Source organism: Streptomyces sp. NPDC031418 (assembly GCF_055581605.1).
Window position 1 is genome coordinate 1 of sequence record NZ_JBVIJC010000016.1, and the last position, 57068, is coordinate 57068.

46 protein-coding genes and 1 pseudogene (1 of these 47 running past the window's edge) are annotated in these 57068 nt (G+C 72.6%); 23 read left to right on the plus strand and 24 right to left on the minus strand.

What is annotated here, in order from left to right; translation table 11 throughout:
• A pseudogene (locus ACZ5CZ_RS23675) lies at positions 1 to 150 on the plus strand (NAD-dependent malic enzyme); the annotation flags it as partial.
• A 30-nt stretch (positions 151 to 180) separates the two neighbouring features.
• On the opposite strand, the gene ACZ5CZ_RS23680 reads toward ACZ5CZ_RS23675, so the two are convergent.
• Complete coding sequence (locus ACZ5CZ_RS23680; protein WP_468945718.1) at positions 181 to 828, minus strand: TetR/AcrR family transcriptional regulator; 648 nt, start codon at positions 826 to 828, stop codon at positions 181 to 183.
• 1488 nt (positions 829 to 2316) lie between these two features.
• Between ACZ5CZ_RS23680 and ACZ5CZ_RS23685 the strand changes: the two genes are divergently transcribed.
• On the plus strand, positions 2317 to 4083 hold the full coding sequence (locus tag ACZ5CZ_RS23685; protein ID WP_468946004.1) for an ArnT family glycosyltransferase: 1767 nt from the start codon (positions 2317 to 2319) through the stop codon (positions 4081 to 4083).
• A gap of 30 nt (positions 4084 to 4113) precedes the next feature.
• On the opposite strand, the gene ACZ5CZ_RS23690 is transcribed toward ACZ5CZ_RS23685, so the two are convergent.
• From ACZ5CZ_RS23690 to tkt, 7 genes are read right to left on the minus strand one after another with little or no spacing between them, the layout of a single operon-like run.
• Positions 4114 to 4707, minus strand: coding sequence for a histidine phosphatase family protein (locus ACZ5CZ_RS23690; RefSeq protein WP_385848050.1), 594 nt, complete (start codon positions 4705 to 4707; stop codon positions 4114 to 4116).
• A gap of 1 nt (position 4708) precedes the next feature.
• Positions 4709 to 5587 (minus strand): phosphogluconate dehydrogenase (NAD(+)-dependent, decarboxylating), encoded by an 879-nt coding sequence (gene gnd / locus ACZ5CZ_RS23695; protein WP_385848049.1) that lies wholly within the window; start codon positions 5585 to 5587, stop codon positions 4709 to 4711.
• A gap of 2 nt (positions 5588 to 5589) precedes the next feature.
• Positions 5590 to 7248, minus strand: coding sequence for a glucose-6-phosphate isomerase (gene pgi, locus ACZ5CZ_RS23700; protein ID WP_468945722.1), 1659 nt, complete (start codon positions 7246 to 7248; stop codon positions 5590 to 5592).
• Position 7249: 1 nt separating this feature from the next.
• Positions 7250 to 8176, minus strand: a complete 927-nt coding sequence (opcA, locus tag ACZ5CZ_RS23705; RefSeq protein ID WP_468945725.1) for a glucose-6-phosphate dehydrogenase assembly protein OpcA — start codon at positions 8174 to 8176, stop codon at positions 7250 to 7252.
• Positions 8173 to 9762: a glucose-6-phosphate dehydrogenase gene (gene zwf / locus ACZ5CZ_RS23710; RefSeq protein ID WP_385848045.1), complete on the minus strand. Its 1590-nt coding sequence runs from the start codon at positions 9760 to 9762 to the stop codon at positions 8173 to 8175. Before zwf ends, opcA begins: the two co-directional genes overlap by 4 nt.
• Positions 9759 to 10895, minus strand: coding sequence for a transaldolase (tal, locus tag ACZ5CZ_RS23715; protein ID WP_385848044.1), 1137 nt, complete (start codon positions 10893 to 10895; stop codon positions 9759 to 9761). The genes zwf and tal overlap by 4 nt, the downstream gene beginning before the upstream one ends.
• 48 nt (positions 10896 to 10943) lie before the next feature.
• Positions 10944 to 13019, minus strand: a complete 2076-nt coding sequence (tkt, locus tag ACZ5CZ_RS23720; protein WP_468945728.1) for a transketolase — start codon at positions 13017 to 13019, stop codon at positions 10944 to 10946.
• Positions 13020 to 13165: 146 nt separating this feature from the next.
• On the opposite strand from tkt, the gene ACZ5CZ_RS23725 reads away from it, so the two are divergent.
• Positions 13166 to 14089, plus strand: a complete 924-nt coding sequence (locus ACZ5CZ_RS23725; protein WP_468945730.1) for a helix-turn-helix domain-containing protein — start codon at positions 13166 to 13168, stop codon at positions 14087 to 14089.
• Between the two features lie 90 nt (positions 14090 to 14179).
• Here ACZ5CZ_RS23725 and ACZ5CZ_RS23730 read toward each other — a convergent pair whose 3' ends face one another.
• Positions 14180 to 15577 (minus strand): glycoside hydrolase family 16 protein, encoded by a 1398-nt coding sequence (locus ACZ5CZ_RS23730; RefSeq protein ID WP_468945732.1) that lies wholly within the window; start codon positions 15575 to 15577, stop codon positions 14180 to 14182.
• Between the two features lie 250 nt (positions 15578 to 15827).
• Between ACZ5CZ_RS23730 and ACZ5CZ_RS23735 the strand changes: the two genes are divergently transcribed.
• The 3 genes from ACZ5CZ_RS23735 to ACZ5CZ_RS23745 all read left to right on the plus strand — a co-directional run bounded on the left by ACZ5CZ_RS23735 (position 15828) and on the right by ACZ5CZ_RS23745 (position 20878).
• Complete coding sequence (locus ACZ5CZ_RS23735; RefSeq protein WP_385848039.1) at positions 15828 to 16262, plus strand: VOC family protein; 435 nt, start codon at positions 15828 to 15830, stop codon at positions 16260 to 16262.
• Between the two features lie 88 nt (positions 16263 to 16350).
• Positions 16351 to 17688 carry a 6-phospho-beta-glucosidase gene (locus ACZ5CZ_RS23740; RefSeq protein ID WP_385848037.1) on the plus strand — a complete coding sequence of 446 codons (1338 nt, stop codon included), beginning with the start codon at positions 16351 to 16353 and terminating at the stop codon, positions 17686 to 17688.
• Positions 17689 to 17833: 145 nt separating this feature from the next.
• Positions 17834 to 20878: an alpha-mannosidase gene (locus tag ACZ5CZ_RS23745; protein ID WP_468945736.1), complete on the plus strand. Its 3045-nt coding sequence runs from the start codon at positions 17834 to 17836 to the stop codon at positions 20876 to 20878.
• A 40-nt stretch (positions 20879 to 20918) separates the two neighbouring features.
• On the opposite strand, the gene ACZ5CZ_RS23750 is transcribed toward ACZ5CZ_RS23745, so the two are convergent.
• The gene (locus tag ACZ5CZ_RS23750; RefSeq protein WP_468945738.1) at positions 20919 to 22049 is read right to left on the minus strand and encodes an ATP-grasp domain-containing protein; all 1131 of its coding nucleotides are present in this window, start codon (positions 22047 to 22049) and stop codon (positions 20919 to 20921) included.
• Between the two features lie 410 nt (positions 22050 to 22459).
• Here ACZ5CZ_RS23750 and ACZ5CZ_RS23755 point away from each other — a divergent pair, with 410 nt between their 5' ends.
• Both ACZ5CZ_RS23755 and ACZ5CZ_RS23760 read left to right on the plus strand, forming a co-directional pair.
• Positions 22460 to 23365: a metallophosphoesterase family protein gene (locus ACZ5CZ_RS23755; protein WP_385848033.1), complete on the plus strand. Its 906-nt coding sequence runs from the start codon at positions 22460 to 22462 to the stop codon at positions 23363 to 23365.
• On the plus strand, positions 23313 to 23993 hold the full coding sequence (locus ACZ5CZ_RS23760) for a 4'-phosphopantetheinyl transferase family protein (protein WP_468945740.1): 681 nt from the start codon (positions 23313 to 23315) through the stop codon (positions 23991 to 23993). The genes ACZ5CZ_RS23755 and ACZ5CZ_RS23760 overlap by 53 nt, the downstream gene beginning before the upstream one ends.
• Positions 23994 to 24008: 15 nt before the next feature.
• Here ACZ5CZ_RS23760 and ACZ5CZ_RS23765 read toward each other — a convergent pair whose 3' ends face one another.
• Together ACZ5CZ_RS23765 and ACZ5CZ_RS23770 are read right to left on the minus strand one after the other, a co-directional pair.
• On the minus strand, positions 24009 to 24236 hold the full coding sequence (locus ACZ5CZ_RS23765) for a hypothetical protein (RefSeq protein WP_385848030.1): 228 nt from the start codon (positions 24234 to 24236) through the stop codon (positions 24009 to 24011).
• 197 nt (positions 24237 to 24433) lie between these two features.
• Positions 24434 to 25090: a helix-turn-helix domain-containing protein gene (locus tag ACZ5CZ_RS23770; protein WP_385848029.1), complete on the minus strand. Its 657-nt coding sequence runs from the start codon at positions 25088 to 25090 to the stop codon at positions 24434 to 24436.
• 240 nt (positions 25091 to 25330) lie between these two features.
• Between ACZ5CZ_RS23770 and ACZ5CZ_RS23775 the strand changes: the two genes are divergently transcribed.
• The 3 genes from ACZ5CZ_RS23775 to ACZ5CZ_RS23785 all read left to right on the plus strand — a co-directional run bounded on the left by ACZ5CZ_RS23775 (position 25331) and on the right by ACZ5CZ_RS23785 (position 29150).
• Positions 25331 to 26011, plus strand: coding sequence for an MmyB family transcriptional regulator (locus ACZ5CZ_RS23775; RefSeq protein WP_385848027.1), 681 nt, complete (start codon positions 25331 to 25333; stop codon positions 26009 to 26011).
• Positions 26012 to 26201: 190 nt separating this feature from the next.
• Entirely contained in the window at positions 26202 to 28250 is a 2049-nt protein-coding gene (locus tag ACZ5CZ_RS23780; protein ID WP_468945744.1) for a phosphocholine-specific phospholipase C, read from the plus strand.
• 66 nt (positions 28251 to 28316) lie between these two features.
• Positions 28317 to 29150, plus strand: coding sequence for an LURP-one-related family protein (locus tag ACZ5CZ_RS23785; protein WP_385848024.1), 834 nt, complete (start codon positions 28317 to 28319; stop codon positions 29148 to 29150).
• 124 nt (positions 29151 to 29274) lie between these two features.
• On the opposite strand, the gene ACZ5CZ_RS23790 is transcribed toward ACZ5CZ_RS23785, so the two are convergent.
• Together ACZ5CZ_RS23790 and ACZ5CZ_RS23795 are read right to left on the minus strand one after the other, a co-directional pair.
• Positions 29275 to 30258 (minus strand): hypothetical protein, encoded by a 984-nt coding sequence (locus tag ACZ5CZ_RS23790; protein WP_385848022.1) that lies wholly within the window; start codon positions 30256 to 30258, stop codon positions 29275 to 29277.
• Positions 30255 to 31091, minus strand: coding sequence for a phosphatase PAP2 family protein (locus ACZ5CZ_RS23795; protein WP_468945748.1), 837 nt, complete (start codon positions 31089 to 31091; stop codon positions 30255 to 30257). Before ACZ5CZ_RS23795 ends, ACZ5CZ_RS23790 begins: the two co-directional genes overlap by 4 nt.
• A gap of 257 nt (positions 31092 to 31348) precedes the next feature.
• On the opposite strand from ACZ5CZ_RS23795, the gene ACZ5CZ_RS23800 reads away from it, so the two are divergent.
• Positions 31349 to 31963, plus strand: a complete 615-nt coding sequence (locus ACZ5CZ_RS23800; protein WP_468945750.1) for a TetR/AcrR family transcriptional regulator — start codon at positions 31349 to 31351, stop codon at positions 31961 to 31963.
• Between the two features lie 156 nt (positions 31964 to 32119).
• Here ACZ5CZ_RS23800 and ACZ5CZ_RS23805 read toward each other — a convergent pair whose 3' ends face one another.
• Positions 32120 to 33217 carry a DUF2510 domain-containing protein gene (locus tag ACZ5CZ_RS23805; protein ID WP_468945752.1) on the minus strand — a complete coding sequence of 366 codons (1098 nt, stop codon included), beginning with the start codon at positions 33215 to 33217 and terminating at the stop codon, positions 32120 to 32122.
• A gap of 331 nt (positions 33218 to 33548) precedes the next feature.
• Between ACZ5CZ_RS23805 and ACZ5CZ_RS23810 the strand changes: the two genes are divergently transcribed.
• Positions 33549 to 36239 (plus strand): ATP-binding protein, encoded by a 2691-nt coding sequence (locus ACZ5CZ_RS23810; RefSeq protein ID WP_468945754.1) that lies wholly within the window; start codon positions 33549 to 33551, stop codon positions 36237 to 36239.
• Positions 36240 to 36285: 46 nt separating this feature from the next.
• Here the strand turns inward: ACZ5CZ_RS23810 and ACZ5CZ_RS23815 are convergent, their stop codons facing one another.
• Complete coding sequence (locus tag ACZ5CZ_RS23815) at positions 36286 to 37257, minus strand: DUF3048 domain-containing protein (protein ID WP_468945756.1); 972 nt, start codon at positions 37255 to 37257, stop codon at positions 36286 to 36288.
• Between the two features lie 284 nt (positions 37258 to 37541).
• Here ACZ5CZ_RS23815 and ACZ5CZ_RS23820 point away from each other — a divergent pair, with 284 nt between their 5' ends.
• On the plus strand, positions 37542 to 38732 hold the full coding sequence (locus ACZ5CZ_RS23820) for a zinc-dependent alcohol dehydrogenase (protein ID WP_385848013.1): 1191 nt from the start codon (positions 37542 to 37544) through the stop codon (positions 38730 to 38732).
• A gap of 58 nt (positions 38733 to 38790) precedes the next feature.
• Here ACZ5CZ_RS23820 and ACZ5CZ_RS23825 read toward each other — a convergent pair whose 3' ends face one another.
• Entirely contained in the window at positions 38791 to 39864 is a 1074-nt protein-coding gene (locus tag ACZ5CZ_RS23825; RefSeq protein ID WP_468945758.1) for an ATP-dependent DNA ligase, read from the minus strand.
• A gap of 74 nt (positions 39865 to 39938) precedes the next feature.
• Between ACZ5CZ_RS23825 and ligD the strand changes: the two genes are divergently transcribed.
• Positions 39939 to 40958, plus strand: coding sequence for a non-homologous end-joining DNA ligase (gene ligD, locus ACZ5CZ_RS23830; RefSeq protein ID WP_468945760.1), 1020 nt, complete (start codon positions 39939 to 39941; stop codon positions 40956 to 40958).
• 85 nt (positions 40959 to 41043) lie between these two features.
• Positions 41044 to 42108 (plus strand): LacI family DNA-binding transcriptional regulator, encoded by a 1065-nt coding sequence (locus tag ACZ5CZ_RS23835; protein WP_468945762.1) that lies wholly within the window; start codon positions 41044 to 41046, stop codon positions 42106 to 42108.
• A 22-nt stretch (positions 42109 to 42130) separates the two neighbouring features.
• Here ACZ5CZ_RS23835 and ACZ5CZ_RS23840 read toward each other — a convergent pair whose 3' ends face one another.
• Entirely contained in the window at positions 42131 to 42922 is a 792-nt protein-coding gene (locus ACZ5CZ_RS23840; protein ID WP_468945765.1) for a VOC family protein, read from the minus strand.
• 243 nt (positions 42923 to 43165) lie between these two features.
• Between ACZ5CZ_RS23840 and ACZ5CZ_RS23845 the strand changes: the two genes are divergently transcribed.
• A complete protein-coding gene (locus ACZ5CZ_RS23845) occupies positions 43166 to 43411 on the plus strand; it encodes a WhiB family transcriptional regulator (protein ID WP_467549758.1) in 246 nt (81 codons plus the stop codon).
• Positions 43412 to 43698: 287 nt separating this feature from the next.
• Here the strand turns inward: ACZ5CZ_RS23845 and ACZ5CZ_RS23850 are convergent, their stop codons facing one another.
• The 4 genes from ACZ5CZ_RS23850 to ssgD form a co-directional block, all read right to left on the minus strand.
• On the minus strand, positions 43699 to 44673 hold the full coding sequence (locus tag ACZ5CZ_RS23850; protein WP_385848005.1) for an acyl-ACP desaturase: 975 nt from the start codon (positions 44671 to 44673) through the stop codon (positions 43699 to 43701).
• A 228-nt stretch (positions 44674 to 44901) separates the two neighbouring features.
• A complete protein-coding gene (gene ddaH / locus ACZ5CZ_RS23855) occupies positions 44902 to 45678 on the minus strand; it encodes a dimethylargininase (RefSeq protein ID WP_385848003.1) in 777 nt (258 codons plus the stop codon).
• Between the two features lie 122 nt (positions 45679 to 45800).
• On the minus strand, positions 45801 to 47429 hold the full coding sequence (locus ACZ5CZ_RS23860; RefSeq protein WP_468945770.1) for an ABC-F family ATP-binding cassette domain-containing protein: 1629 nt from the start codon (positions 47427 to 47429) through the stop codon (positions 45801 to 45803).
• Between the two features lie 304 nt (positions 47430 to 47733).
• The gene (gene ssgD / locus ACZ5CZ_RS23865; protein WP_385848000.1) at positions 47734 to 48150 is read right to left on the minus strand and encodes a spore wall synthesis regulator SsgD; all 417 of its coding nucleotides are present in this window, start codon (positions 48148 to 48150) and stop codon (positions 47734 to 47736) included.
• A 196-nt stretch (positions 48151 to 48346) separates the two neighbouring features.
• Here ssgD and ACZ5CZ_RS23870 point away from each other — a divergent pair, with 196 nt between their 5' ends.
• Entirely contained in the window at positions 48347 to 48688 is a 342-nt protein-coding gene (locus tag ACZ5CZ_RS23870) for a plasmid stabilization protein (protein WP_385847998.1), read from the plus strand.
• 58 nt (positions 48689 to 48746) lie between these two features.
• Positions 48747 to 49454, plus strand: a complete 708-nt coding sequence (locus tag ACZ5CZ_RS23875; protein ID WP_385847997.1) for an endonuclease V — start codon at positions 48747 to 48749, stop codon at positions 49452 to 49454.
• Positions 49455 to 49467: 13 nt separating this feature from the next.
• On the opposite strand, the gene ACZ5CZ_RS23880 is transcribed toward ACZ5CZ_RS23875, so the two are convergent.
• Complete coding sequence (locus ACZ5CZ_RS23880) at positions 49468 to 50667, minus strand: saccharopine dehydrogenase family protein (RefSeq protein ID WP_385847995.1); 1200 nt, start codon at positions 50665 to 50667, stop codon at positions 49468 to 49470.
• 215 nt (positions 50668 to 50882) lie between these two features.
• On the opposite strand from ACZ5CZ_RS23880, the gene ACZ5CZ_RS23885 reads away from it, so the two are divergent.
• From ACZ5CZ_RS23885 to ACZ5CZ_RS23895, 3 genes are read left to right on the plus strand one after another with little or no spacing between them, the layout of a single operon-like run.
• Positions 50883 to 52034 (plus strand): CaiB/BaiF CoA transferase family protein, encoded by a 1152-nt coding sequence (locus ACZ5CZ_RS23885; protein ID WP_468945775.1) that lies wholly within the window; start codon positions 50883 to 50885, stop codon positions 52032 to 52034.
• Between the two features lie 58 nt (positions 52035 to 52092).
• Positions 52093 to 53307 carry an acetyl-CoA C-acetyltransferase gene (locus ACZ5CZ_RS23890; RefSeq protein WP_385845865.1) on the plus strand — a complete coding sequence of 405 codons (1215 nt, stop codon included), beginning with the start codon at positions 52093 to 52095 and terminating at the stop codon, positions 53305 to 53307.
• A 41-nt stretch (positions 53308 to 53348) separates the two neighbouring features.
• Positions 53349 to 55532 (plus strand): 3-hydroxyacyl-CoA dehydrogenase NAD-binding domain-containing protein, encoded by a 2184-nt coding sequence (locus tag ACZ5CZ_RS23895; protein ID WP_468945778.1) that lies wholly within the window; start codon positions 53349 to 53351, stop codon positions 55530 to 55532.
• Here ACZ5CZ_RS23895 and ACZ5CZ_RS23900 read toward each other — a convergent pair.
• Positions 55518 to 56240, minus strand: coding sequence for a MerR family transcriptional regulator (locus ACZ5CZ_RS23900; RefSeq protein ID WP_468945780.1), 723 nt, complete (start codon positions 56238 to 56240; stop codon positions 55518 to 55520). The genes ACZ5CZ_RS23895 and ACZ5CZ_RS23900 overlap by 15 nt on opposite strands.
• 211 nt (positions 56241 to 56451) lie before the next feature.
• Here ACZ5CZ_RS23900 and ACZ5CZ_RS23905 point away from each other — a divergent pair, with 211 nt between their 5' ends.
• Positions 56452 to 57068 carry the start of an amino acid permease gene (locus tag ACZ5CZ_RS23905; RefSeq protein WP_467549740.1) on the plus strand. 850 nt of this gene lie beyond the right edge of the window, so 617 of the gene's 1467 nt are visible here — the first part of the coding sequence; it begins with the start codon at positions 56452 to 56454; its stop codon lies off the right edge, out of view.

The window sequence follows — 57068 nt, forward strand, 5'->3', positions numbered from 1 at the left end:
GAGATGATGCTGGCGGCCGCGCAGGCGCTGGCGGACGTGGTCGGCGAGGACGAGCTGAACCCGAACTACATCATCCCCAGCGTCTTCAACGACAAAGTCGCGGGCGCCGTCGCCGGAGCCGTCCGCGACGTGGTGCGGCAGAGCGCCTGACCGGCCGGGCACGGTCGGTCGGCCCCGGCGTCAGCCGCCGGGGCGCTCCTCCGTCAGATAGGCGATCACCATGTCGCCCAGCATGGCCCGTTGCTGCTCCCGTCGCGCCGGGTCCAGCAGGTCCCGGCCGAACAGGGCGCCGAAGGTGTGCCGGCCGGCGACCCGGAAGACGCAGAACGAGCTGATCATCGCGTACAGATCGACCGCGTCGATACCGGCCCTGAACAGCCCCGACGCCTGTCCGTGGGCCAGGGCCCGGCGGATCGCCTCCAGCGCGGGGCACTCGGTCCGGCCGGGCTTCCCGGCGGCCGCGATGTTCCCGGTACCGACCAGGCGGACGAAGTCGGGATGCCGCTCATGGTGGTCGAAGACCAGCTCGGCGAGGCGCCGGATCGCCGCGACCGGGTCCAGGTGCTCCACGTCCAGCCGCTGCCCGGCCTCGCGGATCACCCCGTACGCCCGCTCCAGCACGGCCGCGAACAGCTGTTCCTTGCCGCCGAAGTAGTAGTAGATCATCCGCTTGGTGGTGCGGGTACGGGCCGCAATCTCGTCGACGCGGGCACCGTCGTAGCCGGCCCGGGCGAACTCCTCCGTGGCCACGTCGAGGATCTCGCCCCGGGTCCGGGCGGCATCACGCAGCCGCCCGGCGGGTCGTACCGGTTCTTCGACGCTCGTCATCGGATTCCTTCGGGGCGGCGGGCTGCCGGGGCGCACGCATACCGTGCCGGTGATTCCGGGGCACACGCACACGCGTGCCGGTGATTCTAGAAGCAGCCCCCCGGCCCCCCTCCAGCCCCCGCCCAAGCAGCCCGCCTCCCGGCCCGGGCCCCCGACGGCCCACGCGGTGAGGAGTTCGGGACGTTTGGCGGCCGGCGTGGTGAGGGGTTCGGGACCCCAGTGGCCAGCGTGGTGAGGGGTCCGGGACCCTGGTGGCCCGGGTGGTGAAGGGGCCGGGACCCCAGTGGCCAGCGTGGTGAGGGGTCCGGGACCCTGGTGGCCCGGGTGGTGAAGGGGCCGGGACCCCAGTGGCCCGCCTGGTGAAGGGGCCGGGACCCCAGTGACCCGCGTAGTGAACGCTTCGGGACGTCCGGCGGCCCGCGCGGTGAACGGCACCGGTCCCGGAGAAGGGCCCGGTGAACCCCTGGTGAGACCTCGGTGAGACGCGGCCCGGCGGGCCGGTCCCGGGGGGGCGCGGCGGCCGATACTCAGCCGCGGCCGGGGCCTGCCCAGCGTCCGGGCCAGGAGATCCCCGAAGCGCCCGGAAGGCCACTCATGCCGCCCCCCGACCGACACCCCGCGGAACCCACCGAGGCCGCACGCCCCCACTCCGACCGCCGGCCGCCGGAGCATGCTGCGGCTGCGGCTGCGGACTCCGGGCGAAGGCCGTCTGAGCCCGCTGCGGCTGTGGAGCAAGATTCCGGCCGCCAGCTACCGGAGCCTGCTGCGGCCCTGGACCGGGACTCCGGTCGGGGGCGTCCGGAGCCCGCTGCCACCGTGGAGCCGGACTCCGGTCGGGGGCTCCCGGAGCCTGCTGCGGCCTTGGGGCCGGTCCCCGGCCGACGGCCGCCGGAGCCTCCTCCGGCGCTGGGCCCGCACCCCGGCCGGCGATTGCCCGAGTCGGCTGCGGCCGTGGGGGCGGGCCCTGGCCGAAGGTCGTCGGAGCTTGCCGTGGGTGTGGGTTCGCGCCCGGACCGGCGGTCGCCGGAGGCCGCCGCGGGCGCGGGTCCGGACTCCGGTCGAGGGCTCCCGGAGCCTGCTGCGGCCCTGGGGCCGGTCCCCGGCCGCCGAGCGCCGGAGTCGGCTGCGACCTTGGGTTCGCACCCCGGCCGACCATGGCCGGAGGCGGCTGCGGTCCTGGGGCCGGTCCCCGGCCGCCGAGCGCCGGAGTCGGCTGCGACCGTGGGCCCGGACTCTGATCGCGGGCTCGCGGAGCCTGCTGCGGCCCTGGGCCCGCACCCCGGCCGACCATCGCCGGAGGCGGCTGCGGCCCTGGGGCCGGATTCCAGCCGACGAGCGCCGGAGTCGGCTGCCGCCGTGGGAGCGGGCCCCGGCCGACCATCGCCGGAGCCTGCTGCGGCCCCAGGTCTGGCCCCCGGCCGACCATCGCCGGAGCCTGCCGCAGGCGGGCGCACGCGCGTCGCACGCCATGAGCGGGCGTTGCTCGCGGTGATCGTCGCGCTCACCGCCGTACTGTGCCTGTGGGGGCTGGATCACAGCACCTACCACCCGTTCTACGCGAGCGCCGTGCGCAGCATGACCGGGAGCCCGGCCGCTTTTTTCTACGGCTCCTTCGACCCGGCGTCCTCCATCACGCTGGACAAGCTGCCCGGGTTCCTGTGGCCGCAGGCCCTGTCCGCGCTGCTGTTCGGCTTTCACCCGTGGGCGCTGGTGGTGCCGCAGGCGCTGGAGATGACCGGCTGTGTGCTGCTGCTCCATCTGCTGGTGCGCCGCTGGGCCGGTGTCCCGGCCGGGCTGCTGGCCGCCCTGTTCCTGGCGCTGACCCCGGTCACCGTGGGCCTCGGCCGCTCGGTCACCGAGGACGCGCCGTTCCTGCTGCTTCTGCTGCTGGCCGCCGAGGCCACCTGGCGCGCCACTGTCCGGGCCCGCCCGCGGACCCTGCTGCTCGCCGGGGTCTGGGTCGGCCTCGCCTTCCAGTGCAAGATGCTGGAGGCCTGGGCGGTGCTGCCCGCGCTGGCCGCGACCTATCTCGTCGCCGCGCCCGCCACCCGGCGCCGCCGGCTCGCCCATACGGCCCTGGCCGGTGCGGTGACCGTGGCGGTGTCGCTGTCCTGGATGCTGGTGGCCGCGCTGACCCCGGCCGGAGCCCGGCCGTATCTCGACGGCACCACGGACGACTCGCCGTTCGCGCTGGTCGTCGGCTACAACTTCCTCACCCGCTTCCACGCCGTCGGGGTCGACGCGGCCGGCACCGGCAGCATCGTCGCGAGCCGGGCGGCGCACGCGGCCGGCCGGGTGCCGCCGGGCATGGGCGACGGTGTCGGCAAGATGTTCAGCCCCGGCCTGGCCAGCCAGACCGGGTGGCTGTATCCGCTGGCCGCGTTCGGGCTGGCCGCCGCGGTGCTGGCGGTGCGCCGCCGCAGGGTGCCGCGCACCGACCCGCTGCTCGCCGGCCAGGTGCTGTGGGGCGGCTGGCTGGCGACGTTCTTCACCGTGTTCACCTTCGGCAGCGTGACCGGCCACACCTACTACATGGGGGTCGTGGCGGCCGCCCTGTCCGCGTGGGCCGCCGTCGGAGCCGTACGGGCCCGCCGCTCCCGGGCGCTGCCCGCGGTGCTCGCCGTCAACGTCGGCTGGTGCGTGGCGCTGGCGCTGCACTACCCGCACTTCGCCGGCTGGTCCGCGTTCTTCGCGGCCGGCCTGTGCCTGCTCGCCCTCGCGCTGGCCGGTGCCCGCCGCCGGGCCGCGTTCGCCGTGGGGCTCGCGGCCGTGCTGCTGGTCCCGGCGGTGTGGTCGGCGTCCGCGCTGTCCCTCCGCTACAACCAGCCCGGCAGCTTCGGCCGGGTCGGACCCACCAGCGTCCGCGGCGACACCACCCTGGCCACGCTGGGCCCCCAGCACCGGCGGCTGCTCGGCTGGCTGACCACGCACCGCGGCGGTGCCCGCTATCTGGCCGCGCTGCCGGGCTGGCAGGCGGCCGCGCCGTACGTCATCGCCGCCGACGCCCCCGTCCTGCCGCTGGGCGGCTACACCGGCCGTGTCCCGTACCCGGCCCCGGCCGACTTCCACCGCCTCCTGGACACCGGACGGCTCCGCTATGTCGTGCTCACCGCCCGCTCCCTCACCGAGCGCACCCCGGCCGCGGCGCTGCTCCGCTGGACCGCCGCCCACTGCACGCCGGTCCCCGCGGCCGCCTACGACCCCGCCGACCGGTCCCGGCTGCTGTACGACTGCGGCCCGGGCCACACGCGGTGACCCGGGCCGGAGAGCAGCACAACTCCCGTACTACGGCCGCACGTTCCACTCGGCGATCACCGGGCGGCCGTGCTCGGTGGACAGCCGGCTGAGCGTGCCGGTCGCCAGCTGGAAGAGCCGGCCCTCGGCGGGCGGCAGGCCCAGCCTGCGCGCGGTGAGCACCCGCAGGAAGTGGGCGTGCGCGACGAGCACCACATCGCCGCCCCCGCCGGCGAGGGCCGCGTCCACCCGGGCGAGCACCCGGTCGGCGCGGTCGCCGACCTCGGCCGGGGACTCGCCCGGCTGGCCCTCCGCTCCCGCCGGAACGCCGTGCAGCCACAGGTCCCAGTCCGGGCGGCCGCGGTGGATGTCCACGGTGGTGATTCCCTCGTAGCCGCCGTAGTGCCACTCGTGCAGCTCGGGGTCGGGTACGGCCCCGGTCACGCCCGCGAGTTCCGCGGTGCGGACCGCCCGCTGGAGCGGGCTGGTCAGCGCGAGTGCGAAGGTCCGCCCGGACAGCAGCGGGGCCAGCGACTTGGCCTGCTCCTCACCGTGCCGGGTCAGGGGCAGGTCGGTGAAACTGGTGTGCCGGCCCGTCAGGCTCCACTCGGTCTCGCCGTGCCGGACCAGCAGCAGATCGCCCACGTCAGTCCTTCTTCTCCACCGCGTGTCCGCCGAACTGGTTGCGCAGCGCCGCGATCATCTTCATCTGGGGGGAGTCGTCCTGCCGGGAGGCGAACCGGGCGAACAGCGAGGCGGTGATCGCCGGGAGCGGTACCGCGTTGTCGATGGCCGCCTCGACGGTCCAGCGGCCCTCGCCGGAGTCCTCCGCGTAGCCGCGCAGCTGCTCCAGGTGCTCGTCCTCGTCGAGGGCGTTGACCGCGAGGTCCAGCAGCCAGGAGCGGATGACGGTGCCCTCCTGCCAGGAGCGGAACACCTCGCGGACGTTCTCCACGGAGTGGACCTTCTCCAGCAGCTCCCAGCCCTCGGCGTAGGCCTGCATCATGGCGTACTCGATGCCGTTGTGGACCATCTTGGAGAAGTGCCCGGCGCCGACCCGGCCCGCGTGGACATAGCCGTACGGACCCTCCGGCTTGAGCGCGTCGAAGATCGGCTGGAGCGGTTCCACGTGCTGCCGGTCGCCGCCGACCATGAGCGCGTAGCCGTTCTGCAAGCCCCACACACCGCCGGAGACACCGGCGTCGACGAAGCCGATGCCCTTGATGCCGAGCGCGGCGGCGTGCTTCTCGTCGTCGGTCCAGCGGGAGTTGCCGCCGTCGATCACCGTGTCGCCGGGCTCCAGCAGGTCGCCCAGCTCGTCGATGACGGTCTGGGTGGCGGTGCCCGCGGGCACCATCACCCACACATGGCGGGGCGCGTCCAGCTTGGCGACCAGTTCCTCGAGGCTCTTGACGTCGGTGACGTCGGGGTTGCGGTCGTAGCCGATGACGGTGTGGCCGGCGCGGCGGATGCGCTCGCGCATGTTGCCGCCCATCTTGCCGAGACCGATGAGGCCGAGCTGCATGATCAGTTCTCCGATGCGTTCTTGAGAGTGCGGTAGGCGGCGACGAGGGCCGTGGTGGACGGGTCGAGACCGGGCACGTGGGCGCCCTCGGTCAGGGCCGGTTCCACCCGCTTGGCCAACACCTTGCCGAGCTCGACGCCCCACTGGTCGAAGGAGTCGATGTTCCACACCGCGCCCTGCACGAACACCTTGTGCTCGTAGAGGGCGATCAGCTGGCCGAGTACCGACGGGGTCAGCTCGGCGGCGAGGACGGTCGTGGTCGGGTGGTTGCCGCGGAAGGTGCGGTGGGCCACCTGCTCCTCGGCGACGCCCTCCGCGCGGACCTCGTCGGCGGTCTTGCCGAAGGCGAGCGCCTGGGTCTGGGCGAAGAAGTTGGCCATCAGCAGGTCGTGCTGGGCCGCGAGTTCGGGGCTCAGCTCGGCGACCGGGCGGGCGAAGCCGATGAAGTCGGCCGGGATCAGCTTGGTGCCCTGGTGGATCAACTGGTAGTAGGCGTGCTGGCCGTTGGTGCCCGGGGTGCCCCAGACGACCGGCCCGGTCTGCCAGTCCACGGGCTCCCCGTCCCGCTGCACCGACTTGCCGTTGGACTCCATGTCCAGCTGCTGGAGGTAGGCGGTGAACTTGGACAGGTAGTGGCTGTACGGCAGCACCGCGTGCGACTGGGCGTCGTGGAAGTTGCCGTACCAGATGCCCAGCAGGCCCAGCAGCAGCGGGGCGTTGGCCTCGGCCGGGGCGGTGCGGAAGTGGTCGTCGACGATCCGGAAGCCGTCGAGCATCTCCCGGAAGCGGTCCGGCCCGATGGCGATCATCAGGGACAGGCCGATCGCGGAGTCGTACGAGTAGCGGCCGCCGACCCAGTCCCAGAACTCGAACATGTTCTCCGGGTCGATCCCGAACCCGGTGACCTTCTCGGCGTTGGTCGACAGTGCCACGAAGTGCCTGGCGACCGCCTTCTCCTCGCCGTCCAGGCCGTCGAGCAGCCACGTCCGGGCGGAGGTCGCGTTGGTGATCGTCTCGATCGTGGTGAACGTCTTGGACGCGACGATGAACAGCGTCTCCGCCGGGTCCAGGTCGCGGGTGGCCTCGTGCAGGTCGGCGCCGTCCACGTTGGACACGAACCGGAACGTCAACTCCCGCGCGGTGAACGGGCGCAGCGCCTCGTAGGCCATCGCGGGGCCGAGGTCGGAGCCGCCGATGCCGATGTTGACGACGTTCCTGATGCGCTTGCCGGTGTGGCCGGTCCACTCGCCGGAGCGGACCCGGTCGGCGAAGCGGGCCATCCTGTCCAGCACCGCGTGCACCTTGGGTACGACGTTCTCGCCGTCGACCTCGATCACCGCGTCCCGCGGGGCGCGCAGCGCGGTGTGCAGCACCGCCCGGTCCTCGGTGAGGTTGATCCGCTCGCCGCGGAACATGGCGTCCCGCAGCCCGAACACGTCGGTGGCCGTGGCGAGTTCCTGGAGCAGGGCCAGGGTCTCGTCGGTGATCAGGTGCTTGCTGTAGTCGATGTGGAGGTCGCCGACCCGGACGACGTACCGCTCGGCGCGGCCCGGGTCCGCGGCGAACAGCTCGCGCAGCTGCGGCTGTCCCTGGGCGCGGTGGTCGGCGAGCGCGGTCCACTCGGGCCGCTGGGTGAGCTTGGGGGAATTTGACTGGGCCATCTCAGGCGGTCTCCTTGGCGGCCACGCCCTGGAGGGCGATGGCGTACATCTCGTCGGCGTCGAGGCGGCGCAGCTCCTCGGCGATGAGTTCGGAGGTGGCGCGGACCTTCAGGGCGAGGGTGCGCGGCGGCTGGCCCGGCAGGGACAGCGTGGCGAGCGGGCCCTCGGGGCGGTCGATGACGATCTCGCCGTCGGCGGTACCCAGGCGTACGGCGGTGACGACCGGCCCGGTGGTGACCACGCGCTCCACAGCGACGCCGAGGCGGGCCTCCAGCCAGCGGGCGAGCAGCTCGGCGCTGGGGTTGTCGGCCTCCGCCTCGACGGCGGCCGAGGTGATCCGCGCCCGCGCCTGGTCCAGCGCGGCGGCCAGCATCGAGCGCCACGGGGTGAGCCGGGTCCAGGCGAGGTCGGTGTCGCCGGGCGCGTAGTTGCGCATCCGGGTCTCCAGCACCTCCAGCGGCCGCTCGACCGCGTACAGGTCGGTGATCCGGCGCTGGGCCAGCACCCCCAGCGGGTCCTTGGAGGGGGCGTCGGGCGCGTCCCCCGGCCACCACACGACCACCGGGGCGTCCGGCAGCAGCAGCGGCAGCACCACCGAGTCGGCGTGGTCGGAGGCCTCGCCGTAGGTGCGCAGCACGACGGTCTCGCCGGTGCCGGCCTCGGAGCCGACCCGGACCTCGGCGTCCAGCCGGGAGTGGGTGCGGTCGCGCAGGGTGCGGGCCTGCCGCTTGATCACCACCAGGGTGCGCGAGGGGTGCTCGCGGGAGGCGTCCTCGGCGGCCTTCAGCGAGTCGTAGGCGTTCTCCTCGTCCGTGACGATGACCATCGTCAGGACCATGCCCACGGCGGGTGTGCCGATCGCGCGGCGGCCCTCCACCAGCGCCTTGTTGATCTTGCTTGCCGTGGTGTCGGTCAGGTCGATCTTCATGGCCTGCGCCAGCTCCGTCCGTCTCGTGCGAGCATCTCGTCGGCTTCCCTCGGTCCCCAGCTGCCCGACGCGTACTGCGCCGGCCGGCCGTGCGCCGCCCAGTACTCCTCGATCGGATCGAGGATCTTCCAGGACTCCTCGACCTCCTCCGTGCGCGGGAAGAGGTTGGCGTCGCCGAGCAGCACGTCCAGGATGAGCCGCTCGTACGCCTCCGGGCTGGACTCCGTGAACGACTCGCCGTACGCGAAGTCCATGGACACGTCCCGGATCTCCATCGAAGTGCCCGGCACCTTGGAGCCGAACCGCACGGTCATGCCCTCGTCCGGCTGGACCCGGATCACGATCGCGTTCTGCCCCAGCTCCTCGGTCGCCGTGGAGTCGAAGGGGGAGTGCGGGGCGCGTTTGAAGACCACCGCGATCTCCGTCACGCGGCGGCCGAGCCGCTTGCCGGTGCGCAGATAGAAGGGGACGCCCGCCCAGCGGCGGTTGTCGATGCCCAGCTTGATCGCCGCGAAGGTGTCGGTCTTCGACTTCGGGTCGATGCCGTCCTCCTCGAGGTAGCCGAGGACCTTCTCGCCGCCCTGCCAGCCGCCCGCGTACTGCCCGCGCACGGTGTGCCCGCCCAGGTCCTCGGGCAGCCGCACCGACTTCAGCACCTTCAGCTTCTCGGTGAGCAGCGCCTCCGCGTCGAACGCGATGGGCTCCTCCATTGCGGTCAGCGCGAGCAGCTGGAGCAGGTGGTTCTGGATGACGTCACGGGCGGCGCCGATGCCGTCGTAGTAGCCGGCGCGGCCGCCGATGCCGATGTCCTCGGCCATGGTGATCTGCACATGGTCGACGTACGACCGGTTCCAGATCGGCTCGTACATCTGGTTGGCGAAGCGCAGCGCCAGGATGTTCTGGACGGTCTCCTTGCCCAGGTAGTGGTCGATCCGGAACACCTGGTCCGGCTCGAACACGTCGTGCACGATCGCGTTCAGCTCGCGGGCGCTGGCGAGGTCGTGGCCGAAGGGCTTCTCGATGACCGCGCGCCGCCAGGAGCCCTCGGGCGGAGTGGCCAGGCCGTGCTTCTTCAGCTGCTGCACGACCTTCGGGAAGAACTTCGGCGGCACCGAGAGGTAGAACGCGAAGTTGCCGCCGGTGCCGCGGGAGGCGTCCAGCTCCTCGACGGCGTCCTTGAGCTGCTTGAACGCGGTGTCGTCGTCGAAGTCGCCGGGGATGAACCGCATGCCCTCGGCGAGCTGCTGCCACACCTCCTCGCGGAAGGGGGTGCGGGAGTGCTCGCGCACGGAGTCGTGGACGACCTGCGCGAAGTCCTGGTCCTCCCACTCCCGGCGGGCGAAGCCGACCAGGGAGAAGCCCGGCGGCAGCAGACCGCGGTTGGCCAGGTCGTACACGGCCGGCATCAGCTTCTTGCGGGACAGGTCACCGGTCACACCGAAGATGACCAGCCCGGACGGGCCGGCGATGCGCGGCAGCCGGCGGTCGCGGGCGTCCCGGAGCGGGTTGACCCAGTCGGCGGCCGGGAGAACCGGTACGCGCACCTCCTCGGGCGCCGCCTGGGCTGCGGATGCGTTGTCGGTCATCGGGCGTCAGCTCCCTTGCTCTTCAGGGACGTCGTGACGGCGTCCAGCAGGTCCTGCCAGGCCACCTCGAACTTGGCGACGCCCTCGTCCTCCAGCTGCTGGACGACCTCGTCGTAGGAGATGCCGAGCCGCTCGACGGCGGCCAGGTCGGCGCGGGCCTGCGCATAGCCGCCGGTGACCGTGTCACCGGTGATCTCGCCGTGGTCGGCGACGGCGTTCAGCGTGGCCTCCGGCATGGTGTTGACGGTGCCCGGCGCGACCAGTTCGTCCACGTACAGAGTGTCCTTGTACGCGGGATCCTTCACCCCGGTGGACGCCCACAGCGGACGCTGCTTGTTCGCCTTCGCCCCGGCCAGCGCCAGCCACCGCGCGGAGCCGAAGACCTCCTCGTAGGCCTCGTAGGCGAGCCGGGCGTTGGCGAGGGCCGCGCGGCCCTTGAGGGCGAGGGCCTCGTCGGTGCCGATGCCGTCCAGACGCTTGTCGATCTCGGAGTCGACCCGGGAGACGAAGAAGGACGCCACGGAGTGGATCAGCGACAGGTCCAGGCCGCGCTCCCGGGCCTTCTCCAGACCGGCCAGGTAGGCGTCCATGACCGCGCGGTAGCGCTCCAGGGAGAAGATCAGCGTGACGTTGACGCTGATGCCGAGGCCGATGACCTCGGTGATCGCCGGCAGGCCCGCCTCGGTCGCCGGGATCTTGATCATCACGTTGGGGCGGTCGACCAGCCAGGCCAGCTGCTTGGCCTCGGCGACGGTCGCCCGGGTGTCGTGGGCAAGACGCGGGTCGACCTCGATGGAGACCCGGCCGTCGCGGCCGTCCGTGCGGTCGTACACCGGGCGCAGGATGTCCGCGGCGGCGCGCACGTCGGCGGTCGTCATCATCCGCACGGCCTCGTCCACCGTCACACCGCGTACGGCGAGGTCGGTGAGCTGCTCCTCGTACCCCTCGCCGGAGCCAATGGCGGCCTGGAAGATCGAGGGGTTGGTGGTGACGCCGACGGCGCTTCCGTTCGCCACCAGCTCGGCGAGGCCGCCCGAGGTGATCCGCTTGCGCGACAGGTCGTCGAGCCAGATCGACACGCCCTCGTCGGCGAGGCGCTTGAGGGCTCCCGGGGTCGCGATTGCTTCGGTCACAGTGATCGTCTTTCTTTCTTTCTCTCGGGAAGGAGTCGGGCGTCGGGGTCAGGCGCGCGCGGCGGCGAGCGACTCGCGGGCCGTGGCGGCGACGTTCTCGGGGGTGAAGCCGAACTCGGTGAAGAGGGTCGTGGCGTCGGCGGAGGCACCGAAGTGTTCGAGCGAGACGATCCGCCCCGCGTCACCCACGTACCGGTACCAGGTCAGGCCGATCCCGGCCTCCACCGCGACCCGGGCCTTCACGGCGGGCGGCAGCACGCTCTCGCGGTACGCGCGGGGCTGCTCCTCGAACCACTCCACCGACGGCATCGACACCACGCGGGTGCCCGTGCCCTCGGCCTCCAGCAGCTCGCGGGCGGCCACGGCCAGCTGCACCTCGGAGCCCGTCGCGATGATGATCACCTCTGGGACCTCCGTCGAGGACTCGCGCAGCACATAGCCGCCCTTGGCCGCGTCGGCGTTCGGCGCGTAGACCGGCACGCCCTGGCGGGTGAGCGCGAGCCCGTGCGGGGCGGGGTCGGTGGCGTGCCTCTTCAGGATCTCGGCCCAGGCGATCGCGGTCTCGTTGGCGTCGGCCGGGCGGACGACGTTCAGGCCCGGGATGGCGCGCAGCGAGGCCAGGTGCTCCACCGGCTGGTGGGTCGGGCCGTCCTCGCCCAGACCGATGGAGTCGTGCGTCCACACGTACGTCACCGGCAGCTGCATCAGCGCCGCCATCCGCACCGCGTTGCGCATGTAGTCGGAGAACACCAGGAAGGTGCCGCCGTAGATCCGGGTGTTGCCGTGCAGGGCGATGCCGTTCATCTCCGCGGCCATGGAGAACTCGCGGATGCCGAAGTGGACGGTACGGCCGTACGGGTCGGCCTCCGGCAGCGGGTTGCCCTTCGGCAGGAAGGAGCTGGCCTTGTCGATGGTGGTGTTGTTCGACCCGGCGAGGTCGGCGGAGCCGCCCCACAGCTCGGGGATCACCGGGCCGAGCGCCTGGAGCACCTTGCCGGAGGCGGCACGGGTGGCGACGGACCGGCCCTCCTCGAAGACGGGCAGCGCGTCCTCCCAGCCGGCGGGCAGCTCGCCCTTGCTGACGCGGTCGAACAGCTCGGCCCGCGCCGGCTGGGCCGTGCGCCACTCGGCGATCCGCTTCTCCCAGGCCGCGTGCGCCTCGGCACCCCGGTCCAGGGCCCGCCGGGTGTGGGCGATGACCTCGTCCTCGACCTGGAAGGTCTGCTCGGGGTCGAAGCCGAGCACGCGCTTGGTGGCGGCGATCTCCTCCGCGCCGAGCGCCGAGCCGTGGGAGGCCTCGGTGTTCTGCGCGTTCGGGGCCGGCCAGGCGATGATCGTGCGCATCGCGATGATCGACGGCCGCTCGGTCTCCGCCTGCGCGGCCTTCAGCGCCGCGTGCAGGGCCCGTACGTCCACGTCGCCCTCGGGGGTGGGCTCGATGCGCTGGGTGTGCCAGCCGTAGGCCTCGTACCGCTTCAGCACGTCCTCCGAGAAGGCGGTCGCCGTGTCGCCCTCGATGGAGATGTGGTTGTCGTCGTAGAGGAAGACCAGGTTGCCGAGCTTCTGATGGCCGGCCAGCGAGGAGGCCTCGGCGGAGACGCCCTCCTCCAGGTCGCCGTCCGAGACGATCGCCCAGACGGTGTGGTCGAAGGGGGAGGTGCCCGCGGGGGCCTCCGGATCGAACAGGCCGCGCTCGTAGCGGGCCGCCATCGCCATGCCGACCGCGTTGGCGACACCCTGGCCGAGCGGACCCGTGGTGGTCTCGACCCCGGCGGTGTGCCCGTACTCCGGGTGGCCCGGCGTCTTCGAGCCCTGCGTCCGGAAGGCCTTCAGGTCGTCCAGCTCCAGCTCGTACCCGGCCAGGAACAGCTGCGTGTAGAGGGTCAGCGAGGTGTGGCCGGGGGACAGCACGAAGCGGTCACGGCCGGCCCACTCCGGGTCGGCCGGATCATGACGCATCACCTTCTGAAAGATCGTGTACGCGGCAGGCGCCAGGCTCATCGCGGTGCCCGGGTGGCCGTTGCCGACCTTCTGCACCGCGTCGGCGGCCAGCAGACGGGCCGTGTCCACGGCACGCCGGTCCAGGTCGGTCCACTCGAAACCGTCGGAAGTCTGCGTGCTCATCTTCAAGAAGTCCTCGTTCAGTGCGGGAAGGCTGCTCGGACGCGTTCAAACTTAAAAGTCTGACTTTTTCGAGGGAAGGTCGGGGTGTGTCAGTCTGTGGTGAATCTGGGACAGCGATCAGGGAACAGGGACGGCGCGAACAGGACATGGCTGACAGAACGCCACAAGCCGACGGCAGTGCGACGGGCGGTGACAGCGCCGGGGACGGCGACGTCATCAGGACCTTCCCCTTCCCCGCCGAGCTGGCCGTCGGCGGTGTCGGCATGCAGATCGGACCGATGGGGACCGGTCGCACCTGGCACGCCGACGCCCCCCTCGACCGCGTCCACCGCATCGACTTCCACGTCGTCATGCTCTTCACCGACGGGCCGGTGCGGCACATGGTCGACTTCGCCGAGTACGAGGCGGACGCCGGCGACCTGCTGTGGATCCGCCCCGGACAGGTCCACCGCTTCTCCCGGGAGAGCGTGTACCGCGGAACGGTCCTCACCATGCAGCCCGGCTTCCTGCCCCGCGCCACCGTCGAGGCCACCGGCCTGTACCGCTACGACCTCCCGCCGCTGCTGCACCCCGACCCCGCCCAGCTCACCGCGCTCCAGGCGGCCCTCGGCCAGCTGTGCCGCGAGTACGAGGACACCAGCACGCTCCCGCTCAGCCTGCACACGGCCGTGCTGCGGCACACCCTGACCGCGTTCCTGCTGCGCCTCGCCCATCTCGCGGCCAGCTCCCCGGAGGCCTCGCGGCAGCACCCCGACAGCACCTTCACCCGGTTCCGCGACGCCGTCGAGCAGGACTTCGCGGTCAACCACAGCGTCAGCGCCTACGCCGACGCCCTCGGCTACTCCCGTCGCACCCTGGTCCGCGCGGTCCGCGCCGCCACCGGCGAGACCCCCAAGGGCTTCATCGACAAGCGCGTCGTCCTGGAGGCCAAGCGCCTGCTCGCCCACACGGACCTGCCGATCGGCCGCGTCGGAGCGGCCGTCGGCTTCCCCGACGCGGCCAACTTCTCCAAGTACTTCCACCTGCACACCGGACAGACCCCGGTGGCATTCCGCGCGGAACTGCGCTGAGACGCCCGGCGAGGGGCACGCCGAAGGCCGGCCGCGATCGCGCGGCCGGCCCTCGGTGCCGGATCGTCAGTGGCCTCGTCAGTGGCCTCGTCAGTGGCCGAAGTCGAACCAGTTGACGTTCACGAAGTCGGACGGCTGGCCGCTGGAGAAGGTCAGGTACACATCGTGGGTGCCGGTCACCGCGCCGATGTTGGCCGGGACCGTCCGCCAGGACTGCCAGCCGCCCGTGTTGGCGACGGCGAAGCTGCCGACCGGGGTGCTGGTGGCGCTGTCCAGGCGCACCTGGACCAGGCCGCTGACCCCGGACGCGGCACCGCTGGCGACCCGCGCGTAGAACTGGGTGGCCGCCGTGGAGCCGAATTTCACGCCCTTGTACAGCGCCCAGTCACCGTTCGAGACGTAGGCGACGTCCTGGCCGCCGCCGGTGTCGGTCGTGGTCTCGGTGCCGAGGCCGGACTGGCCGTCGTACGACTCGGCCTGGATGGGGCTGTAGGCGTCCCGGCCGCCGGAGGGCGGGGGAGTGGTGCCGCCGCTCCCGCCGGACGACAGCACCTGCACATAGTCCACGACCATCGGGTGGCCGGATTCCGTCGCGCCGGTCGGGCCACCGCCGAACGCCCCCGGGAAGCCGCCGCCCATCGCCACGTTCAGGATGACGAAGAAGCCGTGGTTCGTGGCGTTGGCCCAGGTGGTCGCGTCCATCTGGGCCGCGGTGACGGTCTGGTAGTTCACCCCGTCGACGTAGAAGCGGATCGCCTCGGGGCTCACCGATCGGTCCCACTCCATGGTGTACGTGTGGAATCCCGACTGGCAGGTGCTGCCCGGACAGGCGGTGGAATTGCCCAGTCCGGACGTCTCGTTGCACGGGCCGCCCGGGTTGGTGCCGCAGTGCATGGTGGCCCAGGTCTTGTTCAGGCCCTGGACGTTCTCCATGATGTCCAGCTCGCCGACGCTCGGCCAGTTCTGGTAGTTGCCCCGGAACGGCGCGCCCAGCATCCAGAAGGCGGGCCAGTAGCCGGCGGCCGCGTCACCGGTCACGTTCGGCATCTGGATGCGGGCCTCGACCCGCAGCTTGCCGCCCGCCGGGGGCTGGAAGTCGGTGCGGGTGGTCTCGATCCGGCCGGAGGTCCAGTTGCCGGAGGCGTCCCGGCGCGGGGTGATGAGCAGGTTGCCGTTGCCGTCCAGGGAGACGTTGCTGGTGCTGGAGGTCATCGACTCGACCTCGCCGGTGCCCCAGTTGCCGGCTCCGCCCGGGTACGACGTCCCGGTGTCGTACTGCCAGTTGGAGGTGTTGACGCCGGAGCCGGCCGCGCCGTTGAAGTCGTCCAGGAAGACCTGGTTCCAGCCGGACGGGGGCGCGGGGGCGGAGGCGTCGGCGGGTGCGGTGGCGGCCGTCGCGGCGGCCGCGGCCAGGCCGAGCGTCGCGACGACGGCGAGGAGCGTGCGCCGCAGCGGGCGGGGTCTGGGTGTGCCGGAGGATGCGCTCATGGGGGAGGCCTCTCGGGTACGGGGGACTGTGCGGGGGGTTGCTGAGAGCGCTCCCGGCATTTCCCTGAGAGCGCTCTCACGGTGCCGCCAATGTGCTCCCCGGGCCCCCGGCCGTCAAGCCTTGAAGCAACCAAACTCCGTACGAGCCACGGAAGTTCACCGGATGAAGCCACCCGTACCCGCGCAGACCGCGCCGCCTGCCCGGCAGTTGGCGCCGAGCCCGCTCCGAGCCCCCTGCTACGGTGGCCGGATGGCATCGGTCAAGCAGTTCCAGGTCACCTTCGACTGCGCCGAACCCGAGCGCGTCGCCCGCTTCTGGTGCGAGGTGCTGGGGTACGTCGCCCCGCCGGTCCCGGACGGGTTCGCGACCTGGGACGACTACAACCGTTCCCTGCCGCCCGAGCAGCAGGGTGCCTGGTTCGCGTGCAGTGACCCCACCGGCGTGGGTCCGCGGCTGTTCTTCCAGCGCGTGCCCGAGGGCAAGGTCGTCAAGAACCGGGTGCATCTCGATGTGCGCGCCGGCACCGGGCTCGTGGGCGCGGAGCGCCTCGCCACGCTCGAGGCCGAGTGCGCCCGGCTGGTCGCGCTCGGCGCCACCCGCGTGCGCCTGCTGCCCGCCGACGAGGAGAACGAGTCGTGCATCGTGATGCAGGACGTCGAGGGCAACGAGTTCTGCCTCGACTGAGCGCCCCGCCGAGCCGGGCCGGTGATCCGAGCGTGGAATGATCGGAAACGGCGGGTAGCGTTCCCGGGGACTCGGGAAGGGTGCTGAGGTGAGGCTGACAATTCTGGGAGGCGGCGGATTCCGGGTGCCGCTGGTGTACGGCGCGCTGCTCACCGACCGCGGCGAGGGCCGGATCACCGAGGTCGTCCTGCACGACCTGGACGACCGCCGGCTGTACGCGGTGAGCCGGGTGCTGGACGAACAGGCCGCCGGCCTCCCTGACGCCCCGCGGGTGACCGCCACCACCGATCTCGACGAGGCCCTCGCCGGCGCCGACTTCGTCTTCTCCGCGATCCGCGTCGGCGGCCTGGAGGGCAGGGCGAACGACGAGCGGGTCGCGCTCGCGCACGGCGTCCTCGGCCAGGAGACCGTGGGCGCCGGCGGCATCGCCTACGGCCTGCGCACCGTACCCGTCGCCGTCGACATCGCCCGGCGCGTGGCCCGGCTCGCCCCCGACGCCTGGGTCATCAACTTCACCAACCCGTCCGGCCTGGTCACCGAGGCCATGTCCCGCTACCTCGGCGACCGGGTCATCGGCATCTGCGACTCGCCGGTCGGCCTCGGCCGCCGTATCGCCCGGGTGCTCGGCGCCGACCCGGCGGCGGCCTATGTCGACTACGTCGGCCTCAACCACCTCGGCTGGGTCCGCGGGCTGCGTGTCGCCGGCCGTGACGAGCTGCCGCGTCTGCTCGCCGACCCGGCACTGCTCGGCTCCTTCGAGGAGGGCAGGCTCTTCGGCGCCGACTGGCTCCAGTCGCTCGGCGCGATCCCCAACGAGTACTTGCACTACTACTACTTCACCCGGGACACCGTCCGCGCCTACCAGGAGGCCGAGCAGACCCGCGGTGCCTTCCTGCACCACCAGCAGGCCCGCTTCTACACCGAGGCCGGCACCCCCGGCGGCTCCGCGCTGCGCGCCTGGGACCGCACCCGCGCCGAGCGCGAGGCGACCTACATGGCCGAGAACCGGGAGAGCGCCGGGGCCGGCGAGCGCGAGGCGGACGACCTCTCCGGCGGCTACGAGAAGGTCGCCCTCGCCCTGATGCGGGCCATCGCCCGGAACGAACGCGCCACCCTGATCCTCAACGTGCGCAACCGCTCCACCCTGGCCGCCCTCGACGCCGACGCGGTCATCGAAGTGCCCTGCCTGGTCGACGCGAGCGGTGCCCAGCCGCTCGCCGCCGCACCGCTGCCCGGCCACGCCACCGGGCTGGTGTGCGCGGTCAAGGCCGTCGAGCGCGAGGTGCTCGCCGCCGCCGAGTCCGGTTCCCGGGCCACCGCCGTCAAGGCGTTCGCACTGCATCCGCTGGTGGACTCCGTCACCGTCGCCCGCAGGCTGGTGGAGGACTACATCGAGGTCCATCCTGGACTCGCCTACCTCAAGTAAGAGCCTCCGCTCCCTCACGTAAGAGCCCCGCCGGCAGACACCCCGCTCCGATACGCGCCCCCTCACCCCGGGCGCCCCTCGGACACAGGCATGATGTAAGCGCTTTCTGTCCCGCCTCCCCGCCTCCGTTTCCCCTGGAGACCTCATGCACGACGAACGCCCCCGGATCGAAGGGCGCGTGGAACGCCTGCACACCCAGCGCATCAAGCCCGCGATCCACGCCGCCACCGTCCCCCTGGAGGTCCAGGCCTGGCAGGCGCCGGGCGAGCCGGTGCCGTTCGCCGAGGCCGCGGCCGCCGGGTACCGGCCGTTCGCCATGGGCACCCCGTGGGGACCGCCCTGGGGCACGACCTGGTTCCGGATGCGCGGCCGGGTCCCCGCCGACTGGGCCGGTCTGCGCGTCGAGGCGGTCATCGACCTCGGGTTCACCACCGACTGGCCCGGCAACCAGGCCGAGGCCCTGGTGCACCGCGCCGACGGCACCCCGCTGAAGGCGGTCAACCCGCTCAACCAGTACGTGCCGGTGGCGCGTCCGGCGGTGGGCGGGGAGACGGTCGACTACCTGGTGGAGGCCGCGTCCAACCCGGACATCCTGGCCGACGGCTTCGCCCGCCCGACCCCGCTCGGCGACATCCGGACGGCCGGCGACCGGCCCCTGTACACCTTCCGCCGCGCCGACCTGGCCGTGCTCGACGAGCAGGTGTTCCATCTCGACCTGGACCTCCAGGTGCTGCGCGAACTGATGCGGGAGCTGGGCGAGCACGACCCGCGCCGGCACGAGATCATGCACGCCCTGGACCGGGCCATGGACCTGCTCGACCTGGACGACGTCTCCGGCTCCGCAGCCGCCGTACGCGAGGCCCTGCGCCCGGCGCTGGCCCGGCCCGCCCACGCCAGCGCGCACATCCTGTCCGGCGTCGGCCACGCGCACATCGACTCCGCCTGGCTGTGGCCGGTCCGGGAGACCAAGCGCAAGACCGCCCGGACCTTCGCCAACGTCACCGCCCTGGCCGACGAGTACGAGGACTTCGTCTTCGCCTGCTCCCAGGCCCAGCAGTACGCCTGGGTGCGGGACACCTGCCCGCCGGTGTGGGAGCGGATCAAGAAGGCGGTGGCCAGGGGCCAGTGGGCACCGGTCGGCGGCATGTGGGTGGAGGCCGACGGCAATCTGCCCGGCGGTGAGGCGCTCGCCCGCCAGTTCGTGCACGGCAAACGGTTCTTCATCGAGCACTTCGGCATCGAGACCAAGGGCGTGTGGCTGCCGGACTCCTTCGGCTACAACGCCGCCTACCCGCAGCTCGCCAAGCTCGCCGGCAACGAGTGGTTCCTCACCCAGAAGATCTCCTGGAACCAGACGAACCGCTTCCCGCACCACACCTTCTGGTGGGAGGGGATCGACGGCACCCGGATCTTCACCCACTTCCCGCCCATCGACACCTACAACGCCCGCTTCAGCGGCGAGGAGATGTCCCGGGCCGTGCGCAACTACGCCGAGAAGGGCGGCGCCACCCGCTCCCTCGCCCCCTTCGGCTGGGGCGACGGCGGCGGCGGACCCACCCGGGAGATCATGGAACGGGCCCGGCGGCTGCGCGACCTGGAAGGCTCGCCCAGGGTCGAGATCGAGCACCCCGACGCCTTCTTCGCCAAGGCCCGCGCCGAGTACCCGAACGCGCCGGTCTGGGCCGGCGAGCTGTACCTGGAGCTGCACCGCGCCACCTACACCACCCAGGCCCGCACCAAGCAGGGCAACCGGCGCTGCGAACACCTGCTGCGCGAGACCGAGTTGTGGGCCACCACGGCCGCCCTGCACGCCCCCGGCTACAGCTACCCCCACGAGCGGCTGGACCGGCTGTGGAAGACGGTCCTGCTGCACCAGTTCCACGACATCCTGCCGGGCTCCTCCATCGCCTGGGTGCACCGGGAGGCGGAGGCCGAGTACGCCCGGGTGGCCGCGGAGCTCGAGACGCTGACGGCCGAGGCGATCGCCGCCCTCGGCCCCGGCGCCCCGCACGTCTTCAACACGAGCCCCCGGGACCGCGCCGAGGTGATCCGTACGGCCGACGGCGCACCGGTGTACGTACGGGTGCCCGCGAACGGCTCCGCGCCCCTCACCGCCGCCGAGCCCCCGCACCCGGTGACGGTGCGCGGGAACGTCCTCGACAACGGGATCGTCCGGGTGCGGGTGGCGGCCGACGGCACCCTGTCGTCCGTGTACGACCTGCGGGCCGGCCGCGAGGTCCTGGCGGGCCCCGGCAACCTCCTGCGCCTGCACACCGATCTGCCCAACCACTGGGACGCCTGGGACATCGACCAGCACTACCGCAACCGCTACACCGACCTGCTGGAGACGGAGCCGGTCACCGTCGTCGAGGACACCCCGCTGGTGGGCGCCGTCCGGGTCGTCCGCGCCTTCGGCAAGGGCTCCCGGATCACCCAGACGATCACCGTCCGGGCGGGCAGCGCGCGCATCGACTTCGAGACGGACATCGACTGGCACGAGACCGAGAAGATCCTCAAGGCCGGTTTCCCGGTGGACGTCCGGGCCGCGCACTCCAGCGCCGAGATCCAGTTCGGGCATGTCCAGCGCCCCACCCACACCAACACCAGCTGGGAGGCGGCGCGCTTCGAGGTCCCCTGCCACCGCTGGGTGCACATCGCCGAGCCCGGCTACGGCGTCGCCGTCGTCAACGACTCCACCTACGGCCACGACGTCACCCGCACCGTCCGCGAGGACGGGGGTACGACCACCACGGTCCGGCTCAGCCTGGTCCGTGCCCCGCGCATCCCCGACCCCGAGGCCGACCAGGGCCGGCACCGCCTCAGCTACGCGCTGCTGCCCGGCGCGAGCATCGAGGACGCGGTCGCCGAGGGCTACGCCCTCAACCTCCCGCTGCGCACGGCGGACGCTACGGGCGCGCCCGCACCCGTCGTCTCCGTCGTGGGGGAGGGCGTGACCGTGGAGGCGGTCAAGCTCGCCGACGACGGCTCCGGGGACGTGGTGGTCCGGCTCTACGAGTCCCGGGGCGGCCGCGCGAGCGGAGTGCTGCACACCGGGTTCCCGCTGGCCGGGGCCGAGACCACCGACCTGCTGGAACGGCCGCTCGGCCCGGCACCATCCGACGGGAACGCCGTACCGGTGACCCTGCGCCCGTTCGAGGTGCGGACGCTGCGGCTGGCCGTGGCCCGCTGACCCGGCCGGCCGCCGTCATTCCCGCTGCCCGGCCGGGGGTCTAGAGCGGCAGCGCCTGGGCCGCCGCTCCGGCCGGCTGCGCGGGCAGCGCGACGGGGGCCGCCGGTACCGCCGGGCCGGCCTCCTCGGTCCGCTGCCGCGGCAGCGGCGTGGGCAGCAGCGGGCGCGGTCCCGACACCACCGTGTAGTCCGCACCGAGGAACGGCGGTTCGACCGGACCGGGGTCCTCGCCCAGCGCCAGCTGCACCGCGGCCCAGGGCGCGTTCACCCCGCAGAGCGACAGCTGGTGCAGGCCGCCGGCGGCCCGGGTGTTGACGTCGAGCAGCACCGGGCGGTCACCGAACATCCGGAACTGGATGTTGGACAGGTAGTGCAGCCCGAAGCCCTCCGCGATCGTCCGGGCCGGCTCCAGCCACCGCTCGTCCAGGGTGAAGCCCCGGCGGCGGCCGTTCTTGGTACGGCCGATCGCCATCCGCACCCGGTTGTCGGGCCCGGTCAGGCAGTCCACGGACACCTCCGGCTGCTCCAGGCGCGGCATCACCAGCCAGTCCACGGGCCCCTCGGCCCGCCGCAGCGCCTCCAGAACCAGGTCCAGCTGCACATACGGCCCCGGGAAGCCGTCGAGGTGGGCGAGCGAGAAGGGCGCGCGGGTGATCACCCGGAAGCCGACCCCGCCCGCACCGGCCGCCGGCTTGAAGCACGCCTTGTGCCCGGCGGCCTCCAACTCCTCCACCGCGACGAGGAGTTGGTCCGCCGACCGGACCCGCCACCACGGCGGCACCGGCACCCCGACCGCGCCGACCGCCTCGTACGCGGTCGCCTTGTCCTCGAACACCGCCACCGCCTGGGGCGTCGGTGCCAGCAGCGCCGTACCCGCCGCCTCGAACTCCGCGCGGTGTGCCACGACCGCGTCCTGGTGCAGGCGCGGCACGAAGACGTCGATGCCACGGCGCGCGCACTGGTCGAGGGCGTACTCGACATAGCCGGCCGGGGACAGGCCCTCCGGCTCCAGGTCGGCGGTGTCGGCGGCGGCCAGCACGGGGGAGTCGGGGTCGCCGTGCGTCGCATGGATCTCCACCGCGCGATCGCTGGGATTTCTCCGCAGCTGATCCATGAAGAAGACGTTCTCCGCGTACGTGCGGTTGAGCCATACGCGTACGCGAGAGAACATACGGGCCGCCTTTCGGGTGTGCGGGCAGGGCTCGGCGGCCCGTGCCCGGGCAGGAGGAAGGAAGGGTCACCAAACAGCCCTTGCAAGAAGGGAAGTGAGGGCTTCGGTGTCGGGGCGATCATACGGCGTGCCGGAGGCCCCGCGTGCAACGCGGGTGTTACGGATTTCCCGGATGCCCCGCACGGCCCGCCGGCGCTCGTCGCACGCCGGCCGCGCGCGCTCGGCACACTGCGCCGGGGAGGTGCGCGGGGCGCTCCGCACGGCGCCGTACGGGCCGGTCCCGTACCCCTCGGCGGGGCGGCACCGCTCGGCGGGGCAGGAAGCTGACAGGCCGCCAGGTGGCCCCTTGTCCCCTGTCCGGATATGTGTTCTTGTGGACTCGGCGTGCTGGTGATCGGAAGGGGCGCGGGGTGGAGTCGACGGCCGGGGCCGGACAGCTGCTGGCCATCAGCGATCTGCACATCTCCTATCCGGAGAACCGGACCCTGGTCGAGGAGATGCACCCCACCAGCGACGAGGACTGGCTGATCGTCGCCGGTGACATCGCGGAGACCGTCGCCGACATCCGCTGGACCCTCAGCACGCTCGCCGGCCGCTTCCGCAAGGTGCTGTGGGCCCCCGGCAACCACGACCTGTGGACCCACCCGAAGGACACCGTCACGCTGCGCGGCGTCGCCCGCTACGAACTCCTGGTCGAGATGTGCCGCGACCTCGGCGTGGTCACCCCGGAGGACCCCTACCCGGTGTGGCACGGCCCCGGCGGCCCGGTCGTCGTCGCCCCGCTCTTCCTGCTGTACGACTACTCCTTCCTGCCCGCCGGCTGCACCACCAAGGAACAGGGCCTGGCCTACGCGGAGAGCACCGGCATCGTGTGCAGCGACGAGTACCTGCTGCACCCCGACCCCTACCCGAGCCGCGAGGCGTGGTGCCGGGCCCGGGTCGCCGAGACCGAGCGCAGGCTCGCCGAGCTGCCCCCGGACATGCCGACCGTGCTGGCGGCCCACTATCCGCTGGACCGGCACCCCACCGAGGTCCTGTGGCACCCCGAGTTCGCCATGTGGTGCGGCACCACGCTGACCGCCGACTGGCACCGCCGGTTCCGGGTCGCGACCATGGTCTACGGCCATCTCCACATCCCCCGCACCACCTGGCACGACGGAGTCCGCTTCCTGGAGGTCTCGGTGGGATACCCCCGTGAATGGCGCAAGCGTCCGGAACCCCCGGGAAGGCTGCGCCGCGTCCTGCCGCTGGAGGTCGAAGCAGGTGATCGAGGAGCTGCTCCCGGAGTCGGTCGTGGCCGTGGAGGCACACCGTGACGACCCGCTGTGGGAGTCCCCGCTCTACCCGCAGGAGGCGCAGCTGGTCGCCCGCGCGGTGGACAAGCGCCGCCGCGAGTTCGCCGCCGTACGGGGCTGCGCCCGCGAGGCCATGGAGAAGCTCGGAGTGCCCGCCCAGCCGGTCCTCAGCGGTGAGCGGGGCGCGCCGCGCTGGCCGGACGGCCTCATCGGCAGCATGACCCACTGCGACGGCTACTGCGCCGCCGCACTGGTCCGCGCCACCGACCTGGCCTCCCTCGGCATCGACGCCGAGCCGCACGGGCCGCTCCCGGACGGCGTCGGCCCCTCCGTGTTCCTGCGCGCCGAGAGCGAGCGGCTCGCCCGGCTCGCCGGCCGGTGGCCCGCCGTGCACTGGGACCGGATCCTGTTCAGCGCCAAGGAGTCCGTCTACAAGGCCTGGTACCCCCTCACCCAGCAGTGGCTCGACTTCTCCGAGGCCGACATCACCCTGCACTCCGGCCCCGGCGGCGAGTCCAGCGGCACGCTGCGCGCGGAACTCCTCGTCCCCGGTCCGCTGGTCGGCGGACGGCGTCTTCAGACCTTCGAGGGCCGGTGGGCGGTGCGGGGCGAGGTGGTGATGACCACCGTCGTCGTACCGCACTCCTGACGCGGTGCCCGGGGGTCAGACGGGCGGGCACCAGGCGCGCAGCAGGCGGAAGAACTCCTCCTCGGTGCCCGTGAGGCCCGCCCGGGCGAGGGCCCTGTCCGCCTCGGCGAGCACCGCAGGCGGCACGACGACGGGCCCCTCGCTCCCCGGTGGCCCGTCGAGGGCGGCGCGCACCGTGTGCAGCAGCCGCAGATAGGCCTGGACAGCGGTGCGTTCACGGTCGGTCAGTACGACGGTCGGCATCGGTCGGCTCTCCCCGAGTGGACGTCATGGTCACGCGCCCTGCTGGCGCCGCGCGCCGTGTCGTACGGCGCACAGGTCCAGCTTGCCGCCCGCCACTGACAACGCCGCCCGGGCCCACGCCGGTTCGCCCGCTCAGCGGAGGTGAAAACGCGCCGGGAGCGCGAGGACGAGGTCGAGGTCGGTCTTCCGCCCCCGGCTCACGCCTCGGGCCGCTTGACGCTCTCCAGGAGCATGTCCAGCCACTCGGCGACCTTGTCCCGGTGCTGGTCGGTGGGCAACTGCGCGGCCCGCCAGGCGATTCCGCGCACCCCGTGGTCCTGGAGCAGCCGCTCCAGCGGGTCCTCGGCGGTCACGGCGGCGGCCCGCTCGCGGTCGGCGAGCTTCTGGAGCAGTTCCTGCTCGGTGCGCTGGAGCGCGCCCGCCAGCGCCTCGGGGTCCTCCGCGGTGAGGAAGCCGGCGTGCACCCGGAAGAAGCGCTGGAGCGCGTCGCAGTGCTCCATGGTGGGCCGCCGGTCGCCGTTGATGAGGGCCCCGGCCTGCTGCCGGGACATGCCCGCGCCGTCGGCGATCTCCTGCTGGGTGTACTTGCGGCCGTTGGGCTTCATGCGGGTACGGCGCAGCAGGTCCAGGCGTTGCAGGAAGCGGGACTGGACATCCGGTTCGCCCGCCGGCCGGCCGCTGAGCAGAGCCTTGACCACCGGCTCCGGCACCCCGCAGGCGAGGGAGAGCCGGCCGGTGTCGAAGACCTCGGCCTGCGGCACGCCGAGCCGGTCGGCGAGGGCGGTGACGCGGGCGACGACGGCCGGCAGCTGAGCGGTCGCCGCGGCGCCCGGATCCTCGTAGCCATCGGTCACCGACAGAACTCCTACGTTTCTCGAGGGCTTCGGACGCGTGCGTGTTCTTTGCAAGCGCTCGCCGTGAACTTCCCGGAGAGTAGCCGGTGCCGAGAACCCGCATCCAGGTCTCGCCACAACTGTGGCGAATTTCAGCCGTCAACCGGCATGAAATGCCACGATAGTTGACATGGATCGCGGCGGGGCAGCAGGATCGCATCGCCGCGTGAAGGCCGCAGAGGCAAGAGGGGTGACCTCCCGATGGCACATCAGGCAGGAGGGCAGCGGCCGGTACCGCGGCCCGTCCCCGAGACCTCCGACACCTTCGGGACCCAGGCGTACCTGAGGGACTACGCCCTGCTGCTGGACTCTTTGCCGTTCCCGTCGCTGGTCGTCGACCACCGCTGGAACGTCGCACTGGCCAACGGCGCCTTCGGGACGCTCTTCCACGGCGTGCGCCCGCATCCGACGGCCATGCCGACGGAGAACTTCCTGCGGTTCGTGCTCTTCCACCCGGACGCGGCGGACGTCCTCGGCGAGCACGAGTCCGGCTGGTGTCTGCCGATGCTGGCCCACCTCAAGTCGGCCCTGGACAGCCACGGCCACGACCACGAACTCCAGTCGGTCCGCCGCGACATCGCCGAGGACCCGATCATGGAGGCCGCCTACCGGCAGGGGCTGCCGCACTGGATCCGGGCCGTCGGCGAGTCCGGCACCCGGCTCGACGGTGCCGTACGGCTGCTGCTCCACCCGGACCCGCGCCGGGGCCCCACCGAGTGCCGCATCGTGGAGGAGACCCCGCAGACCCTGCGGGAGCTGGGCCACCGGCGGCTGACGATGGTCCTGCGCGACCCGCGCCGGACCGCCGCGCCGGTGCGCCGCCCGCGCCGGCCACGGGGCGGCGCCGCGCACCTGGCGGTCGTACCCACCGCCCAGGACTGAGCCGCACCGGCACCTTCACCGCGCCACGCGGACCCGCGCCGAGATTTCACATGAGCGCCACCACCCCCTTCCCTGACGTTTGTTGCTCTTGGAACACTCGCTCCGCGCAGAATCCGTCATGCGCCCGTCGTGCGACGGGCACACGACGGCGTGCGGCACCACCGACGTCAGGACGAGAGGACCCTCACTCATGCCCGAAGTCAACCGGCGGCGTTTCCTCCAGATAGCGGGGGCGACCGGCGCCTTCACGGCGCTGTCCGGCAGCATCCAGCGCGCGGCCGCGCTGCCCGCCCACTACCGCACCGGGACGCTCGAAGACGTCGAGCACATCGTCGTCCTGATGCAGGAGAACCGTTCCTTCGACCACTACTTCGGCTCGCTCAACGGGGTCCGGGGCTTCGGCGACCCGCGTGCGGTGACACAGAACGGCCGCTCCGTCTGGCAGCAGTCCGACGGCACGAAGGACATCCTGCCCTTCCACCCGGACGCCGACGACCTGGGCCTCGCCTTCATCCAGGACCTGCCGCACGGCTGGAACGACACCCACGCAGCCTTCGACAACGGCACGTACGACAAGTGGGTGCCGGCCAAGTCGACGACGACGATGGCCTACCTGACCCGGAACGACATCCCGTTCCACTACGCGCTCGCGGACGCCTTCACCATCTGCGACGCCTACCACTGCTCCTTCATGGGCTCCACCGACCCCAACCGCTACTACCTCTGGTCGGGCTACGTCGGCAACGACGGCACGGGCGGCGGTCCGGTCCTCGGCAACGACGAGAAGGGGTACGGCTGGACGACGTACCCCGAGCGGCTGGAGCGGGCGGGCGTCTCCTGGAAGATCTACCAGGACATCGGCGACGGCCTCGACGCGAACGGCGGCTGGGGCTGGATCCAGGACGCCTACCGCGGCAACTACGGCGACAACTCGCTGCTCTACTTCAACCAGTACCGGGACGCGAAGCCCGGCGACCCGCTGTACGACAAGGCCCGCACCGGCACCGACGCCGCCAAGGGCGAGGGCTTCTTCGACCGGCTGAAGGCGGACGTGACGGCCGGCACGCTGCCGCAGGTCTCCTGGATCGTCGCCCCCGAGGCCTTCACCGAGCACCCCAACTGGCCCGCCAACTACGGCGCCTGGTACGTCTCCCAGGTCCTGGACGCGCTGACCGCCAACCCCGAGGTGTGGGGCAAGACCGCGCTGTTCCTCACCTACGACGAGAACGACGGCTTCTTCGACCACGTCCTGCCGCCGTTCCCGCCGGCCTCCGCCGCGCGGGGCAAGTCGACGGTGGACGTCTCCCTCGACCTGTTCAAGGGGGACGCGAGCCATGTCGCCGGCCCCTACGGCCTCGGCCAGCGCGTGCCCATGCTGGTCGTCTCGCCGTGGAGCAAGGGCGGTTACGTCTGCTCCGAGACCCTGGACCACACCTCGGTCATCCGGTTCATCGAGCGCCGCTTCGGGGTGCACGAGCCGAACATCTCGCCCTGGCGGCGGGCCATCTGCGGCGACCTGACCAGCGCCTTCGACTTCTCCCGCAAGGACACCCGGCCGGCCCTGCTGCCGTCCACGGCCGGCTACGCGCCGCCGGACCGCGACCGCCACCCCGACTACGTGCCCAAGCCGCCCGCCCACCCCTCGCTGCCCCGGCAGGAGCGCGGCAGCCGCCCCACCCGCCCGCTGAAGTACGCCCCGCTGGTGGACGGTGCGGCGGACACCGGGGCCGGGACGTTCACGCTCACCTTCGCCTCCGGGGCGGAGGCGGGCGCGGCCTTCCTCGTCACCTCGGGCAACCGCACCGACGGCCCCTGGACCTACACCACCGAGGCCGGCAAGACCCTCTCCGACACCTGGAACTCGGCCTGGTCCGGCGGCTCCTACGACCTCGCGGTGCACGGCCCCAACGGCTTCCTGCGCCTGTTCAAGGGCCGGAACAAGGTCGCGGGCCCGGAGGTCACCGCCCGGCACAGCGGTGACGACCTGGAACTCACCTTCACCAACCGGACGTCCGGGACGGTGCGGCTGAAGGTGGCCGACGGCTACGGCGGCCCGTCCTGCACGGTGTCCGTGCGCTCCGGCGCCACCGTGCGGCACACCGTCGACCTCACGGCGAGCCGGCGCTGGTACGACCTGACCGTCACCTCGGAGGCCGACCCCGGCTATCTGCGCGGCTTCGCCGGCCATGTCGAGAACGGGCTGCCCGGCGTCAGCGACCCGGCCATCGCCACCCGGTGAACGGGCGGTGAACAGGGCTCCGTGCGGACTGGTCAGGTACCGGTCAGGGCAGGGTAGTGTGCCCCGGTGACCACGCAATCGAACACCCCCGCAGGCTGGTATCCCGATCCGCACGGGGCTCCGCAGACGCTTCGCTACTGGGACGGGGCCCAGTGGACCGAGCACACCAACCAGCAGCCGCAGCAGGGCCAGGCGCCGCAGCAGGCCGCCGCTCACATCCCGCAGCAGCAGGCCGCCGACCCCAGGGTGCAGCGTCAGGTGCAGCAGCAGGCCGGGATCGCGGCCGCCGGTCCCGGCGGGGGCACCCTGTTCACCGAGCCCGTGCTGGTGGTGAACCAGAAGGCCAAGCTGATCGAGGTGACCAACGAGTACAAGGTCATGGATCAGCACGGCCGGGAGATCGGCTCGGTCACCGAGGTCGGCCAGGGCGTACTGAAGAAGATCCTGCGCTTCGTCTCCAGCTGGGACCAGTTCATGACCCACAAGCTGGAGATCCGCGACGCCCACGGCCGGCCGCAGCTGCTGCTGACCCGGCCCGCGAAGATCTTCAAGTCCCGGGTCGTGGTGACCCGCCCGGACGGCTCCGAGGTCGGTGAGATCGTCCAGCAGAACATGATCGGAAAGATCAACTTCGCCATGAACGCGGGCGGCCAACAGGTCGGCGCGATCAAGGCGGAGAACTGGCGGGCCTGGAACTTCGCCATCGTGGACCACGCGGACAACGAGGTCGCCCGGATCACCAAGACCTGGGAAGGCCTCGCCAAGACGCTGTTCACCACCGCCGACAACTACGTCCTCCAGATCCACTACCAGCTGCCCGAGCCGCTGCTGAGCCTGGTGGTCGCGACGGCCCTGACCGTCGACACCGCTCTCAAGCAGGACCAGCGCGGCTGGAACTGAGCGGCGCCGCACGGGGGCGGACGGGGAGTACGGCAACGGCGGCCGGTCCACGCGAGACGCGCGCGGACCGGCCGCCGCCGTTGTTCCCGCCGTTGTTCGCCCACCGTGCCGCTCGCGGCACCGTTCACAGTGCCGTGAGGTGTCCCGGCTGCTCCGGCTGGCGCGGCACCAGCGCCGGCTCGGCCGTGGCCGTCTCCGGCTCCAGCGCCAGCACCGCGGCCACCGGGTGGTCGGCGTCGTCGTGGCCGTCGTACATCGCGTCCGTCTCGTCGCCGGGGTACCCGGCCTGCGGCGACACCCGGGTGAGCAGCAGCACGCCCCACGCGGCCAGGCCCGCCCCGGCCAGCGCCAGCAGCACACCGGCGGCGCCGCCCCGCAGGCCCTGCCCGAGCAGGGTGAGCCCGATCACCGCGGCCGCCGTCGGGTTGGTGAGGGTGACCAGGGCCAGCGGGGCGCCGAGGCCGCCGCGGTACGCGGTCTGGGACAGCAGCAGTCCGCCGACCGCGAAGGCGGCGACGAGCACCGCGACCACGATGACCTCGACGCCCAGGACCGGGCCGGACCGGTCGGTGGCCGCCACCGTCACCGTCTGGGTGAGCGCGGAAGCGACCCCGGAGGCGATACCGGAGGCGGTCGCGTGCCGGAGGCCCGGCCGGGCGCCGGGCCGGGACAGCAGCCCGATCAGCGCCGCGGTCGTACCGGCCACCGCCACCGCCTCGGGCAGGCTCAGCACCCGCTCGGGTGCCGGACCCGACGCGGTGACCAGCAGCGCGCCGAGCCCCAGCAGCGTCAGCGCCGTGCCGCGCCACTCCGCCGTGCTGACCCGCCGCCCGGCCGCCCGGGCGCCCAGCGGGACGGCCGCGACCAGGGTGAGCGCGCCCAGCGGCTGGACGACGGTGAGCGGGCCGTACCGGAGAGCCACGACGTGCAGCAGCGCGGCGGCCGCGTTCAGACCGACCGACGACCACCAGGCACCCGTGCCGAGCAGGCGCAGCAGGCCGGTGCCCGCGCTGCGCGAGGCCAGGCGCTCCTGGGCGACGGCGGCGAGGGCGTAGGCGACGGCCGAGACCAGCGACAGCGCGACGGCGATCAGGGCGGGGGCGTTCATCGGCCCGCCCCCACCAGGACCTGGCGGCGCGGGATGTCCTGGCCACGGGTGCCCTGATCACGGCTGTCGTGGCCGGCGGTGCCGGGCGTCCGGCGCGGCGGGCGGATGACGGCGAGGGTGAGACCGAGCATGGCGGTCGCGACGAGCGCGTCCAGCCAGTAGTGGTTGGCCGTGCCCACGATGACCAGCAGGGTGATCAGCGGGTGCAGCAGCCACAGCGGGCGCCAGCGGGACCGGGTGGCCGCGATCAGCCCGATCGCCACCATCAGCGCCCAGCCGAAGTGCAGCGAGGGCATCGCCGCGAACTGGTTGGACAGATGGTCGCTGGACGGCGGGCCGTACACCGAGGGGCCGTAGATCCGGGCGGTGTCGACCAGGCCGGTGCCGGTCAGCATGCGCGGCGGGGCCAGCGGGAACGTGAACGGCAGCACGAGGGCCGCCGTGGTGACGACCGCGAGGACCCGCCGCGCCCATATGTAGTGCAGGGGCCGGCGCAGATAGAGCCAGACCAGGAAGGCGAGCGTGGCCGGGAAGTGGACGGTCGCGTAGTAGGTGTTCGCCAGGCGGACGAGGGTGTCGCCGTGCAGCAGCGCCGACTGTACGGCGGTCTCGTGCGGCAGGTGTACGGCCCGCTCCAGGTCCCAGACGCGGTGGGCGTTGTGGAAGGCGTTCGCGGTGTGGCCGGTCGCCAGCTGGCGGCCGAGCTTGTAGACGAGGAACAGCCCGGCGACGAGCAGGAACTCGCGCAGCAGCGGCGGGCGCGATGTCGCGTCCGGAGCGCTCGGAGCGTCTGGCTCCGCTTCTGCCTCCGCAGGCTCGGTGCGGGCGTTCATCCCCCGGCCCCCTTCGCTGACGTGGTGGTGCGTGACGGTGGTGCGTGGACGGTGTGCCGGTGGTGCGTGGAGCACTCATCGATACGTTGTCGTTCCGATACGCCAGTGTACCGATACGCTTGGGTACCGGTACACTGGCGTATCGATTGATGTGCGACACACTGGAGACATGTTTCGGACGGCGCTCGAGAAGCGCCTGACCGGACTCCGGTGCCGAAGGAGGGCACCGGCCGTACACGAGTGAGGGGAAGCACCGCATGACGTCGCAGGCCGCGGAGGGACCGGAGTCGGTCGTCGCCTCGCGCCGCTCCAAGATCACGCCGGAGCGTGAGCGGGAGTTCTTCGACGCGGTGCTGGAGCAGATACGCGAGTGCGGGTACGAGTCCGTCACCATGGAGGGCGTCGCCGCCAGCACCCGGTGCAGCAAGTCCACGCTCTACCGGCAGTGGAAGACCAAACCCCAGTTCGTCGCGGCCGCCCTGCGGGCCAGCCGCCGGGTCCGGTTCGCCGGGATCGACACCGGCTCGCTCGCCGAGGACCTGCGCCAGGCCGCGCGGGCCGCGGGCGACTGGTCCGGCAAGGACACCAAGCTGCTCCAGGCGCTGGGGCACGCGGTGACGGCGGACAAGGAGCTGGCCGAGGCGCTGCGCGAGGCGCTGGTCCACCCGGAGATCGCCGCGCTGGAGCAGATGCTCGCCCGGGGCGTGGCCCGGGGCGAGGTGCCCGAGGGGCACCCGGCGCTGGAGTTCGTCCCCGCGATGATGTTCGGTGTGCTGCGCGTCCGGCCGGTCCTCAACGGCCAGTACGCCGACGCGGGCTACCTCCTGCGGTTCGTGGAGGCCGCCGTGCTGCCCGCACTCGGGCTGACCTGAGACCCAGGCCGCCGTTCACCGGGATGACCGGACGGTGACCTGCTCGCGCCGCACCGTGGGGACGGGGGCGGCGCGCACCACCGGCCGGGTGGGGTTCCTCCTTGAGCGGAGGGGAGCCCCACCCGGCCGCATCGCGTGGCGGACCCGCCGGGCGCCTCAGACGTTCTGGCCGTCGCCGCCGCCGGACGAGATCCTGATCCCCTTCACGATGGTGTCGATGACGGACACGTCCTGCCCGACGTCCACGCCGAAGCGCACCACGACCATCTGCTTGGCGTCGTTGGGCGAGGGGAAGGCGACCGACTCCACATAGCCGTCGGCGCCCTTGCTGGTGACCGCCTTCCAGCGCACCAGATAGCCCTTCTGCCCGGCCACCGTCACGGCCCGGGACGCGAGCACCTGGTGCGAGGTGATGCTGCCGTAGGTCGTGCCGCCGTACGACTGCTTGGCGTTGGCCGCGATGTCCGCCTTGGCGACCTGTTCCGCGGTCTCGCCCTCGGTGCCCAGCGCCACCGCGGGAGCCGAGTAGGCGCCGCCCGCCGTGCACGTCTGCTTGCCGTTGCCCGGGCAGGTGTAGGAGTCGTCCGAGGTCACCTGGGCGCCGACGCTGATCGTCTGCCCGGTCCAGCCCTTCGGCACCGGCAGGCTGATGCCGTCGACCGGATCCGGCACCGTGCCGCCGCCCTTGATCTTGGGCGCCCCGGACGCCCGCGGCGACGGCGAGGCACCGCCCCCGGACCCACCCGACTCACCGGACCCGTCCGAGCCTCCGGACCCGTCCGAGCCTCCGGACCCGTCCGAGCCGCCCGGCCCGCCGCGCCGGCCCCTGTCCGGGACACCTCCCGGCCCCCGCTGCGCACCGGCCCGGGTGCCGCTGCCGCCGTCGTCCTTGGACAGGGCGTACACGCCGATCCCTATACAGGCCAGGACCGCGGCCGCGGCCGCGACGGCTATGCCCGTCCGCAGTCCCGTCCGGGACCGGACCGCCGGCTGTACGGGATACCCCGGATATCCCGCAGCCCCCGGATACCCCGCGCTCCCCGGATCTCCGGGAGTCCCCGGAGACTCCGGATACACGCCGTACCCCGGGGCGGCCGACGGCTGCGGGCCCGCCGGGGGACCCCAGGGGGCGCCCGTCCCGGCGGGGCGGGTCCGGTCCGTCCAGGCCGTGCCGTCCCACCAGCGCTCGGTGGGCGGACCGTCATTCGTCTGCCCGGGATCGGGGTACCACCCGGGAGGAGTCACCTGCGTCATGCCCCCACCGTATGAGGCAACGGTGAAAGTGTGATGAGAGGATGCGCCGCGGATTGCGCGCGGCCCTTGCACGGCTGCCGGCCGGGGAGGCCCCGGCGCGCATCCGGGCGAAGCCGCGCGAGACCGCGTCCGGCGGAACGCCTCGGGGCGACGCCGCGTGTTGACGGACCGTCAGCCGCTCACCGGCTGGTCGGGTGGGCTTCCGCGTCGCCTGTCCGCCCCCGCGTTCACTCGGCGGGGCAACAGTCGCCCCGACCGGCCACCACACCTCATCCCGGACGGCTAGGCTCGTGGTCTGTACGTCATTCGGGCGACCTGGGGAGGTAACGGGATGACGGAGGGACGGCCGCCGGCAGCCGCCTCGGGTTCCCTGTGGGAGCGGGATGCCGAGATCGCCGCCGTCGCACAGGCGCTCGACGTCCTGTGCGCCGACCAGTCGTCGGCGGGCAGTCTGCTGGTGTTCCGGGGCGAGGCCGGGATCGGCAAGACCGCACTGCTGGCCGAGACCCGCCGCATGGCCGAACGCCGCGGCTGCGCCGTGTGGTCCGCCCGCGGCGCCGAGACACTGCGATCCGTCCCCTTCAACGTGGTGCGGCAGCTGCTCCAGCCCGCGCTGCTGTCCCTGCTCCCCGAGGAGGCCCGCGAGTACCTCGGCGACTGGTACGACATCGCGGGCCCCGCCCTCGGGATAGTCGACCCCGGCGAGGACAACCCCGACCCGCAGTACGTCTGCGACGGACTCGTGGCCGCCGTACGCCGGCTCGCCCGCCGCGAGTGGCCGCTCGTGCTGCTGATCGACGACGCCCACTGGGCCGACCAGGAGACCCTGCGCTGGCTCGCCGCGTTCGCCGAACGCCTGGAGGACCTCTCCGTCCTGGTCGTGGTCGGCCGCCGCCCCGGCGAGGCCGGCGGCGAGAGCGCCCGCCACCTCGACGCGGTGGCCGCGGCCGCGGGCCACGCCGTCAGCAACCTCAACGCCCTCACCCCCACCGCCACCGCGGGCATCACCCGCGCCGCCCTCGGCCGGCACGCCGACGACGCGTTCTGCCGCGAGGTCTGGGCCGTCACCGCCGGCAACCCCTACGACACCGTCGAACTCCTCGCCAAGGTGCAGGACAGCGAGGTGACGCCGGTCGAGGCCCGGGCCGGCGAACTGCGCGCCCTCAACCGCGCCGCCCGCGGCGGCGGACTGGTCGACCGGCTGATGGAACTCGGCCTGGAGGCCACCCAGTTCGCCTGGGCCGCGGCCATCCTCGGCACCGGCATCACCGTCGACATGGTCGCCCGCCTCGCCACGATGGACGAGGGCGTCGCCCGGCACTGCGCGGAACTCCTCTGCGCCGCCCGCATCCTCACCGCACCCGACCCGGCTGTGCACGCCGAACCCGCCCCGGGCGAGCTGGAGTTCGTCCACCCGCTGATCGCCACCGCCGTCTACCACTCGATCCCGCCCGCCATGTGCACCGCCATGCACGGGGTCGCCGCCCAGATCATCACCGAACACGGCCGCGGCGCCGCCCAGGCCGCCCGGCACCTGCTGAAGGTGCACCCCGAGGGCGACGAGCAACTCGTCGAGCAGCTGCGCGAGGCCGCCCGCGAGAACCTCGCCGTCGGCGCGCCCGACGCGGCCCGCCGCTGTCTGGAACGCGCCCTGGAGGAGCCGCCGCTCCCCGAGGTGCACGCCCACGTCCTGTACGAACTGGGCTGCGCCACCCTGCTGACCGCGCCCGCCGTCACCATCGACCACCTCCAGAGCGCGCTCGGCATGCCCGGCCTCACCGGACGCGACCGCGTCGACGCCGTCGTCCGCCTCTCCCAGGCCCTGCTGCACAACGACGAACTCGAGGAGGCCGTCCGCACCATCGAGGCCGAGGCCGCCCGGCACGACGCGGGCCCCGTCCGGATGCGGCTCCAGGCCTTCCAGTTCATGTGGGAGGGCATCCACGGCGAGACCGTCTCCCCGGCCCGCTCCCGGCGCCTCGCCGAACTCGCCCGCACCTGCACCGGCCGCGACAACTCCGAACGCGCCCTGCTGATCCTGCGCGGCTTCGACGCCATGACCCACGGCGAGAACGCCGAGGAGGTGATCGAGCTGTGCGACCGCGCCCTGGTCAACGGCCGGCTCGCACCCGGCCTCGGCTGGACCGACCGCGAGTGGGGCATCGAACTGCTGATGATGCTCGGCAGCGCGTACGCCTACGCCGACCGGCTCGACCGGGCCGAGAGCCTCTTCGCCGAGGCCCTGCGCGTCTACACCGGCGCCGGCTGGCGCGGCGGCCATCTCTCCCTGGCCAACGCCTTCCTCGGCCTCGCCTACCGCAGACAGGGCCGCCTCAAGGACGCCGAGACCACCCTGCGCGAGGCACTCGCCCTCGCCGAACGCGTCGGCCGCCGCCTGCCGCTGTACTGGTCGGCCAGCTGCGGACTGGTCGACACCCTGCTGGCCCGCGGCCGGGTCGAGGAGGCCTGGTCGGTCGCGGAGCAGTACGGCTTCGCACCGCCCTACCCGTCCACCATCGTGCTGCCCGACATCCGGTCCGTGCGCGGGCGGCTGCTGCTCGCCGTCGGCCGCACCGAGGAAGGCATCAACGAACTCGAGGCCGCCGAGAAGACCGCCGTGACCCGCGGCGGCCACAACCCCGTGCTGGCCCCCTGGGCGATCGACCTCGCCAAGGCCCTCGCCGGCCAGGACCCGTCCCGCGCGGCCCAGCTCGTCACCGACGCCCGCCGCCAGGCCGAACGCTTCGGCACCGACACCGCGATCGGCGAGGCCCTGCGCTGCGCCGCCGCCCTGGAGACCGGGCCGCGCGCGGTCCAGCTGGCCGGCCGGGCCGTCGCCTATCTGGAGGCCTCACCCTGCCAGTTCGAACACGCCGCGGCCCGCATCGAGTACGGCATCGCCGCCGGCTCGGCCACGGAACTCCACCGGGGCCTGGACCTGGCCCGGTCCTGCGGAGCCGAGGGACTGGTGGCACAGGCCCGGCAGGCGCTGGAGGGGCTGGAGGAGGGACGGATTCCCTAGGGGAGCCGAACCCCGAGAGACCCCGCCGGTCTCCCGGGGAGGCACCTCACGGCGCCGGCGCGAACACCACCCACACCTGGCCGCTTGCGAAGTCCAGCGGGCTGCCGTCGGCCGCCGTGAACGCCGTACCGTCCGTGGCGGCCCGCCGTGACCAGCCGGCGGCGAAGGACCGCCCGTCGCGCAGCACCTCCGCCCGGCCCGATCCCACCGTCTCGGTGTACGGCGTCGGGTTGCCGAGCACATCGTGATAGCGGGACATCCGGACCCGCACATACTGCACGACGACCGTCGCCGGGGCGATCCGTGCGCCGCCCGGGGTGACCGCCGGGGTGCCGTCCATCGCGACCAGCCAGCCGCCCCGCCCGGCGGACCAGGTGAAGGTGAAGCGGGCCGCGGGATAGCGCACGGTGCAGGCGGCCGTGGGCGTGCCCCCGGAGGGCGCCGGGCCGTAGCGGAAGCCGGTGGTCAGCGCGGCCCGGCCCGGGGCGGCGGGCAGCAGCCGGGCCGGGTGCAGATAGAGGTTGTGCGGCGCGGCCCTGCCGTTGCTCCGGACATAGGCGGCCGGGGCCTGGTCGGGGGACTCCTCACGCAGCGGCGCCCGGCCGATCAGCGGCAGCAGCTTGCGCTGGGCCCCCGAGAACGCCAGGAACGGCCGGTCGAACTGGCGCAGCAGCTCCAGATCGGACTCGCGGGCGCTGCGCACCGGGCCGACCGTCTTCGGCAGCCTGGTCGCGTACACCGCCATCAGCCGGCTCAGTCCGCCCTCCACCTGCTCGGCGTACACCACGTCGGCCGTGTCCAGCCCGGTCTGCGGACGCGCCGCGGGCACATTGTCGATCTTCACGGCGAGCGGCGACCCGGCCGCGGCGGGCGCGGTCGGTACCGGGGTGCGGTGCGGGGCACGGTCGTGTGCGCCGTGCTGCGGGCCGGTGCAGCCGGCCATGAGCGACGCCGTCAGCGTGGCGGCCAGCAGTGCCGCCGTCAGCGCGGCGCGCCGGGGGCGCGCCCTGTGTCCCATGCCCACGCTTGTCACCCCGTCCGTGTGGTCTGATTCTGCGCCCGCGGAGTCGTGTCGGCCATAGCGCGCTGGGTACGGTCCCGCCCGTCCGGCGGGTCGAACGGACCCACGGGCCGACCCGGGTGCGCGGTCGGGGCCGGGGGAGGGGGTTCGGCGCGCGGTCGTACGGGTACCCGGGCGCCGCCGCGAACAGGACGGCGCCGCCGCCGACCGGACGCAGCCATCGGCAGCCCCGGCTGCGCCGGAGCGAGGCGGCGCGCCCGCGACCGAGGGAGCGCGACCCCATGAAGGCAGTCACCTGGCAGGGCCGGCGGGACGTCCGCGTCGAGGACGTGCCCGACCCGAGGATCGAGGAACCCACGGACGCCGTCGTCCGTATCACCTCCACCGGGCTGTGCGGCTCGGACCTGCACCTGTACGAGGTGCTCACCCCGTTCATGACCCCCGGCGACATCCTCGGGCACGAGCCCATGGGCATCGTCGAGGAGGTCGGCCCCGGGGTACCCGATCTCAAGGCGGGCGACCGGGTCGTGGTGCCGTTCCAGATCGCCTGCGGAAACTGCTGGATGTGCCTCACCGGGCTGCCGACCCAGTGCGAGACCACCCAGGTCACCGGCGAGGGCATGGGCGCCGCCCTGTTCGGCTACACCCGCCTGTACGGCGCGGTCCCGGGCGGTCAGGCCGAGTATCTGCGGGTGCCGCAGGCGCAGTTCGGACCGATCAAGGTGCCCGAGGGCCCGCCGGACGACCGGTTCGTCTATCTCTCCGACGTGCTGCCCACCGCCTGGCAGGCCGTCGAGTACGCCGCCGTCCCGCCCGGCGGCACCGTGGCCGTCCTCGGTCTGGGCCCGATCGGCGACATGGCCTGCCGGGTGGCACTCGCCCGTGGCGCCGAGCGGGTCTTCGGCGTCGACCTGGTGCCGGAGCGGCTCGCCCGGGCGCAGCGCCGGGGCGTGACCACCTACGACCTGCGCGCTTTCGACGACGAGAAGTCGCTGGTGCACGCGATCTGGGACGAGACCGGAGGGCGCGGCCCGGACGCGGTGATCGACGCCGTCGGCACCGAGGCGCACGGCAGCGCCGCCGCCAAGCTCGCCCAGACGGCCACCGGGATGCTGCCCCGCAAACTGAGCGGACCGCTCGCGGAACGCTTCAGCGTCGACCGGCTCGGCGCCCTGTACATGGCCATCGACCTGGTACGGCGCGGCGGCACGATCTCGCTCAGCGGTGTGTACGGCGGGACGGCCGACCCGATGCCCCTGCTCACCCTGTTCGACAAGCAGATCCAGCTGCGCATGGGCCAGGCCAACGTCCGGCGCTGGACCGACGTGATCATGCCGTATCTGACCGAGGAGGACCCGCTCGGCGTCGAGGACTTCGCCACGCACCGGCTGCCGCTGACGGACGCGCCGCACGCCTACGAGATGTTCCAGCGCAAGCAGGACGGCGCCGTCAAGATCCTCATGCAGCCGTAGCCGTAGCCGTAGCCGTAGCCGTAGCCATGGCTGTGGCCTCGGCGGTCGCAGGGGTGGCTCAGTGGTGCCGCTCGCCGAGGATCTCCGCCAGGTCGTACCGCACCGGCTCCTCCAGCTGCGCATAGGTGCAGCTCTCCGGGGTGCGGTCCGGGCGCCAGCGGCGGAAGCGGGCCGTGTGCCGGAAGCGCTGACCGTTCTCCATGTGGTCGTAGGCCACCTCGGCGACCCGCTCCGGCCGCAGCGGCACCCAGGACAGGTCCTTCTTGCCCGACCAGCGGCTCGGCGCGCCCGGCAGCCGGGCCGTCTCATGGGCGGTCGCGTCGGACCAGGCCGCCCACGGATGCCCGGCCACGTCGTCCATCCGGAGCGGCTCCAGCTCCTCGACCAGCTCGGCCCGCCGCTTCATCGCGAACGCGGCCGACACGCCCACATGCTGCAACCGGCCCTCCTCGTCGTACAGTCCCAGCAGCAGCGAGCCCACGACCGGGCCGCTCTTGTGGAAGCGGTAGCCGGCGACGACGACATCGGCGGTCCGCTCGTGCTTGATCTTGAACATGGCGCGCTGGTCCTGGAGGTAGCGCAGCGTCAGCGGCTTGGCGACGATCCCGTCGAGACCGGCGCCCTCGAACTGCTCGAACCACCCCTGCGCCACACCGAGGTCGGTCGTCGCCGGCGCCAGATGCACGGGCGGGGTGGCCTCGGCGAGGGCCCGGTCGAGCAGCGCCCGGCGGTCGGTCAGCTCCACGTCGAGCAGCGAGGTGTCGTCCAGCGCGAGCAGGTCGAAGGCGACGAAGGACGCCGGGGTCCGCTCGGCCAGCATCCGCACCCGCGAGTCCGCCGGGTGGATCCGCTCGGTCAGCGCGTCGAAGTCCAGCCGGCCGCCGCGCGCGATCACGATCTCCCCGTCGAGCACGCAGCGCCTGGGCACCCGCTCTCTCAGCGCCCCGACCAGCTCGGGAAAATACCTGGTCAGCGGCTTTCCGGTACGGCTGCCCAGCTCGACCTCGACCCCGTCCCGGAACACGATCGCACGGAAGCCGTCCCACTTCGCCTCGTAGTGCATGCCCGGCGGGATCTTCGCCACGGACTTGGCGAGCATCGGCTTCACGGGCGGCATCACCGGCAGATCCATGCCCCCGATTCTGCTCGCATACGTCATGTGTCGCCCGGTATGCGCCCACCGTGGGGTGCGCCTACCGTGGCCGCATGGGCGATGCGGTGGAACTGGAGGTGGGCGGCCGGACGGTACGGCTGTCCAGCCCGGACAAGGTGTTCTTCCCCGAGCGGGGTTTCACCAAGCTGGACCTCGCGCGGTACTACACCGCCGTCGGTCCCGGCATCCTGCGCGCCCTGCGCAACCGCCCGACCACCCTGGAGCGCTACCCGGACGGCGTCGGCGGCGAGTGGTTCTTCCAGAAACGGGCTCCCAAGGGCATGCCCGACTGGATCCCGACCGCCCACATCACCTTCCCCAGCGGCCGCAGCGCGGACGAGATGTGCCCCACCGAGGAGGCCGCCGTGGTGTGGGCCGCCCAGTACGGCACGCTGACCTTCCACCCCTGGCCGGTACGCGCCACCGATGTCGACCGCCCCGACGAACTGCGCATCGACCTCGACCCGCAGCCCGGCACCGAGTACGCCGACGCCGTCCGCGCCGCCCCCGAACTGCGCGCCGTGCTGGACGAGTTCGGCGGGCTGCACGGCTGGCCCAAGACCTCCGGCGGCCGTGGCCTGCATGTCTTCGTGCCCATCGAACCCCGCTGGACCTTCACCCAGGTACGGCGCGCCGCGATCGCCGTCGGGCGGGAGATGGAACGCCGGATGCCCGAGCAGGTGACGATCAAGTGGTGGAAGGAGGAACGGGGTCGCCGCATCTTCCTCGACTACAACCAGACCGCTCGGGACCGCACCATCGCCTCCGCCTACTCGGTACGGCCGCGCCCGCATGCCCCCGTCTCCGCGCCGCTGCGCTGGGACGAGGTGGAAGCCGCCCATCCCCGTGACTTCGACCTCGCCACCATGCCGGCCCGGTTCGCCGAACTCGGCGATGTGCACGCCGACATGGACGACCACGCCTACTCCCTGGACGCCCTGCTGGAGCTGGCCCGCCGTGACGAACACGACCACGGCCTGGGCGATCTGCCGTATCCGCCGGAGTACCCGAAGATGCCCGGCGAACCGAAGCGGGTCCAGCCGAGCCGCGCCCGCCGCGAACAGACCCCCTGAGCGGTCGAGTGCCTCTCCCGGCCCCGGATCACCCGAGGCCGGCGCGGCTATCCTGAGCGCCAGCCGCGCGAGGAGGAGTCCCGAAGTGACCGAGGCAGTGTCGCGCCCCACCCTGGAGGCCGTGGCCGCGCGGGCCGGCGTGTCCCGGGCCACCGCGTCCCGGGTCGTCAACGGCGGGGACCGTGTCCGCGAGCCGCTGGCCGCCCGGGTCCGCCAGGCCGTGGAGGAACTCGGCTATGTGCCCAACCAGGCGGCCCGCACCCTCGTCACCCGGCGGCACGACGCCGTCGCGGTCGTCATCGCGGAACCCGAGACCCGGGTCTTCGCCGACCCCTTCTTCGCCCTGCAACTGCGCGGCATCAGCAAGGAACTGACCGCCCACGACAACCAGCTGGTACTGCTGCTCACCGAGGGCCGCGCCGACCACGCACGCGTGGCCCGCTATCTCGCCGGCGGCCATGTCGACGGAGCGCTCGTCTTCTCCCTGCACCTGGACGACCCGCTGCCCGCACTGATCCACGACGCCGGTGTCCCCACCGTGTTCGGCGGACGGCCCGGCTGGAGCGAGAGCGCCCCGGCGCAGGACCCGGGCGTGGTGTACGTCGACTGCGACAACCGGGGCGGCGCCCGCGCCGCCGTACGCCATCTCGTGGACCTCGGCCGCCGTCGTATCGCGCACATCACGGGCCCGCTGGACCAGACCTCGGCGGTGGACCGGCTCGACGGCTACCGGGACGTCGTCGGCGCCCTGCCCGGCGCGGACCAGGCCCGGCTGGTCGTGGAGAGCGACTTCACCCCGGCCGGCGGGGAACGGGCCATGCGTGAACTCCTCGTCCGCTGCCCGGACCTGGACGCCGTCTTCGCCGCGAACGACCTCACCGCGCTCGGCGCCCTGCGCGTCCTGCGCGGCTCCGGCCGGCGGGTGCCCGAGGACGTGGCCGTGATCGGCTTCGACGACCTACTGCCCGTCGCCGAACAGACCGAGCCGCCGCTGACGACGGTCCGTCAGGAGATCGAGGAGATGGGCCGGCTGATGGCCCGGCTGCTGCTGCGCAGGCTGTCCGGCGACCGGCGCGCCGACCACACCCCGGCCGACGCGCCGTCCCCCGTCATCGTCCCGACCACCCTGGTACGCCGCGCCTCCGCGTGAGGTCACCGGCGCCGTGCGGGGCTCAGCCCTGCCGCTGCTCGCTGCGGATCACCGCGAAGCGGGCGCCGTAGGGGTCGGCGAGTCTGGCCATGCGGCCCACGCCCTCCATCGTCGTCGCGGGGACGGCGACCGTGCCGCCGAGTTCCTCCGCGCGGGCGACGACGGCGTCGGTGTCCTCGACCTCGAAATACGGCAGCCAGTACGGGCGGCCCTCCCCCTCGGCGCCGGCGGCGGCCTGCGGAACGAAACCGCCGAACATCGCGTCCTCACCGCCCTCGGCCGGGTTGACGCAGGTGTACGTCCCGCCCGGGAACGGCACCGCCGAGGTCTCCAGGCCGAGCACCTGGTGGTAGAAGTGGGCGGCCGCCGCGATGTCCGGGGTGTACAGCTCGACCCAGCACAGCGAGCCGGGATCGCCCGCCACGTCCAGGCCCTTTCTGCGCCCGGGCTGCCAGATCCCGAACGGCACCCCGGCCTCGTCCGCGAGGATCGCCATATGACCCTGGCCCATCACATCGACGGGCTGGTGCAGCACGGTGCCGTGGGCCTGCTCGGCCGCCTTGGCGGTGGCCTGCGCGTCCTCGCTCTGGAAATACACCGTCCAGGCCGGCGGACCCTGCTCGGGGCCGGTCTGCATTCCGCCGGCGACGGTCCGGCCGTCCTGCTGGAAGAAGCCGTAGCCGCCGGCGTCCGGCCCGGCCGACTCGAACCGCCAGCCGAAGAGACCGCCGTAGAAGGAGACGGCGCCGTCGATGTCCGGGGTGGCGACATCGACCCAGTTCGGAGCGCCGTTGACGAAACGGGTGGTGAGCATGTGCCCTCCTCGAAGGGGTCCCGTCCTGTGCACTGCCGAGTCTGGCACCGCCCACTGACAACCGCCGCCGGAACCCCGCTCACTCACGGTGACCGCTGCTGCCCCCTGGATTTCGCCCCGTCCCGCGCGCCGCCGTGCGCGGCGGGGGACCGGCGGCGCATCATCGAGGCGGCGGGAGGTCCCGGCGGCGCCGTTGACGCGCTGTTGATCGAACGTTTTTCACGGCCCGGCACCATCCTGGGCATGTACTTCGACACCATCACCCCGGCCGACGACACCTGGCGGGCGCAGGCCCTGTGCGCGCAGACCGGGCCGGACTTCTTCTTCCCCGAGCCGGGCAGCTCCGTGCGCGAGGCGAAGCGCATCTGCGGCCTGTGCGAGCTGCGTCCCGCCTGCCTGGAGTACGCACTCGCCAACGACGAGCGCTTCGGCGTCTGGGGCGGCCTCTCCGAAAAAGAACGCCTCGCCCTCCGCCGCACCTCCCCCTGACCCACATGCCCTCTGCCAAGCCGGCCACCTGCCAGCGAGCCCGCGCAGTGACGGCCGAGCCGCGTGCGTCGTCCCATTGGCCTGCGCCACCTGTGGCAGCACCTGCGGAGTGATGGCCGAGCCTGCGTCTTCTGCTGAGCCTGCCTACCTGTGACGAGCCTGCGCGGCCGTGGCCGATCCCGTGCACCTTCGGCTGGGCCTGACGTCCCTGAAGAAGTCCGCGCCCCCGTCCTCGTACCTCGTCCAGTGAGCCCAGCGCGACTTCGCCGGGCCCACCCCTGTCGCGGTCAGCCGGTGTGGCGGGCTGCCAGGCGGGCCTTGCGGGCGGCGAGGCGCTCGTCGAACTTCGCGGCCTCCGCGTCCAGGCCGCCCATGAACAGGCCCAGCTCCTCCTGCGCCTGCCGCCCCTCGGGGCCGAGCCCGTCGATCTCCAGGACCTTCAGGAAGCGCAGCACCGGCTGGAGCACGTCGTCGTGGTGGATGCGCAGGTTGTACACCTCGCCGATGGCCATCTGCGCGGCCGCCCGCTCGAAGCCCGGGATGCCGTGGCCGGGCATCCGGAAGTTGACGACCACGTCCCGCACCGCCTGCATGGTCAGGTCGGGGGCCAGCTCGAAGGCGGCCTTCAGCAGGTTGCGGTAGAAGACCATGTGCAGGTTCTCGTCGGTCGCGATGCGCGCCAGCATGCGGTCGCAGACCGGGTCGCCGGACTGGTGCCCGGTGTTGCGGTGCGAGATCCGGGTGGCCAGCTCCTGGAACGCGACATAGGCGATCGAGTGCAGCATCGAGTGCCGGTTGTCGGACTCGAAGCCCTCGCTCATGTGGGCCATGCGGAAACGCTCGAGCTTGTCCGGGTCCACCGCCCGCGAGGTGAGCAGGTAGTCCCGCATCACGATGCCGTGCCGGCCCTCCTCGGCCGTCCAGCGGTGCACCCACGTGCCCCACGCGCCGTCGCGCCCGAAGAGCGAGGCGATCTCGTGGTGGTAGCTCGGCAGGTTGTCCTCGGTGAGCAGGTTGACCACGAGGGCGATCCGCCCGATGTCCGTCACCTTGGACTGGTCCTGCTCCCAGGCCTGCCCGTCCTCGAACACACCGGGGAAGTTACGGCCGTCGCTCCAGGGCACGTACTCGTGCGGCATCCAGTCCTTGGCGACCTTCAGATGCCGGTTCAGCTCGGTCTCGACCACTTCCTCCAGTGCGTACAGCAGCCGCGCGTCGGTCCAGACGGACGGGCTGCCGAGGTGAGGGGAAGTGATCGTCATGGAAACTCCAGGGGGACGCCGAGCTAAGGGGGTGAGGGTGGGGGAAGTGCCGGCGAGCGGCGCCGGAACGTACGTGATCGTAGGCTACGAATCCGTAGGTTACGAACCCGTAGGTTAAGTTCGCCGTAAAGGCTGCTGATCAGCGAGGTCGGACCCGGGTTGACGGCATACGGAACAGCCCCGGGACCCACCAGGTCCCGGGGCTGTCGGGCTGACAGAATCACCCGATCAGGCGTACAGCTCCCGCAGTCGCACCGAAAGACAGGTCACACAGCCCTCCAGCTTCTCGAACTCGCTGATGTCCACCGTGATCACCTCGTGGCCGAGATCGGTCAGCAGCTCCGCCGTCTTCGGGGCGCTCGCCGCCATCAGCAGCTTGTGCCCGCCGAGCAGCACCACATGGGCGCCGGACTCCTCCGGCACCGACAGGAAGCGCGGGAAGAGCGCGGGCCGGTCCACCTTGGGGATGTGCCCGATCACCGTGCCGTCGGGCAGCGCGGTCACCGCCGACTTCAGATGCAGCACCTTGCTCACCGGCACGGCCACCACCCGCGCGCCCAGCGGCTCGAAGGCGGCGCGCAGCTGCTGGACACCGGCCACGTTGGTGCGCCCGCCCCGCCCGACGTAGACCGTGTCGCCGACCTTCAGCACATCGCCGCCGTCCAGGGTGCCCGGCTCCCATATCCAGTTCACCGAGCAGCCGAGGCTCGCCACCGCCTCCTCGACACCGGCGGTCTCCGCCCGGCGGGGACCGGCACCGGGCCGGGTGATCAACGCCACGTTCCGGAACATCACGACGGTGTCCTCGACGAACACCGAGTCCGGGCAGTCGTCGGCCGGTTCGACCTCGACCGTCTCCCAGCCGTGGGCGCGCAGCGCCTCGACATACGCCTCCCACTGCCGCACGGCGAGCTCCACATCGACCTTCTCCCGCTCGATGTGCGTCACCAGGCCTTCGGCGAGACGGGGGCTGGGGCGGCGGACGAGGGCCTTCTTGCTGGGCACGAGAAGCCTTTCGTATCGGTCGGACGGTTCGGTCGCGGCAGTGGCGCGGACCGGTGCCGGACGAGGTCCGGCACCGGTCCGCCATCATGCAGCCCGCTCCGGCCTGGGCAAAACCCTCGTTGTCAGGCTGTGCCCAGCCCGACATCCTCCGGTGCGATCTCCCTCAGTTCGCCCCCTTCCATCAGCAGCCACCGGGTGATGCCGACCGACTCCAGGAAGGGCAGGTCGTGGCTGGCCACGAGCAGTGCGCCCTCGTACGACTCCAGGGCCGAGACGAGCTGCCGTACGCTCGCCATGTCGAGGTTGTTGGTCGGCTCGTCGAGCAGCAGCAGCTGCGGTGCCGGTTCGGCGAGCATCAGCGCGGCCAGGGCCGCCCGGAACCGCTCGCCGCCCGAGAGGGTCGCCGCCTTCTGGTCCGCCCGCGCCCCCCGGAACAGGAAGCGGGCGAGCCGCGCCCGGACCCGGTTGTTGGTGGCGCCCGGCGCGAACCGGGCCACGTTCTCGGCGACCGTCCGCTCGTCGTCCAGCACGTCCAGCCGCTGGGGCAGGAACCGCAGCGGGACATGCGCCGTGGCCAGGCCGGCCACCGGGGCCAGTTGTCCGGCGACGGTCCGCAGCAGGGTCGTCTTGCCGGAGCCGTTCCGCCCGACCAGCGCGATCCGCTCCGGGCCGCGCAGGTCGAGGATCCCCGGGACGCGTACGCCGTGGGCGAGTTCCAGGTTCTCCAGGGTGAGGACCTGCCGGCCGGGCGGTACGGCCGTGTACGGCAGCTCGACGCGGATCTCGTCGTCGTCCCGTACGGCCTCCACCGCCACGTCCAGGCGCTCCTTCGCCTCGGCGAGCCGCTCCTCGTGGAGGATGCGGTGCTTGCCGGCGGACTCCTGGGCGGCGCGTCGGCGCGCTCCCATGACGATCTTGGGCTCCCGCTTGGTGTCCCACATCTTCTGCCCGTACCGCTTGCGGCGGGCCAGTTTGACCTGGGCGTCGACGAGTTCCCGCTTCTGCTTGCGCAGATCCGCCTCGGCGACCCGGAGCATCCGCTCGGCGGCCTCCTGCTCCACCGCGAGGGCCTCCTCGTAGGCCGAGAAGCCGCCGCCGTACCAGGTGACCTCGCCGGAGCGCAGCTCGGCGATCTGGTCGACCAGGTCGAGCAGTTCCCGGTCGTGGCTGACCACGACCAGGATGCCCGGCCAGGAGCCGACGGCCTGGTAGAGCCGGCGGCGCGCGTACAGGTCGAGGTTGTTGGTGGGTTCGTCCAGCAGCAGCACGTCCGGGCGGCGCAGCAGCAGCGCGGCCAGCCGCAGCAGCACCGACTCGCCGCCGGACACCTCTCCGACGGTGCGGTCCAGGCCGAGGTGGCCGAGGCCGAGTTCGCCGAGCGTGGCGAGGGCGCGCTCCTCGACGTCCCAGTCGTCGCCGACCGCCTCGAAGTGCTCCTCGGCCGTGTCGCCCGACTCGATGGCGTGCAGCGCGGCCCGCCGGCCGGCGATTCCGAGGGCCTCGTCGACGCGGAGGGTGGTGTCCAGGGTGATGTTCTGCGGGAGATAGCCGATCTCGCCGGTGGCCTTGACGGCACCGGCGGCCGGGACGAGTTCGCCGGCCAGCAGCCTCAGCAGGGTGGACTTGCCGGAGCCGTTGACGCCGATGAGACCGGTTCTGCCGGGGCCGAAGGCGAGGTCGAGACCGTCGAGGACGGTGGTGCCGTCGGGCCAGGCGAAGGAGAGGGCGGTGCAGGTGAGGTTCGTTGACACAAGGGCCTCGCGGTGTGGGTGGGTGCGGTCGGGGCGAGCGCGTGGGAGACACCGCGAGGCGGACACCGAAGGACCCGGGGCACGAGGAGGCCCGAGAACGGGAAAAGGGCCTGTGCGCCAAAGGACGGCTCGGACGCCGAGGTCGTACGCCACGCACACCTCAGGGGTGTGAACGCGGTGTCTCAGGACCTCAGACGAGCAACGTCCTTCTCCAATCGACGGCAACAGGACCGATTACACGGTAGGAAGGGCGCGCAGCGCTGTCAACGGAATTGAATCCGCCTGGGCGCCGGGCGCGGAGGGCTCAGCAGGCGTCGCGCATCAGCTCGGCCAGACCGTGGTCCAGGTCCAGCTGGAGGTGTTCGAGGCCGGCCGGCACCAGCTCGTCCGTCGCGGCCAGGAACCGCCGTATCTCACCCGAGCGCACATGCACCAGCGCGGTGCCCTCCGGGGCGTGGAACTCCAGCACGGTGCGGTCGTACCCGTACGGCCGGACCCGGACGTCGCCCAGGCCCTCGGGCCCCTCCAGCCCGGCCGCGAGCAGCTCACGGGAGAAGGTCCAGCACACCTCCACGCCCTCCAGGGTGGCCGGGGCCGGGAAGGTCATGCGGACGGCGAACGGATCACTGCGGTCGTAGCGCAGCGTGGCGGGAATGCTCGGCATGCGCGGTGCGGCGGCGACGAGACGGGCCTCTACGGGCTGCTCGATGACGGTTGACAACGCCTTGCTCCCTCGTGACGGCTGGGCTACGTCCGGGTGCGACGCCCGGCACTCAGAGAGACGACGGATCCGGCCGTTGCGTGCACGCGGGGAACGAGTGACCTCGGTCACCGCGTTCATGCCTGGCCGGTAGAAGCCCCGAGGGCGGGTACTCGGCGGCGTGCAGCAAGGCATCGGCGCGAGGAAGGGAGCGATCATGCCAGCCGGTTCCAGCCCGAAGCGCGAGCGTCAGTACGAGCACATCAAGGAGAGCGCGCAGGACCGGGGCGAGAGTGCCGGACGCGCCAAGGAGATCGCCGCGCGGACCGTGAACAAGGAACGTGCCCGCTCCGGCGAGTCCAAGACCGCCAGCCGCAGCTCCACGCAGGACAGCAAGTCGTCCTCCGAGCGCGGCGGCCAGCGGTCGGGCAACCGCGTCGGGTCCCACGGCCCCACCCGCGACCAGCTCTACAACGAGGCCAGGCAGCGCGGCATCGAGGGCCGCTCCCATATGAACAAGGACGAGCTCCAGCGTGCGCTGAACGCCAAGAAGGGCTGAGCTCGGGGACCCCCTGGCGTCCGGGGGCCGGCCGGGAAGCCGTACAGTCGTGCCCACCATGACGACCGTAGGCGTACCCGCGGGCTGGCCCGCGACCGAGGACGAGGCCCGCGCGGTCCAGGACGAACTGCGCGGGCGGGTGGTGCTCGACGAGCCCGGGCCGCCGCCCGGCAGCGGCCGGGTCACCGGCGTGGACGTCGCCTACGACGACGACCTCGACCTCGTCGCCGCGGCGGCCGTCGTCCTGGACGCGGCCACCCTGGAGGTGGTGGCCGAGGCGACCGCCGTCGGCCGCATCTCCTTCCCCTATGTGCCCGGGCTGCTCGCCTTCCGTGAGATCCCCACGGTCAGGGCCGCCCTGGAGCGGCTGCCGTGCCCGCCCGGTCTGGTCGTGTGCGACGGCTACGGCCTCGCCCATCCCCGTCGCTTCGGCCTCGCCAGCCACCTGGGTGTGCTCCTGGACCTGCCGACCATCGGCGTCGCCAAGAACCCGTTCACCTTCACCTACGACGACCCCGCCCCCGCGCGCGGCGCGTGCGCACCGCTGCTCGCCGGAACCGAGGAGGTCGGCCGCGCGGTGCGCACCAGGGACGGCGTCAAGCCGGTCTTCGTCTCGGTCGGCCACCGGGTGAGCCTGGACAACGCCGTGGCGCACACCCTGGCGCTGGCCCCGGCCTACCGGCTGCCGGAGACCACGCGCCGGGCGGACGCCCTGTGCCGCAGGGCGCTCCAGGAGGCGACGGCGCGCCGGGCGCCGGCCTCCTGAACCGGGCGCTGCCTCACGCGCGCGTGGAGGCGCTCGCGGTCTCGGCGGCCACCCGGAAGGTGATCCCGGCGGCGCGCAGCCGCTCGGTCAGCGCGTCGCCCATCGCCTGCGCGGTGGTGACCTGCCCGGCCGTCGGCGGCAGTTCGTCGAAGGCCAGGCACAGCGCGGCCTCGGCGAACATCCTGGCCGTCTCGTCGTACCCCGGGTCGCCGCCCGCCACCTCGGTGAACACCCGCCGCCCGCCGCCCTCGCCGACGAACCGCACGGTGAACCAGCTCCGCGCCCGCTTCTCCGGGCTCGGCCCGTCACCCGGCTTGAGCCGGTCCGACAGCCAGCGCCGGGCGGGCGGCAGCTGGGCGGCCGCCGCGACGGCACCGACGGCGGCGACCCCGCCGAGCGCGACCGGCAGATGCCGGACCGCGGCGAAGTGCCGGTAGCGGAAGTCGGGGCCGTACCGCTCCAGCGCCTTCGCCGAGCGGCGCACGATCTGCGGATCGATCGTCGGCAGCGGCACCGCCCACGCGCCGACCTCCCCGGCGAACCGCGGCGCGCCCGCCGGGGTCGCCACCCGGCGCCCGAGCAGCCGGGGCTCGTGCCGGGCCCGCTCGCGCGCGGCGGACAGCATCTGCCGGCCGCGGGCGATCTGGTTCAGCACCGAGGCCAGCGTGCCCCCGGAGAACGCCGCGTCGGTGCTCACGAACCCGTCCACGGTCAGCGGCACCCCCTCCGGCAGCTGCCGGACGGTGAAGTACACCCCCAGGTCGTGCGGCACGGAGTCGAAGCCGCAGGCGTGCACCAGTCGGGCGCCGGTCTCCCGCGCGCGTGCGTCGTACCGGACGTACATCAGGTCCACGAACTCCGGCTCACCGGTGAGGTCCAGGTAGTCGGTGCCGGCCTGCGCGCAGGCGGCGACCAGCGCCTCGCCGTGCAGGATGTACGGCCCCACGGTCGTGGCCACCACGCGCGCGTGGTCGGCGAGGGCCCGCACGGTGTCCGGTTCGGCGACGTCGGCGCGCAGTACGCCGATCTCCGCGCCGCCGGGCAGCGCTTCGCGCAGCCGCTCCAGCTTGCGTGCGTCGCGGCCCGCTATCGCCCAGCGCAGGTCCCGCGGCGCGTGCGCGGCGAGGTACTCCGCTATCAGCGTTCCGACGAAGCCCGTCGCTCCGAAGAGCACGAGGTCGTACGGACGGTCCGTCCTTTTCAGCCTGGCCATGACACCCCTTCGTCCCGCAGCCCGCGCCGCCGTCGGTCGCTGAGGCTAGCGTGAGGTGTGCGCGCTCCGACGACCGGCCTTTCATCCGTCCGGGTGATCCCGGACGCTCCGGGCACTTGGCTAAGCGCTTGCTCGTTCAGGTCTTGTGTCCGGTGGAACGTGTTCTTAGCATCACCGGTGTTACATCGGTAGTGTCACACTCGCTTGGGGGCTCGATGACGACGGCAGTGAAGCCGGGGCAGGACGGCCCGCTCACCGGCGTGCGCGTGGTGGAGCTGGCCGGCATCGGGCCGGGCCCGTTCGCCGCCATGCTCCTGGGCGACCTCGGCGCCGACGTGGTCAGGGTGGACCGGCCGGGCGGCCCCGGCATCGGCATCGACCCGGCCCGCGACCTCACCAACCGCAACAAGCGCTCGGTCGTCGTCGACCTCAAGGCGGCGGACGGACCCGCGCGCGTCCTCGATCTCGCCGAGCGGGCCGACATCCTGATCGAGGGCTACCGCCCGGGCGTCGCCGAGCGGCTCGGCGTCGGCCCCGAGCACTGCCACGCCCGCAACCCCCGTCTGGTCTACGGCCGCATGACCGGCTGGGGACAGGACGGCCCCCTCGCCCCCCGCGCCGGCCACGACGTGGCCTACATCGCCGTCACGGGCGCCCTCGGCATGATCGGCCGGCCGGACGAGCCCCCGCCCGTCCCCGCCAACCTGCTCGGCGACTACGCGGGCGGTTCGCTCTACCTGGTGGTCGGCGTGCTCGCCGCGCTGCACCACGCGCGCGCGACCGGCACCGGACAGGTGGTCGACGCCGCCATCGTGGACGGCGCGGCCCACCTGTCCGCGATGATCCACGGCATGCTGGCGGCCGGCGGCTGGCAGGACCGGCGCGCCGCCAACCTCCTCGACGGCGGCTGCCCCTACTACGGCACCTACGAGACCGCCGACGGCCGGTACATCGCGGTCGGCGCCCTGGAGGAGCAGTTCTACGACGAGTTCCTGCGCCTGCTCGGCCTGGCCGAGGAGGACGGCGCCCGCACGGACTGGACCCGCTGGGGCGAGCTGCGCGAAAAGATCGCCGCCCGCTTCAAGGCCCGCACCCGGGACGAGTGGACGGCCCTCTTCGAGGGGTCCGACGCCTGTGTGGCCCCGGTGCTGTCCCTGCGCGAGGCCCCGCACCACCCGCACCTGGCCGCGCGCGGCACCTTCGTCACCCACTCCGGCATCACCCAGCCCGCCCCCGCCCCCCGCTTCTCCGCGACCCCCGCCGCCGTCCGCGGCGGACCGGCCCTGCCCGGCGCGCACACGGAGTCGGTGGCCCGGGACTGGGCCGTACCCGCGCTGCACGACCCCCCGGCCGCCGACGGCGACTGACCCCACCGACCCAGGCGACCCCGCCCCCGCTCGGCCCACCCTCCCGAAAGGCACTCCAGTGAGCACCGAAGCGTACGTGTACGACGCGATCCGCACCCCGCGCGGCCGCGGCAAGGCGAACGGCGCCCTGCACGGCACCAAGCCCGTCGACCTGGTCGTCGGCCTCATCCACGCGCTGCGCGACCGCTTCCCCGGCCTCGACCCGGCCGCCGTCGACGACATCGTGCTCGGCGTCGTCGGCCCCGTCGGCGACCAGGGCTCCGACATCGCGCGGATCGCCGCGATCGCCGCCGGACTGCCGGACACCGTCGCGGGCGTGCAGGAGAACCGCTTCTGTGCCTCCGGCCTGGAGGCCGTCAACCTGGCCGCGGCCAAGGTCCGTTCCGGCTGGGAGGACCTGGTCCTCGCGGGCGGTGTGGAGTCCATGTCCCGGGTGCCGATGGGCTCCGACGGCGGGGCCTGGTTCAACGACCCGATGACCAACCTCGCCGTCAACTTCGTGCCGCAGGGCATCGGCGCCGACCTGATCGCCACCATCGAGGGCTTCACCCGCCGGGACGTGGACGAGTTCGCGGCCCTGTCCCAGGAGCGCGCCGCCACCGCCTGGAAGGAGGGCCGCTTCGACCGCTCGGTGATCCCGGTCAAGGACCGCAACGGCCTGGTCGTCCTCGACCACGACGAACACATGCGCCCCGGCACCACCGCCGACTCCCTCGCCAAGCTCAAGCCGTCGTTCGCGGACATCGGCGAGCTGGGCGGCTTCGACGCGGTCGCGCTCCAGAAGTACCACTGGGTGGAGAAGATCGACCACGTCCACCACGCGGGCAACTCCTCCGGCATCGTGGACGGCGCCTCCCTGGTCGCGATCGGCTCCAGGGAGGTCGGTGAGCGCTACGGTCTCACCCCGCGCGCGCGGATCGTCTCCGCGGCCGTCTCCGGCTCCGAGCCGACCATCATGCTCACCGGACCCGCGCCCGCCACCCGCAAGGCGCTCAGCCGGGCCGGCCTCACCATCGACGACATCGACCTGGTCGAGATCAACGAGGCGTTCGCCGCGGTCGTCCTGCGCTTCGTGAAGGACATGGGCCTCAGCCTCGACAAGGTCAACGTCAACGGCGGCGCCATCGCCCTCGGTCACCCGCTCGGCGCGACCGGCGCCATGATCCTCGGCACCCTCGTGGACGAACTGGAGCGCCAGGACAAGCGCTACGGCCTCGCCACCCTGTGCGTGGGCGGTGGCATGGGCATCGCCACCATCGTCGAACGCATCTGAACTCCCCGCGGAAACAAGCGACTTCAACGGAGACGACTGTCATGACCGAGAGCACCACCATCCGCTGGGAGCAGGACGACACCGGTGTCGTCACCCTCGTGCTGGACGACCCCGACCAGTCCGCGAACACCATGAACCAGGCGTTCCGCGCCTCCATCCAGGCCGTCGCCGCGCGCGCGGAGGCCGAGAAGGACTCCATCCGCGGCATCATCTACACCTCCGCCAAGAAGACCTTCTTCGCGGGCGGCGACCTCAAGGACATGATCAAGGCCGGTCCCGAGGACGCCCAGCAGGTCTTCGACACCGCGACCGAGATCAAGAGCGCGCTGCGCCGCATCGAGACCCTCGGCAAGCCCGTCGTCGCCGCCGTCAACGGCGCGGCCCTGGGCGGCGGTTACGAGATCGCGCTCGCCTCCCACCACCGGATCGCCCTGGACGCCCCCGGCTCCAAGATCGGCCTGCCCGAGGTCACGCTCGGCCTGCTCCCCGCGGGCGGCGGCGTCACCCGCACCGTCCGGCTGATGGGCATCACCGACGCGCTGCTGAAGGTGCTGCTCCAGGGCACCCAGTACAGCCCCCGGCGCGCCCTGGAGGCCGGCCTGGTGCACGAGGTGGCCGCCACCCCGGAGGAGATGCTCGCCAAGGCCCGCGCCTTCATCGACGCCCACCCCGAGTCGCACCAGCCGTGGGACGTCCCCGGCTACCGGATCCCGGGGGGTACGCCGGCCAACCCGAAGTTCGCCGCCAACCTGCCCGCCTTCCCGGCCAGCCTGCGCAAGCAGACGAACGGCGCCCCCTACCCGGCCCCGCGCAACATCCTCGCCGCCGCGGTGGAGGGCTCCCAGGTCGACTTCGAGACCGCGAGCACCATCGAGACCCGCTACTTCACCGAGCTGGTCACGGGGCAGACCGCCAAGAACATGATCCAGGCGTTCTTCTTCGACCTCCAGGCCGTCAACTCCGGCGCCAACCGCCCGAAGGGCGTCGAGCCCCGCCAGGTCCGCAAGGTCGCCGTCCTCGGCGCCGGGATGATGGGCGCCGGCATCGCCTACGCCTGCGCCCGCGCGGGCATCGACGTCGTCCTGAAGGACGTCACCGTCGAGGCGGCCCTCAAGGGCAAGGGGTACTCGGAGAAGCTGTGCGCCAAGGCCGTCGCCAAGGGCCGCACCAGCCAGGAGAAGGCCGACGCGCTGCTCGCCCGCATCACCCCCACCGCCGAGGTGACCGACCTCGCGGGCTGCGACGCGGTGATCGAGGCCGTCTTCGAGGACACCGCGCTCAAGCACAAGGTGTTCCAGCAGATCGAGTCCGTGGTCGCGCCCGACGCGCTGCTGTGCTCCAACACCTCCACCCTGCCCATCACCACGCTCGCCGAGGGCGTCGAGCGCCAGACCGACTTCATCGGCCTGCACTTCTTCTCGCCGGTCGACAAGATGCCGCTGGTGGAGATCATCAAGGGCGAGCGGACCGGCGACGAGGCCCTCGCCCGCGCCTTCGACCTGGTCCGGCAGATCAACAAGACGCCGATCGTCGTCAACGACTCGCGCGGCTTCTTCACCTCCCGCGTGATCGGCCACTTCATCAACGAGGGCGTCGCCATGGTCGGCGAGGGGCTGGAGCCCGCCTCCGTGGAGCAGGCCGCGGCCCAGGCCGGCTACCCGGCCAAGGTGCTCTCGCTCATGGACGAGCTGACCCTGACCCTCCCGCGCAAGATCCTCGGCGAGACCCGGCGGGCGGTGGAGGAGGTCGGCGGCACCTACACCGCGCACCCGGCGGAGGCGGTCATCGACCGCATGGTGGACGAGTTCGGCCGCACCGGCCGCAGCGGCGGCGCGGGCTTCTACGACTACACCGAGGACGGCAGGCGCGCCGGACTCTGGCCGGGCCTGCGCGAGCACTTCACCAAGCCGGGCCAGGAGATCCCGTTCCACGACATGCAGGAGCGGATGCTCTTCGCCGAGGCGCTCGACACCGTACGGCTCCTGGAGGAGGGCGTCCTCACCTCGGTCGCCGACGCCAACATCGGGTCGATCCTCGGCATCGGCTTCCCCGGCTGGACGGGCGGCGTGCTCCAGTACATCAACGGCTACGAAGGCGGTCTGCCGGGCTTCGTGGCCCGCGCGCGCGAGCTGGCCGAGCGCTACGGCGAGCGGTTCACCCCGCCCGCGCTGCTGGTGGAGAAGGCCGGGAAGGGCGAGCCGTTCAGCGACTCAGTCCGCCCCTGACCCGCCGAGCCACTCGCCCAGCTCCTCCCGCAGCGACCGCTGGAAGGTCGTGAGCAGCGCCTGCACCACCAGCGGCTGCATATGCGCGGACAGGGACTTCACATCCCGGGTGTCCCGCTCCGCCACCTCGCCGCGGAAGAGCTGGGCCAGTTCGTGGGCCGCGGCGCGCGAGTGCTCCATGAGCACCCCGCGCGCCGCGCGGATCGCGTCCTGCGACAGCGGCGCGTCGAGGAGCCGGACGCCGAGCCGGAGCAGCCCGCAGTCGACCCGGAGCATCCCCTCGTCCTCCTCCCGGACCACGCCCATCGCCGTCAGGCACTCGATGTCCTCGGGTGAGAGGGGGCGTCCGGCGCGCCGTTCGAGTTCGCCCCGCGACACGGTCTCGACCGTGTCCGGCGCCCAGGACGCGACCACCGCGCGATGGATGGCCAGGTCGTGCGGGCCGAGATCCGGCGGCAGCTGCTTGAGGTACCGCTCGATCGCCGCGAGGGTCATGCCCTGCTGCTGAAGCTCCTCGATCAGCGCGAGGCGCGCCACATGCCCGGGCCCGTAGTGCCCCACCCGGCGCGGACCGATCGCCGGCGGGGGCAGCAGCCCCTTGCTGCCGTAGAACCGGACGGTGCGGACGGTGACACCGGCGCGGGCGGCCAGCTCGTCGACGGTGAGGGTGGGCTCCCCGGTGCCGGGCTCCCCAGTGTCGGTCGTCATGTGCAGCAGTATCGCTGTCTCACCGGAACTGTGAAACCGGTCAAGATCCTGTGAGAAACGCCGCTCTGTGGCGTGGATCACCGCGTATCCGGACAACCCTCTGGGAAGCTGCTGCCTTGGTCTGTACCGATGCCCACCGGCGGGGTGCGGGCCGAGCAAGTACGGACACCCGGGCCCACGAGGTCCGGGCCCACCAGGAAGTGGTACCACCGTGAGCAAGGACGCCGTGCAGTCGGCCCAGGCCGCCGCCCCTCCCCAGGCGCCCCAGACGCCCGCGGACGCGGGCGACGCCGGTTACAGCAAGGACCTCAAGGCCCGGCACGTCAACATGATCGCCATCGGTGGCGCCATCGGCACCGGGCTCCTCCTGGGCGCGGGCGGCCGTCTGCACAACGCGGGTCCGGCGCTCGCCCTGGCCTACCTGGTCTGCGGTGTCTTCGCCTTCTTCGTGGTGCGCGCCCTCGGTGAGCTGGTCCTGTACCGCCCGTCCTCCGGGTCGTTCGTGAGCTACGCGCGCGAGTTCCTCGGTGAGAAGGGTGCCTATGTCGCCGGCTGGATGTACTTCCTGAACTGGTCGACCACCGGCATCGCCGACATCACCGCCATCGCGCTCTACACGCACTACTGGAGCTTCTTCACCTCGATCCCGCAGTGGGTGCTGGCGCTGATCGCGCTCGCGGTGGTCCTCGCGGTGAACCTCATCTCGGTGAAGATCTTCGGCGAGATGGAGTTCTGGTTCGCGATCATCAAGGTCGCCACCATCGTCGGCTTCATGCTGATCAGCATTTTCCTGCTGGCCACCCAGCACAAGGTCGACGGCCACACCCC

Excerpts from the sequence above, each read along its gene's own strand:
- ACZ5CZ_RS23680 (WP_468945718.1), bottom strand. The coding sequence starts at position 828 with ATGACGAGCGTCGAAGAACCGGTACGACCCGCCGGGCGGCTGCGTGAT.
- gnd (WP_385848049.1), bottom strand. The coding sequence starts at position 5,587 with ATGCAGCTCGGCCTCATCGGTCTCGGCAAGATGGGCGGCAACATGCGC.
- pgi (WP_468945722.1), bottom strand. The coding sequence starts at position 7,248 with ATGGCCCAGTCAAATTCCCCCAAGCTCACCCAGCGGCCCGAGTGGACC.
- opcA (WP_468945725.1), bottom strand. The coding sequence starts at position 8,176 with ATGAAGATCGACCTGACCGACACCACGGCAAGCAAGATCAACAAGGCG.
- zwf (WP_385848045.1), bottom strand. The coding sequence starts at position 9,762 with ATGACCGACAACGCATCCGCAGCCCAGGCGGCGCCCGAGGAGGTGCGC.
- tkt (WP_468945728.1), bottom strand. The coding sequence starts at position 13,019 with ATGAGCACGCAGACTTCCGACGGTTTCGAGTGGACCGACCTGGACCGG.
- ACZ5CZ_RS23725 (WP_468945730.1), top strand. The coding sequence starts at position 13,166 with ATGGCTGACAGAACGCCACAAGCCGACGGCAGTGCGACGGGCGGTGAC.
- ACZ5CZ_RS23730 (WP_468945732.1), bottom strand. The coding sequence starts at position 15,577 with ATGAGCGCATCCTCCGGCACACCCAGACCCCGCCCGCTGCGGCGCACG.
- ACZ5CZ_RS23735 (WP_385848039.1), top strand. The coding sequence starts at position 15,828 with ATGGCATCGGTCAAGCAGTTCCAGGTCACCTTCGACTGCGCCGAACCC.
- ACZ5CZ_RS23745 (WP_468945736.1), top strand. The coding sequence starts at position 17,834 with ATGCACGACGAACGCCCCCGGATCGAAGGGCGCGTGGAACGCCTGCAC.
- ACZ5CZ_RS23750 (WP_468945738.1), bottom strand. The coding sequence starts at position 22,049 with ATGTTCTCTCGCGTACGCGTATGGCTCAACCGCACGTACGCGGAGAAC.
- ACZ5CZ_RS23765 (WP_385848030.1), bottom strand. The coding sequence starts at position 24,236 with ATGCCGACCGTCGTACTGACCGACCGTGAACGCACCGCTGTCCAGGCC.
- ACZ5CZ_RS23775 (WP_385848027.1), top strand. The coding sequence starts at position 25,331 with ATGGCACATCAGGCAGGAGGGCAGCGGCCGGTACCGCGGCCCGTCCCC.
- ACZ5CZ_RS23780 (WP_468945744.1), top strand. The coding sequence starts at position 26,202 with ATGCCCGAAGTCAACCGGCGGCGTTTCCTCCAGATAGCGGGGGCGACC.
- ACZ5CZ_RS23790 (WP_385848022.1), bottom strand. The coding sequence starts at position 30,258 with ATGAACGCCCCCGCCCTGATCGCCGTCGCGCTGTCGCTGGTCTCGGCC.
- ACZ5CZ_RS23795 (WP_468945748.1), bottom strand. The coding sequence starts at position 31,091 with ATGAACGCCCGCACCGAGCCTGCGGAGGCAGAAGCGGAGCCAGACGCT.
- ACZ5CZ_RS23800 (WP_468945750.1), top strand. The coding sequence starts at position 31,349 with ATGACGTCGCAGGCCGCGGAGGGACCGGAGTCGGTCGTCGCCTCGCGC.
- ACZ5CZ_RS23805 (WP_468945752.1), bottom strand. The coding sequence starts at position 33,217 with ATGACGCAGGTGACTCCTCCCGGGTGGTACCCCGATCCCGGGCAGACG.
- ACZ5CZ_RS23810 (WP_468945754.1), top strand. The coding sequence starts at position 33,549 with ATGACGGAGGGACGGCCGCCGGCAGCCGCCTCGGGTTCCCTGTGGGAG.
- ACZ5CZ_RS23815 (WP_468945756.1), bottom strand. The coding sequence starts at position 37,257 with ATGGGACACAGGGCGCGCCCCCGGCGCGCCGCGCTGACGGCGGCACTG.
- ACZ5CZ_RS23820 (WP_385848013.1), top strand. The coding sequence starts at position 37,542 with ATGAAGGCAGTCACCTGGCAGGGCCGGCGGGACGTCCGCGTCGAGGAC.
- ACZ5CZ_RS23825 (WP_468945758.1), bottom strand. The coding sequence starts at position 39,864 with ATGGATCTGCCGGTGATGCCGCCCGTGAAGCCGATGCTCGCCAAGTCC.
- ligD (WP_468945760.1), top strand. The coding sequence starts at position 39,939 with ATGGGCGATGCGGTGGAACTGGAGGTGGGCGGCCGGACGGTACGGCTG.
- ACZ5CZ_RS23840 (WP_468945765.1), bottom strand. The coding sequence starts at position 42,922 with ATGCTCACCACCCGTTTCGTCAACGGCGCTCCGAACTGGGTCGATGTC.
- ACZ5CZ_RS23845 (WP_467549758.1), top strand. The coding sequence starts at position 43,166 with ATGTACTTCGACACCATCACCCCGGCCGACGACACCTGGCGGGCGCAG.
- ACZ5CZ_RS23850 (WP_385848005.1), bottom strand. The coding sequence starts at position 44,673 with ATGACGATCACTTCCCCTCACCTCGGCAGCCCGTCCGTCTGGACCGAC.
- ACZ5CZ_RS23870 (WP_385847998.1), top strand. The coding sequence starts at position 48,347 with ATGCCAGCCGGTTCCAGCCCGAAGCGCGAGCGTCAGTACGAGCACATC.
- ACZ5CZ_RS23875 (WP_385847997.1), top strand. The coding sequence starts at position 48,747 with ATGACGACCGTAGGCGTACCCGCGGGCTGGCCCGCGACCGAGGACGAG.
- ACZ5CZ_RS23880 (WP_385847995.1), bottom strand. The coding sequence starts at position 50,667 with ATGGCCAGGCTGAAAAGGACGGACCGTCCGTACGACCTCGTGCTCTTC.
- ACZ5CZ_RS23885 (WP_468945775.1), top strand. The coding sequence starts at position 50,883 with ATGACGACGGCAGTGAAGCCGGGGCAGGACGGCCCGCTCACCGGCGTG.
- ACZ5CZ_RS23895 (WP_468945778.1), top strand. The coding sequence starts at position 53,349 with ATGACCGAGAGCACCACCATCCGCTGGGAGCAGGACGACACCGGTGTC.
- ACZ5CZ_RS23900 (WP_468945780.1), bottom strand. The coding sequence starts at position 56,240 with ATGACGACCGACACTGGGGAGCCCGGCACCGGGGAGCCCACCCTCACC.